Source organism: Streptomyces sp. NRRL F-4489 (genome assembly GCF_001509485.1).
Lineage (GTDB): Bacteria > Actinomycetota > Actinomycetes > Streptomycetales > Streptomycetaceae > Streptomyces.
The window spans coordinates 57,024-113,560 of sequence record NZ_LLZI01000265.1 but is presented as its reverse complement, the minus strand read 5'-3'; the positions used below and the strand labels follow the sequence as shown (position 1 = coordinate 113,560).

Genomic DNA, 56,537 nt, shown 5'->3' with positions numbered 1-56,537 from the left:
GTGGTCGACTGGGTGACGAGCATCGTCTTCAAGCCCACCGTCTGGGCCGGCTTCGGGGTGCTGGCGCTCTCCGCGCTGCTGTTCGCCATCGGCCGGTTCGCGGAGCGCCGCCGCGGGATATCCGGCCGCCGGGAGCGCCGGGCCGCGTCGGGCCCGGGGACGCAGGCGGTGGCCCCGGCCGCCTCCGCGCCGTCCCTCGGCGCCGGCCGGAAGGCCCCGAAGAGCACGCCGGCCCCGGGTGCGGAGGTTGCCCCCAAGGATGACTTCTCGGACATCGAAGCGATCCTGAAAAAGCACGGGATCTGATGAACTCCCGCTGCTGAGAGGCGTATTGCGTCCTCCGGGACGATCATCCGCGCGATGATGCGCGCGAGATGAACGATGAGTGCGCCCTCGCCCAGGACGACGCCCCGTCCCCCGAACCGCGCGGCTGCCTGTTCGCGCTGTCCCAGCCGCCCCTGATGCTCTTCCTGACCATCATCGGCCTGCTGCTCCTCCTAGGCGCGGTACACGACCTCTACATCCTGTGACCGCCGCCGGCGCGGCCCCTGCCGCCCGCCGGCCGGTCAGCCCGCGGCCTCCCGCCGCCGGGCGCGGTACGCCGCGACGTGCAGCCGGTTCCCGCAGGTCCGGCTGTCGCAGTAGCGCCGCGAGCGGTTGCGGGAGAGGTCCACGAAGGCGTACCGGCAGTCCGGCGCCTCGCAGCGCCGCAGCCGCTCGCGCTCCCCGGCGACGAGCAGGAAGGCCAGCGCCATCCCGCCGTCGGCGGCCAGGTGGTCGGCCACCGAGGCGCCGGGCGCGAAGTAGTGGACGTGCCAGTCGTAGCCGTCGTGGTCGGTGAGCTGCGGAGTGGTGCCCGCCGAGGCGACCAGCGCGTTCAGCCGCGCGGCCGCGGTGCGGTCGTCGCCGGCCGCGAAGATCTCGGCGAACCGCGCGCGCAGGGCCCGGACGGCCGCGAGGTCGCCCGGCCCGAGGTCGCCGACGCCGCTGATCTCGTTGCGCCGGACGAAGTCCGCCAGGGCCGCGAGGTCGGTCAGGGTGTCCGGGGCGCCCGGGGCCTCGCCCTCGGGCGCGCTGTTCAGCAGGTCGACGACCGAGTCCAGCGCGCACCGGGTGTCATGGGTGATCATCACGGTTCCGCTCCCTGGCCGGGTCGGGGCCGGCCGCGGCCGCCCCGGAGTCGTTGGCGCATGGTCGCCGACTCTAAGGGGTGTCCGCAAATTCCCGCCCGCCGTCCGGCGCCCGGCCCGCCTTCCGGGCGGACGGCGGGACTTCGCGGACACCCCATGGCGCCTGGGACACGCCTCGGCGCCGCCTCCGCGATGGGTCCGCGGCGGCGGCGCCGGAGCGTGCCGTGTGAACTTGTCGGTCCTGCGCCGTCTCCCCGAGTCGGACGGTCGCAAGTGTGAGCGGGTTGATGCGGTGGGTGTGCGTACTGCGTCTCAGCTCTCCGCCAGGATGTGGGACAGCTCGGTGTCGAGATCGAAGTGCCGGTGCTCCGTACCGGGCGGTACGGCGGCATCCGTCCGCTTCAGGAACGATTCCAGTGCCCGCGCCGGGGCTTCCAGGAGGGCTTCCCCCTCCGGGGAGCTCAGGGCGATGCAGACCACGCCCTGCCCATGGCTCCGGGACGGCCAGACGCGGACGTCTCCGGTGCCCGTGGGCCGGTGCAGACCCTCGGCGAGGAGGTCGCGGGCGAAGACCCACTCAACCGTTTCCTCGGCTCCGGTGTGGAAGGTGGCATGCACGGCGTAGGGATCGGCCGTGTCATACCGCAGGCCCGCGGGTACAGGCAGTGAGGACTCGCTCGACACAACGAGGCGCAGGTGCAGCTCGCAGCTGACCGTGGTGTTCATAAGCGCCAGGGCCTTTCGCTCAGTGTGCGCTCGGGGATTCGCACGTCGGCGAAATCGACATGCCACCTACGGTGCCGTTGTAAACCCCTCTGACGGTTTTGGGTGGCTTCAGGTACCTCTTACGGCGGATTGCGAGATCGTCCCCGGCGGTATTCCGGCCAACGGGATCCATCCGCTGCGCGGTCGCTATGAATACGCAGAGTAAGGGAGGTGGGAGGGGTTGGCGGTGATCTCCGTGCGCTCGGCGTGCCGGGCCGGGACGCCGAGCGCACGGTGCGCGGGGGCCGCGGACGCGGAGATCGTTCGGGCCCGGCCGTTCGTGCCGGGGCGGAGGCGCGGAATCCGGTCGCGGGATCCGGCCCGGGTCCCGCCGCCGTGGTCGGGAGCGCCTCCGACGTGCGGTAATGTTGGCGGTGCGCCCGGGCGATTAGCTCAGTGGGAGAGCGCTTCGTTCACACCGAAGAGGTCACTGGTTCGAACCCAGTATCGCCCACCCCGGACGGCGGCCCGGAGACCCAAGTCTCCGGGCCGCCGCGTTTGTTGGGGCATGTCCCGGCCCGCCGCGGCGCACACTGGGATCATGCCCGCCCCGACCGGCCGCACGGGCCGCCTGCACCGCTACCGCTTCCGCAGCGTCTGGCTCCTGCCCGCCCCGCCCGCCGTCGTCTACGCCGTACTGGAGCGGGGCGAGGCGTATCCGTGCTGGTGGCCGCAGGTGCGCGAGGTCACCCCGCTCGATGATCGCAGCGGTGCCGCGCGGTTCCGCTCCGTCCTGCCGTACGAGCTGGCCGTGGTGGCGACCGAGACCCGGCGGGACCCGGGGGCCGGGGTGCTGGAGACCGCGCTGCGCGGCGATCTGGAGGGCTGGGCGCGCTGGACGGTGCGGCCGGGGGCCGGCGGCACCCGGGCCGTCTTCGAGCAGGACGTGGAACTGTGCAAGCCCGCGCTGCGGCGGTGGGCGCTGCCCGCGCGGCCGCTGTTCCGGCTCAATCACGCGCTGATGATGCGGGCCGGGCGGCGCGGGCTGGCGGCCTGGCTGGCCCGCGGCTGACGGCGGCCGGGACAGGAATTTGATGGAAGGGCCCGGCGGCCTGTATCGTTCACGTCGTTCGCGGGGGAAACCCCGCCGGAACCCGGGCGATTAGCTCAGTGGGAGAGCGCTTCGTTCACACCGAAGAGGTCACTGGTTCGAACCCAGTATCGCCCACCGGGATCACGGACCGGGCCGCTGAAAAGGCGGCCCGGTCCTTTTCGTTGGCGGTGCGGGGGAGTTGGGGGCCGCAAGGGCACGGGGCGTGGAAAGGGAATTTCGTTTCCTTTTCCGGGGTGGCGGCCTGGAAAGCGCCGGCGGAATGCCGGACGGGGGATACCGCGGGGAATCAGGCGGCGGCGGGGAGTTCCGGCCGCAGCGGCCAGTGCGGGTCGACGGGCTCGGGGGTGCCGCTGCGGGCGAACCACGCCTGGAGCCCGCGCGCCTGGGCCGCGTACCAGACCGCCTGGCGGGTGTGGAGTTCGGCCGGCCGCAGGCCCGCCAGCCGGTCGGCGAAGCGGTGGCCCAGCTCCCGCACCACCCGCAGCGCGGCCAGCGCGTCGGCGGCCGCCTCGTGCGCGTCGGCCAGCTCGACCTCGTAGTGCGCGCACAGGTCCGTCAGGGTGCGGCGGCCCTTGCGGTAGCGGTCCAGGTGCTTGTCCAGGACGCGCGGGTCGAGGACGTGCAGCGGGCCGGCGGCCAGATACGCGTCCAGCGAGCGGGCGCGGTGGCGCTTCAACTCGCGGTCCAGCAGCGTGAGATCGAACGGCGCGTTCATCACCACCAGCGGGCGGCCGGCCACCGCCTGGGCCGCCAGGGCGCGCGCCACCTCCTCCATCACCGGCGCCGGCCAGCGGCCGTGCAGCGCGAGGTGCTCGGCGGTCAGACCGTGCACCGCGGTCGCCGCCTCCGGTATCTCCACCCCGGGATTGACCAGCCAGCGGGTGACCCTGGGGGCGGCGCGCGGGGTCTCCTGGACCACCAGCGCGGCGGAGACGATGCGGTCCCGCTCGACGTCGACGCCCGTCGTCTCGGTGTCGAAGGCGGCCAGCGGACCCTCATACCAGCGCGGCATCCCAACTCCTCGCGGTCGTACGGAGGATGACGGCACGCGTCACCCGAGCTGGTGATACCCGACCCGGGGACGGCTCGAACCGCCCTTGTTTGCGGGGGACTTGACGGGGAGACAACCACAGGGACGGGCCGGTGCAGCGCCCGGTCCGGCGGCCGCGTCCACCGCCCCCCGTCGCCCGGACGCATCGATCGGCACGGCCCGGAAGGCACCGCGATGACGCTCGCGCAGCCCGAACCGGGCGGGCTGCCCCCGGCGCACCGCGGCCGTCCCCAGCCCGCCGCCACCCCGCAGCGCGGCGGACTGGCCACCACCGCCTGCATGGAGACCCTCCAGGTCGGCTATCTGCACGCGGTGGCCGCCGCCTCCGGCTGCTCGCTGGCCCAGCCCTTCCCGGACAACGGCATCGACTGGCACCTCAGCCACGCCGCGCCCGGCCACACCGTCGACGACGAGGTGACCATCAAGGTGCAGCTCAAGTGCACGTACCAGACCGCCCCGCGGCCGCCCGGCCCGACCTTCGGCTTCACCCTCGACAACGACCACCTGGTGAAGCTCGCCCGTACGCCGGTGGCGGTGCACAAGATCCTCGTGGTGATGCTCGTCCCGAGGGACCCCGACGACTGGCTGCGGGCCGGCCCCGACCGCCTCGAACTCCGGCACTGCTGCTACTGGATCAACCTCGCCGGCCACCCGGTGACCGGCCGGCGCAGGACCACCGTGCGGATCCCGACCACGCGGATCTTCGACGACCGGGCGCTGCGCGCCATCATGGCGCGGGTCGGCGCCGGAGGGAGACCCTGATGGACCGGCCGACCGACGACTACGGCACCCGGCCGCCGGACCCCGCCCGGCTCGACCCGGCGGTGCTCGGCGCCCTGCTGGCCCGGCACGGCTGGCGCCGGCGCGGCGGCGCGGCCGGCCGGTACGCCCGCTGGACCCCGCCCGACGGCGCGGCCGGCACCAGCCTGCTGGTGCCGCACGACCGCCGCTTCCCCGACAGTGCCGAGCTGCTGGCCGAGGCGGTGGCGGCGCTGGAGCGCAGCGGTACGCCCTCGGCCCGCGAGGTGCTGGTGGCGCTCGCGGTGCCCAGCGACGAGGTCCGCCTGGAGCGCGAGGTGCCCGAGGGCGGCCCCGGCGGCGCGCGCTGGGACGCCCAGGAGCAGCTGCGCGCGGCGGCCCGGGCGCTGCTGACCGCCGGGGCGCTGGGCCGCTGCGCGCGGGCCGGCTACTACGGCGCCCGCTACCAGCGGCGGGCCGAGGCGTTCCTGGGGCAGGTGCTGGTCGGGCCGGCGCCGTCCGGGCGGCACCTGGCCGCGTTCGTCCCCGTAGCGGCCGGGCGCCCGGTGGCCGCCGGGCTCCAGCGGGCGCTGCACGCGGCCCGGGACGCCACCGACTACCAGCGCGCCACCGGCGGGCTGGACGCGTTCGACGCGGCCGTCGGGCTCGGCGTCTGCCACGAGCTGGCGCAGGCGCTGATCGCGCTGGTGCGCGGCGCGGAGAGCGTGCGGATCTCCCTGGCCTGGGCGCCCGCGGCCGGCCCGCCGCCCGGCTGCGCCGCCCGCCCCGAACCGGTCGCCTTCTCGCCCGGCGACCTGCCCGCGCTCCAGCAGGCCGCGCGGCGCTACGTCCGGGCCGAGCCGTCGCTGCCGGTCCGGGTCACCGGCACCGTCGTACGGCTGCGCCGGGAGCGGCCGGACGGGCCCGGGGTGGTGCGGCTGCGGGTGCTCGCCGGGGCCGATGTGGGGCAGGTCCGGGTCGCGCTGGGGGACGGGGACTACCGCACGGCCGGCCAGGCGCATCTGGCCGGGCTGCCGGTGCGGGTCAGCGGCCGGCTGGAGAGCCGGGGCGGCTTCCGGCGGATCACCGGCGCCCGGGACGTCGCGCCCGTCGCGGCCGATCCGGCCGACCGGGACCGGCTGCTGAAGGCCCTGTGGGACGGCTCGGGGGAGGCGGGGGAGGGCGGATTCGGGGACGGCGGGCACGGCTGCGGCACCGCGCCGCCGGACGTCTGAGCGGGAGCCGGGAACGCGTTTCGCGGTGCGGTCCCGCGGCTCGGTACGATTCGGGGGCGCAGCAAACGCTGCCGCGAGGAAGACATGAGTCAGGAGAGACCGGTGTCAGACGTCCGTGTGACCGTCCAACGCGATTCCGAGCGGGAAGAACGCGTGGTGACCACGGGCACTACGGCCGCCGACCTCTTCCAGGGGGAGCGCAGCGTCGTGGCCGCGAAGGTGGCCGGCGAACTGAAGGACCTCGCCTACGAGCTGGCCGACGGCGACGAGGTCGAGCCCGTCGAGATCACCTCCGAGGACGGCCTGAACATCCTGCGCCACTCCGCCGCGCACGTCATGGCGCAGGCGGTCCAGGAGCTCTTCCCGGAGGCCAAGCTCGGCATCGGCCCGCCGATCAAGGACGGCTTCTACTACGACTTCGACGTCGAGAAGCCCTTCCACCCCGACGATCTCAAGCGCATCGAGAAGAAGATGCAGGAGATCCAGAAGCGCGGCCAGAAGTTCGCCCGCCGCCCGGTGACCGACGAGGAGGCCCGCGCCGAGCTGGCCGGCGAGCCGTACAAGCTCGAACTGATCGGCCTCAAGGGCTCCGCCGCGGACGCCGCCGAGGGCGCCTCCGCCGAGGTCGGCGCCGGCGAGCTGACGATCTACGACAACCTCGACGCCAAGACCGGCGAGCTGTGCTGGAAGGACCTCTGCCGCGGCCCGCACCTGCCCAGCACCCGGCACATCCCGGTCTTCAAGCTGATGCGGTCGGCCGCCGCGTACTGGCGCGGCAGCGAGAAGAACCCCCAGCTCCAGCGGATCTACGGCACCGCCTGGCCGACCAAGGACGAGCTGAAGGCGTACCTGGACTTCCTCGCCGAGGCCGAGAAGCGCGACCACCGCAAGCTCGGCGCCGAGCTGGACCTCTTCTCCGTCCCCGAGCAGATCGGCTCCGGCCTGGCCGTCTTCCACCCCAAGGGCGGTGTGGTCCGCCGCGTGATGGAGGACTACTCGCGCCGCCGCCACGAGGAGGAGGGCTACGAGTTCGTCTACACCCCGCACGCGACGAAGGGGAAGCTCTTCGAGACCTCGGGCCACCTGGACTGGTACGCCGACGGCATGTACCCGCCCATGCAGCTCGACGAGGGCGTGGACTACTACCTCAAGCCCATGAACTGCCCGATGCACAACCTGATCTTCGACGCGCGCGGCCGCTCGTACCGCGAACTGCCGCTGCGCCTCTTCGAGTTCGGGACGGTGTACCGGTACGAGAAGTCGGGTGTGGTGCACGGCCTGACCCGCGCCCGCGGCTTCACGCAGGACGACGCGCACATCTACTGCACCCGCGAGCAGATGGCCGACGAGCTCGACAAGACGCTCACCTTCGTGCTCAATCTGCTGCGCGACTACGGTCTGGACGACTTCTACCTGGAGCTGTCCACCAAGGACGAGACCAAGTTCGTCGGCTCGGACGAGGTGTGGGAGGAGGCCACCGAGACGCTGCGCCAGGTCGCGGACAAGCAGGGCCTCCCGCTCGTCCCGGACCCGGGCGGCGCGGCCTTCTACGGCCCGAAGATCTCCGTCCAGACCAAGGACGCGATCGGCCGCACCTGGCAGATGTCGACGATCCAGCTCGACTTCAACCTCCCGGAGCGCTTCGACCTCGAATACACCGCGGCGGACGGCAGCAAGCAGCGGCCGGTCATGATCCACCGCGCGCTGTTCGGGTCGATCGAGCGGTTCTTCGCGGTGCTGCTGGAGCACTACGCGGGCGCCTTCCCGGCGTGGCTGGCGCCGGTGCAGGCCACCTGCATCCCGATCGGCGACGCGCACGTGGAGTACCTCCAGGACTTCGCGGCGGACGCGAAGAAGAAGGGCCTGCGGGTGGAGGTCGACGCCTCCTCGGACCGCATGCAGAAGAAGATCCGCAACGCCCAGAAGTCCAAGGTGCCGTTCATGATCATCGTCGGGGACGACGACATGAACGCGGGCACGGTGTCGTTCCGCTACCGCGACGGTTCGCAGGAGAACGGCATCCCGCGCGACCAGGCCATCGCGAAGCTGGTCGATGTGGTGGAGCGCCGGGTCCAGGTCTGACACGGACGGTGTGCGAGGGGCGGTCCCGCCGGGGCCGCCCCTCGCCGCTTCACCGTCCGGGCCGGGAGAATATGCTTCGGACCATGACGAGTGAGCCGGAACAGCAGATCGGAGTCGGGACGCAGGACGCCTTCCAGCGCCTGTGGACGCCCCACCGGATGGCGTACATCCAGGGGGAGAACAAGCCGAGCGGCCCGGGGGCCGGCGACGGCTGTCCGTTCTGCGCCATTCCCGCGAAATCGGACGTGGACGGTCTGGTGATCGCCCGCGGCAGGCACGTCTACGCGGTGCTGAATCTTTACCCGTACAACGGCGGGCACCTCATGGTGGTGCCGTTCCGGCACGTCGCGGACTACACCGAGCTGGACGCGTCGGAGACCGCGGAGCTGGCCGACTTCACCAAGCGGGCGATGGTGGCGCTGCGCACGGCGTCCGGGGCGCACGGCTTCAACATCGGGATGAACCAGGGCGCGGTCGCCGGGGCCGGTATCGCCGCCCACCTCCACCAGCACGTCGTGCCCCGCTGGGGCGGCGACACCAACTTCATGCCGGTGGTCGGGCACACCAAGGTGCTGCCCCAACTCCTCGCCGACACCCGGGCGATGCTCGCCTCCGCCTGGCCCGAGTGAGGATGCGGCGCGCCGGGTGAACGGGGCGACACGCACCCGGATGAATCGGATATATCGCACCCATGGGGAGGCTTTGCCCCTCTAATGGGGTGGTGACTTCCCTGGATCGTCGCACCGTGCTGCGCGCGGCCGCCTCCGCCGCGGCCGCCGGTGCGTTCGCGGCGGGCTGCGACCCGCACCGCTCGGCGGACGCCTCCTCCCCCGTACGGGCCTCCGGCGGACCGGACCCGCACGCCCCGGGCCGGTCCGCCCGGCACCCCGCCGCCCGGCCGCCGACCCGCGCGCCCGGCCTCCCGGCCGAGATCGCGCACGGGCCGCGCGACGGCCACGCGGTCGCGCTGACCTTCCACGGGCGGGGCGACCCGGCGCTGGGCCGGGCGCTGCTCGCCGAGGCCGAGCGGGCCGGCGCCCGGATCACCGTGCTCGCCGTCGGCGACTGGCTCGACGCGCACCCGGAGATGGCCCGCCGCGTCCTCGACGGCGGCCATGAGCTGGGCAACCACACCATGCACCACCGCAATATCTCCGCGCTGCCCACCGACGCCGCGTACGCCGAGATCAGCCGGTGCGCCGACCGGCTGCGCGCGCTCACCGGCAGCATCGGCAGCTGGTTCCGCCCCTCCCAGACGCAGCGCGCCACCCCCCAGCTGATCCAGCTGGCGCGCCGGGCCGGCTACCCGCACGTCCTCTCCTACGACCTGGACTCCCTCGACGCGAACGACCCCGGCGCCCCGGCCGTCCGGCGCACGGTCCTGGACGGTGTCCGGCCGGGCTCGGTCGTCAGTCTCCACCTCGGGCACGCGGGCACGGTGGCCGCGCTGCCCCCGATCCTCGACGGCCTCCGCCGGCGCGGTCTGCGCGCGGTGACGACAACGGAGCTAGTGACCTGATGGCTGACCGGAACCGCATCCACCTCCGTCCGACCGGCTCCCGCCCCGCCCGTCCCGCCCGCCGGGCCGCGCTGCTCGCCGCGGCCTGCGCCCTGGTGGCGGCCGGCTGCGCCGGCGGCGGGGAGTCCGCCTCCGCGCCGCGGTCCGCCCCGGCCTCGCCGCACAAGGCCGTCGTCCAGGGCCTGCCGGGCATGCCGCCGGTGCTGGACGAGCACGATCTGTACGCCGCGGACCGCCCCAACCGGCTCGCACCGCAGGTGCGGAGCTACCCGGCGCGGATCTACGTGCCCAACACCGGCTCCGACACGGTCAGCGTGATCGACCCCAAGACGTACAAGGTCATCGAGACCATCCCGGTGGGCGTCCAGCCGCAGCACGTGGTGCCGTCGTGGGACATGAAGACGCTGTGGGTCAACAACAACCGGGGGCACGACCTCACCCCGATCGACCCGGCGACCGGCAAGGCCGGCAAGCCGGTCAAGGTCCACGACCCGTACAACCTCTACTTCACGCCGGACGGGAAGTACGCGGTGGTGATGGCCTCGATGGACCGGCAGCTGGTCTTCAGGGACCCGCACACCATGGAGATCCGCAAGACGCTCCCGGTCAGCTGCGCCGGCGTCAACCACGCCGACTTCTCGCCGGACGGGAAGTACTTCATCGTCTCCTGCGAGTTCTCCGGCGAGCTGCTGAAGGTCGACACCGCCAAAATGGAGGTGATCGCCCAGGAGAAGCTGCCGTTCCAGGGCGCGATGCCGCAGGACGTGAAGATCTCGCCGGACGGCCGGACGTGGTACATCGCCGACATGATGGCCGACGGCGTATGGGTCCTGAACGGCGACACCTTCACCCGGCCGCGGCTGCTGCCGACCGGCAAGGGCGCGCACGGCCTCTACGTGAGCCGGGACTCCCGCACCATGTACATCTCCAACCGCGGTGAGGGCTCCATCTCCCTGCTGGACTTCCGCACCGGCGAGCTGACGGACAAGTGGCACATCCGCGGCGGCGGCAGCCCGGACATGGGCGGCCTCTCCGCGGACGGCCAGGTGCTCTGGCTCTCCGGCCGCTACAACTCCGAGGTCTACGCCCTGGACACCCGTACGGGGAAGACGCTGGCGAAGATCAAGGTGGGGGAGGGGCCGCACGGGCTGGCGGTCTATCCGCAGCCGGGGCGGTACTCGCTCGGGCACACCGGGATCTTCCGCTGACGGCCTGACGTACGCGACGGGCGCGCGTCCGGCTTCCCGCCGGGCGCGCGCCCGTCCCCGTCCGCCCGGCGGTGCCCGGGCGTGCCGTTCGTCTACGCGTTGTACTCGTCGGCGTTCTTCGGCTCGGCGCCCTGGACCATGCCGCTGAGGACCAGCGAGCGGTTGTCGAAGCGCTCGGTGTCCACGCCGTTCTCCTTCAGGACGCTCATCGCGGCGGTGTGCACCGCCCGCAGCACGGGCGTCGCGGCGCGCAGCGCGTCATCGGCCATGAAGCGGTGGCGCCAGGGCTTGTCGGCCCAGACGTGGCGCAGACCGAACGGCTCGGGGAGGACGAGCTTGCCGCCGAGGAAGTCCAGCACCGGCGGGAACCACGTCAGCGGGGCGCGGGCGGCGAGCCGGACCACCTCGGACGGCTCGATCAGCGGCAGCGTCTGCGTCCTGGTCTCCCAGAACCGGACGACCTTGGCGACCTCCTTGGTCTTGGGCTCCGGCTTCGTGGTGAACAGGGAGTTGACCGGTCCCAGGGCGTGCCCGCTGACCTCGATGCGCAGCGTCTCGTGCAGCACCGTGACGGTGATCATCAGCGTGAGCACCAACTGGCCGTCCCACAGCACGAACTGGACGCCGAGGTAGTGGCGGTCGCCGCTGCCGAACTGCTGCTCGTTGCAGATCCGCTCTATCTCGTGGCCGCGGACCTCGAACCCGTCGACGTGGGTGCCCTCCGGGCGGGCCACGGCCTTGGCCTTCTCGCCGACCGGGGAGACGATCCAGTGCCGGACCGAGGGCGGCTGCTGGAAGCCGCCGGTGTGCAGCGGGCTGCGCTCCAGCAGGCGCAGCCGGTCGTGGATCGCGCGGATGACGTCCCAGCTGCGGAACGGGTGGATCTCGGTGCCCTCCTGGGCGGGGCGCAGCTCCTCGGCCAGCTGCCAGCTGCCCCAGCGGGTGCCCATGCCGAGTATGCCCTTGGGGCCGGCGTAGAAGACGACGTTGCTGCGCTGCTCGGCGGAGACCTTGGCGAGATTCTGGCGGAGCGTCTCGGCGGAGGTGTGGTTGGGGTCCAGCGGGACCGCCTCGGGGATCTTCGCGGCGACGCCGCCGCCCTCCAGCAGCCCCTTCCACGCCTCCCGGAGGGTGACGGCGGTGCGCTCGCAGATCTGCTTGGCCAGCCACCAGCCGAGCACCGGGACGACCAGCGCGCCGCGCGCGTACAGCGGCCAGAAGCCCGTCAGCGGCAGCTTGACCATCAGGAACAGGCCGCCGGCGGCGAGCACGACCAGCATGATGCCGCCGAGCAGGGAGAGGCCGTTGCCCTCGCCGTCCTTGGAGAAGACCTTGCGGAGCTGGAAGGCGCCCAGCCAGAGCAGCACCCCGGGCAGGAAGACCAGTCCGCAGACCACCATCAGGACGGTGAGGCGGGTGTCGCGCTGCTTGCGGATGTTGGTGGCGGCCAGGCAGTGCTCGACGACCGTCTGCGGTTCCGTACCGAAGGACTGGATGAGCGGTTTGCGGCCGCCGCCGAGCATCCGCACCTGGACGGCGCGGGAGAACGCCTCGCCGAGATTGGGCGCGAACAGCGACAGCTTGGGCTTTTTGATCTCGGAGGTGCCGGCCTCGGAGTCGGCCTTGGTGATGTCGGCGAGCGGGCTGTCGCGGTAGGCGGCCGAGGCCAGCGCCTGGGTGGCCGCGGTCTGCCCGGCGCCCCCGGAGATGGGGACCTGCGCCCCCGGACTGAAGTCAAAACCGTCTGCCACTACCGCCCCCATCACCGCGCGTATCCGCTGATGCGCTCTACCCGACTACGCTTCCGCGCACACCTGCCGACCCGGCGTCCTCGCAGGTTGGCCCGGAACGGTCGGCGCAGCGGCGGAGTCCCAGCGTACAGCCGCCGCCCCGGCCCAAGTGGGCGGTTGTGGACGGCGGCTGACGCTTCGCCGGGCGGTGCGTCAGGCGCCGACGGCGGCCTCCTGGCGCATTCTCGCGGCGAGCTGACCGGGCATCGGCTCATGCCGCAGATAGCCGCGGCTGAAGCGGCCGGTGCCGTGCGAGAGCGACCGCAGGTCGACGGCGTAGCGGCTGATCTCCAGCTCGGGGACCTCGGCGCGGACGAGGGTGCGGCCGGCGCCGGACTGCTCGGTGCCCACCACCCGGCCGCGCCGGCTCGACAGGTCGCTGAGCACCGGCCCGACGAACTCGTCCGGCACCAGCACCCGGACCTCGGCGACCGGCTCCAGCAGGTCGATCGCGGTCTGCGCGGCGGCCTCCCGCAGCGCCAGCGCGCCCGCCGTCTGGAACGCGGCGTCCGAGGAGTCCACCGAGTGCGCCTTGCCGTCGAGCAGCGTGACGCGGATGCCGGTGAGCGGGTACCCGGCGGCGATCCCGCGCGAGGCCTGGGCGCGGACGCCCTTCTCCACGGACGGGATGAACTGGCGGGGGACCGCGCCGCCGACGACCTTGTCGGCGAACTCGATGCCGGAGCCGGCCGGCAGCGGTTCCACCTGGATCTCGCAGATCGCGAACTGGCCGTGGCCGCCGGACTGCTTGACGTGCCGGCCGCGGCCCGCGGCGGACCCGCCGAAGGTCTCCCGCAGCGCGACCTTGTGCGCGACGGTGTCGACCTGGACGCCGTAACGGGAGCGCAGCCGCTCCAGCGCCACGTCGGCGTGCGCCTCGCCCATGCACCACAGGACGACCTGGCGGGTGTCCTGGTTGTGCTCCAGGCGCATCGTGGGGTCCTCGGCGGCCAGCCGGGCCAGGCCCTGGGAGAGCTTGTCCTCGTCGGCCTTGCTGTGCGCCCGGATGGCGACCGGGAGCAGCGGGTCGGGCATCGCCCAGGGCTCCATCAGCAGCGGCTCGGAGCGGCCGGAGAGGGTGTCGCCGGTCTCGGCCCGGGTCAGCTTGGCGACGCACGCCAGATCGCCGGCGATGGCCCGCGGCAGCGGGCGCTGCTGTTTGCCGAACGGGGCGGACAGCGCGCCGATCCGCTCCTCGACGTCGTGGTCCTCGTGGCCCCGGTCGGTCAGGCCGTGGCCGGAGACGTGCACCGTCTCGTCGGGGCGCAGGGTGCCGGAGAAGACCCGGACCAGGGAGATCCGGCCCACGTACGGGTCCGAGGAGGTCTTGACCACCTCGGCGGCCAGCGGGCCGTCCGGGTCGCAGGCCAGGGCGGGCCGCGGGGAGCCGTCCGGGGCGGTCACGGCGGGCGCCTCGCGCTCGGCCGGGGTGGGGAAGCCGCCGGTGATCAGCTCCAGCAGCTCGACGGTGCCCAGGCCCTGCCGGGCGCCGTCCGCGGCCGGGGCGGCGGCCAGGACGGGGTGGAAGGAGCCGCGCGCCACCGCGGTCTCCAGATCGCCGATCAGCGTTTTGACGTCGATCTCCTCGCCGGCGAGGTAGCGGTCCATGAGGGTCTCGTCCTCGCTGCCGGCGATGATCCCCTCGATGAGGCGGTTGCGGGCCGCCTCGATCAGCGGCAGCTCCTCCCCGGTGGGCGGGCGCTCGGTGCGTTCCCCCGAGGAGTAGTCGAACACCGCCTGGGAGAGCAGGCCGATCAGGCCGTGGACGGGGGAGTGGCCATCGGGGCCCGGGGGGCCGTACAGCGGGAGGTACAGGGGCAGCACGGCGTCGGCGTCCGCGCCGCCGAAGGCCAGCGCGCAGTGCCGGGTCATCTCGTCGAAGTCCGCGCGGGCCGCCTCCAGGTGCGTGACGACCAGGGCCCGGGGCATGCCGACGGCGGCGCACTCGTCCCAGACCATCCGGGTCGCGCCGGCCACGCCGTCGCTCGCCGAGACGACGAAAAGGGCCGCGTCCGCCGCGCGCAGACCGGCCCTGAGCTCCCCGACGAAATCCGCGTATCCGGGGGTGTCCAGCAGATTGATCTTGATTCCGCCCCAGTCGACCGGGACGAGCGAGAGCTGCACCGACCGCTGCTGGCGGTGCTCGATCTCGTCGTGGTCGGACAGGGTGGCCCCGTCCTCGACCCGGCCCGCGCGGTTCACCGCGCCGGACGCCAGCGCGAGCGCCTCGACCAGGGTGGTCTTCCCCGATCCGCTGTGGCCGACCAGCACCACATTGCGCACGGCCTGGGGCCGGTCGGCCGCCGGTGCCCTTCCGGCGGCTCCTGGGTTCGTACTCGACTTCTCGCTCATGTGTCTCGCCTCCAGGTCGACACTTTGCGGTGATTCGAGCTTTCCACCGGGTTCAGGATGCGTCCATACGTGGCACACGCGCCCAGCGCTCCCAAGGGGCCCGCCGGCCACCTTCCCGCGCCGCCGGTTGCACCCCGCCGCCGCGATGCGTTCGCGGTGCCCCGCGGCCGCCTGGCTACGATGGGCCAGCCGGTGGCCCCTTGACCGCGCGGCCCGTAACGACTTTCCGGGAAGGTCATGCTGAACACGTACGCGCGTGCGTTCTTCACGCGTGTTCTCACACCGTTCGCCGCCCTGCTCATCCGCCTGGGGGTCAGCCCGGACGCGGTCACCCTCGTCGGGACCGGCGGTGTGGTGGCCGGCGCCCTGGTCTTCTATCCCCAGGGCGAGTTCTTCTGGGGCACGGTCGTGATCACGCTGTTCGTCTTCTCCGACCTGGTCGACGGCAACATGGCGCGGCAGCTGGGCCGCTCCAGCCGGTGGGGGGCCTTCCTGGACTCCACCCTCGACCGGGTCGCCGACTCCGCGATCTTCGGCGGCCTGGCGCTGTGGTACGCCGGGCGCGGCGACAGCCTGGCGCTCTGCGCGGTCGCGATCTTCTGCCTGGCCAGCGGCCAGGTGGTCTCGTACACCAAGGCGCGCGGTGAGGCCATCGGGCTGCCGGTGAACGTCAACGGGCTGGTGGAACGCGCCGAGCGGCTGGTGATCTCGCTGGTGGCCTGCGGTTTCGCCGGTCTGCACAAGTTCGGCGTACCGGGCATCCAGATCCTGCTGCCGATCGCCCTGTGGGTGGTCGCGGTGGGCAGCGCCGTCACCCTGGGCCAGCGCGTGGTGACGGTACGCCGGGAGTCGGCCGAGGCCGACGCCGTCGCACAAGGGGGGAACGGCTGATGGGCACACTGATCGACCCCGGCAAGCTGACCGACGGGCTGTACGGCCTGGGCTGGAGCGCCGTGAAACGGCTGCCCGAGGGCGTCGCCGCACAGCTCGGCCGGCAGCTCGCGGACGCCGCCTGGCGGCGCCGCGGCAAGGGCATCGAGCGCCTGGAGGCCAATCTCGCCCGGGTCGTCCCGGACGCCTCCCCGCAGCGGCTGGCCGCGCTCTCCCGGGCCGGTATGCGCTCGTACCTGCGGTACTGGATGGAGTCCTTCCGGCTGCCCGCGTGGAGCCCGGAGCGGATAAAGGCCGGTTTCACCCCCCAGGACGTGCACTACCTGGAGGAGGGCCTGGCGAGCGGCCGCGGCGTGGTCCTGGCCCTGCCGCACATGGGCAACTACGACCTGGCCGGCGTCTGGGTCACCACCAAGCTCGGCGTCCCGTTCACCACCGTCGCCGAACGCCTCAAGCCCGAGTCGCTCTACGACCGGTTCGTCGCCTACCGCGAGGGCCTGGGCATGGAGGTGCTGCCGCACACCGGCGGCGCCGCGTTCGGCACCCTGGCCCGGCGGCTGCGGGCCGGCGGCCTGGTCTGCCTGGTCGCCGACCGCGACCTGTCCGACTCCGGGATCCCGGTGAAATTCTTCGGCGAGACCGCCAAGATGCCGGCCGGCCCGGCCATGCTCGCGCTGCACACCGGCGCGCTGCTGCTGCCGGTCACCCTCTGGTACGACGACAGCCCGTATCTGCGCGGCCGCGTCCACCCCGAGATCCCGGTCCCCGAGAACGGCACCCGCGCCGAGAAGGCCGCCGGGATGACCCAGGCACTCGCCGACGCTTTCGCCTCCGGCATCGCCGACCACCCCGAGGACTGGCACATGCTCCAGCGCCTCTGGCTCGCCGACCTGGAGCCCCGCGCCGCGGCGGCCGGAAGGGACCGCGCGTGAAGATCGGCATCGTCTGCCCGTACTCCTGGGACGTCCCCGGTGGCGTGCAGTTCCACATCCGCGACCTGGCCGAGCACCTGATCCGCCTCGGCCACGAGGTCTCCGTCCTGGCGCCCGCCGACGACGAGACCCCGCTGCCCCCGTACGTCGTCCCGGCCGGCCGCGCCGTCCCCGTCCCGTACAACGGCTCGGTCGCCCGCCTGAACTTCGGCTTCCTGTCCGCCGCCCGGGTCCGCCGCTGGCTCCAGAACGGCGCCTTCGACGTCCTGCACATCCACGAGCCGGCCTCGCCGTCCCTGGGCCTGCTGGCCTGCTGGGCGGCGCAGGGCCCGATCGTGGCGACCTTCCACACCTCCAACCCGCGCTCCCGCGCCATGATCGCCGCGTACCCGATCCTCCAGCCCGCGCTGGAGAAGATCAGCGCCCGGATCGCGGTCAGCGAGTACGCCCGCCGCACCCTGGTCGAGCACCTCGGCGGCGACGCGGTGGTCATCCCCAACGGCGTGGACGTCGACTTCTTCGCCCGCGCCGAACCCCGCCCCGAGTGGCAGGGCCGCACCCTCGGCTTCATCGGCCGGATCGACGAACCGCGCAAGGGCCTGCCGGTCCTGATGAAGGCGCTCCCCGCGATCCTCGCCGCCGTCCCCGACGCCCGGCTCCTGGTCGCCGGCCGCGGCGACCAGGACGAGGCGGTCGCCGGCCTGCCCCCCGAGCTGCGCTCCCGGGTCGAATTCCTCGGCATGGTCTCCGACGAGGACAAGGCCCGCCTGCTGCGCAGCGTCGACCTCTACGTCGCCCCCAACACCGGCGGCGAGTCCTTCGGCATCATCCTCGTCGAGGCGATGTCCGCCGGCGCGGCCGTCCTCGCCAGCGACCTTGACGCGTTCGCTCAGGTCCTCGACCAAGGGGAGGCCGGCGAACTCTTCGCCAACGAGAGCGCGGAGGCGCTCGCCGCTGCGGCCGTGCGTCTTCTGGGGGCTCCTTCCCGGCTCGCCGAGCTGCGTGGGCTGGGCGCCCGGCACGTGCGGAGGTTTGACTGGGCGACGGTCGGGGCCGACATTCTGGCCGTCTACGAGACGGTTACCGCCGGCGCCGGCGCGGCTGCGGGCTGACGGTTCGCTGCGCTTGGCTCGCTTCCCACGTTGTTGGGTTTCCCGCCGCGGGGGGCGTTTCGTGTGCGCCTTGCGGCGCATTGCTTGATTCCGCTGCGCGGGGCTTTTCGGCAGCGGTGCCGGGTCTGCGGGGTGGGGGTATGCCGGACTGCTTCGCTTTACGTCCGGCATACCCCCACCCCGCAGACCCGACCTCTCCCGTTGGGGTCAGTTTCCAGGTGCGTGGGGGCTGGCGTGAGTGGGTTGGTGCTGCTCGTCTCGTTGAGGGTGAGCGCCCGTGAATGATCACTGGCCGCACCGGCCCACCGTGAACGGCCCCAATGGACAGGAGAATTGACCCCCTCGGGAGGGGACGGGTCTGCGGGGCAGGGGGTGTCCGGACGTAAAGCGACAGCAGTCCGGACACCCCCTGCCCCGCAGGCCCGGCACCGCTGCCGACCAGCCCCGCGCAGCGGACCCGGTGCGCCGAAGGCGCAACCCAACGCGCCGCAGGCGCGAGGCCCAACGCGCCGCAGGCGCGAAGAAACAGCAACCCGCGCGGCGGGACAGCCAACAACGTACGGGTAGTCTCGCCGAGCGTGAGCGCAACCGTTTTCTGGATCGTCGCGGCGATCGTCCTCGTCGGGGTCTACCTCAGTTGGACGGCCGGCCGCCTGGACCGTTTGCACGCGCGGATCGACGCCGCCAGGGCGTCCCTCGACGCCCAGCTGCTGCGGCGGGCCTCCGTCGCGCAGGAGGTGGGGACGTCGGGGGTGCTGGACCCGGCGGCGTCCATCGTGCTCTACCAGGCCGCGCACGACGCGCGGGAGGCGGAGGAGGACCACCGCGAGGTCGCGGAGAGCGAGCTGAGCCAGGCGCTGCGGGCGGTGTTCGCGGAGGAGGCGCAGCTGGCGGCGGTGCGGGCGGCGCCGGGCGGGGAGCGGGCGGTGGCGGAGCTGACCGCGGCGGTGCGGCGGGTGCCGATGGCGCGGCGGTTCCACAACGACGCGGTGCGGGCCGCGCGCGCGGTCCGGCGCCACCGGGTGGTCCGCTATCTGCGGCTGGCCGGGCACGCGCCGTTCCCGATGGCGTTCGAGATGGACGACGAGCCGCCGGCGGTGCTGGACGACCGCTCCTCAGGGAGCTGACCGGACGGGAACCGGAAGAGCGGCGTCCGGATGATGGGACGGCGTCCCGGACAAGCCACCGGCCTGCAATTGGCCCTTTCCCCGGGCCGCTCACCAGCGGTTATGTAGGCGCCGAAGCGCAACCACCCGCATTGAGTGAGGTCAACGTGTCCACCACGCCCACCACGCCCCAGTCCCCCGAGACCGGTACCGCACGCGTCAAGCGCGGTATGGCCGAGCAGCTCAAGGGCGGCGTGATCATGGACGTCGTCACGCCGGAAGAGGCGAAGATCGCCGAGGACGCCGGTGCCGTCGCCGTCATGGCCCTGGAGCGGGTCCCGGCCGACATCCGCAAGGACGGCGGCGTGGCCCGGATGTCCGACCCGGACATGATCGACGGCATCATCAACGCCGTCTCCATCCCGGTCATGGCGAAGTCCCGTATCGGCCACTTCGTCGAGGCGCAGGTCCTGCAGTCCCTCGGTGTGGACTACATCGACGAGTCCGAGGTCCTGACCCCGGCCGACGAGGTCAACCACTCCGACAAGTGGGCCTTCACCACCCCGTTCGTGTGCGGTGCCACCAACCTGGGCGAGGCCCTGCGCCGGATCGCCGAGGGCGCGGCCATGATCCGTTCGAAGGGCGAGGCCGGCACCGGCAACGTCGTCGAGGCGGTCCGCCACCTGCGCCAGATCAAGGGCGAGATCGCCAAGCTGCGCGGCTGCGACAACAACGAGCTGTACGCCGCCGCCAAGGAGCTGCGCGCCCCGTTCGAGCTGGTCAAGGAGGTCGCCGAGCTGGGCAAGCTGCCGGTCGTGCTGTTCTCCGCCGGCGGTGTGGCCACCCCGGCCGACGCGGCCCTGATGCGGCAGCTCGGCGCCGAGGGCGTGTTCGTCGGCTCCGGCATCTTCAAGTCCGGTGACCCGGCCAAGCGCGCCGCCGCGATCGTGAAGGCCACCACCTTCTACGACGACCCGAAGGTCATCGCGGACGTCTCCCGCAACCTCGGCGAGGCCATGGTCGGCATCAACTGCGACACCCTGCCCGAGGCCGAGCGCTACGCCAACCGCGGCTGGTAAGGACGCGACGACGAGATGAGCACCACTCCCACCATCGGTGTGCTGGCGCTCCAGGGCGACGTCCGCGAGCACGTCAAGGCGCTCGCGGACGCCGGCGCCCGGGCCCTCCCGGTGCGCCGCCCCGAGGAGCTCGCGGAGATCGGCGGCCTGGTGATCCCGGGCGGCGAGTCCACCACGATGTCCAAGCTGGCGGTCGCCTTCGGCATGCTGGAGCCGCTGCGGGCGTTCGTCCGGGCCGGCCGGCCGGTCTACGGCACCTGCGCCGGCATGATCATGGTCGCCGACAAGCTGCTGGACGGCCGCGACGACCAGGAGACCCTCGGCGGCATCGACATGATCGTGCGCCGCAACGCCTTCGGGCGGCAGAACGAGTCGTTCGAGGCGGCCATCGAGGTCGCGGGGATCGGCGGCGGCCCGGTGGAGGGCGTCTTCATCCGCGCCCCCTGGGTCGAGTCGGTCGGCGCCGCCGCCGAGGTCCTGGCGACGTACGGTGGTCACACGGTGGCCGTGCGGCAGGGTAACGTCCTGGCCACGTCGTTCCACCCGGAGCTGACCGGCGACCACCGCATCCACGGGCTCTTCGTGGAGATGGTCCGCGCGGCCGCGGACGAGCGGGCGTAAGCCCTGCCCGAAGGGGTGGAGTTCGGGGGAGCGCCGGCCGTCCCGGTAGGATCTGGGGCGATCGTTTTCTGAAGTTGGTTACGCGAAGGAGACAGGCGGATGTCCGGCCACTCTAAATGGGCTACGACGAAGCACAAGAAGGCCGTGATCGATGCCAAGCGCGGCAAGCTCTTCGCGAAGCTGATCAAGAACATCGAGGTCGCGGCCCGGATGGGCGGAGCCGACCCGGAGGGCAACCCGACGCTGTACGACGCCATCCAGAAGGCGAAGAAGCAGTCGGTCCCGAACAAGAACATCGACTCCGCGGTCAAGCGCGGCGCCGGCCTGGAGGCCGGTGGCGCCGACTACGAGACGATCATGTACGAGGGCTACGGCCCCAACGGCGTCGCGGTGCTCATCGAGTGCCTGACCGACAACCGCAACCGCGCCGCGTCCGACGTCCGGGTCGCCATGACCCGCAACGGCGGCTCGATGGCCGACCCGGGCTCGGTGTCGTACCTCTTCAACCGCAAGGGCGTGGTGATCGTCCCCAAGGGCGAGCTGACCGAGGACGACGTGCTGGGCGCGGTGCTGGACGCCGGTGCCGAGGAGGTCAACGACCTCGGTGAGTCCTTCGAGGTGCTGAGCGAGGCCACCGACCTGGTCGCGGTCCGCACCGCGCTCCAGGAGGCCGGGATCGACTACGACTCCGCCGAGGCCAACTTCGTCCCGACCATGCAGGTCCAGCTGGACGAAGAGGCCGCGCGCAAGATCTTCAAGCTGATCGACGCGCTGGAGGACAGCGACGACGTGCAGAACGTCTTCGCCAACTTCGACGTGTCGGACGAGGTCATGGCCAAGGTCGACGCCTGATCGGCGCTTCGGGCGCGCGGTCGTGACGGGCCGGCGGGGACACACCCCGCCGGCCCGTCGGTTTGTCAGTGGCAGGGACTAACCTGCGGGAACGTAAGGAACACACGACCGAACGACGGTAGGGGCGGGGCCGATGAAGGTGCTGGGGGTGGACCCGGGACTGACCCGGTGCGGAATCGGCGTGGTGGACGGGGTGGCCGGGCGGCCGCTGACGATGGCCGGCGTCGGCGTCGTGCGGACCCCGGCGGACGCCGACACCGCGCACCGCCTGGTGCTGATCGAGCGCGGCATAGAGGAGTGGCTGGACACCCACCGCCCCGAGTACGTCGCCGTCGAGCGGGTCTTCAGCCAGCACAACGTCCGCACGGTCATGGGCACCGCCCAGGCCAGCGCGGTCGCCATGCTGTGCGCCGCCCGCCGCGGACTGCCGGTCGCCCTGCACACCCCCAGCGAGGTCAAGGCCGCCGTCACCGGCTCGGGCCGGGCCGACAAGGCGCAGGTCGGCGCGATGGTCACCCGCCTGCTGCGGCTCTCCGCCCCGCCCAGGCCCGCCGACGCCGCCGACGCCCTGGCCCTGGCCATCTGCCACATCTGGCGCGCCCCCGCGGTCAACCGCCTTCAGCAGGCCCAGGCCGCCGCCCGCCGCACCCCCGTACCCGTACGCACCCTGAAGGGCACCCGATGATCGCCTTCGTCTCCGGCCCGGTCGCGGCCCTGGCACCGGACACCGCCGTCATCGAGGTCGGCGGCATCGGCATGGCCGTCCAGTGCACCCCGGACACCCTCTCCGGCCTCCGGGTCGGCGAGCCCGCCCGGCTGGCCACCTCCCTCGTCGTGCGCGAGGACTCGCTCACCCTCTACGGCTTCGCCGACGACGACGAGCGGCAGACCTTCGAGCTGCTGCAGACCGCCAGCGGCGTCGGCCCCCGGCTGGCCCAGGCGATGCTCGCGGTGCACTCCCCGGACGCGCTGCGGCGGGCGGTGTCCACCGGCGACGAGAAGGCGCTGACGGCCGTGCCCGGTATCGGCAAGAAGGGCGCCCAGAAGCTGCTGCTGGAGCTGAAGGACCGGCTCGGCGCGCCCACCGGCGGCGCCCGCCCGGCCGCGCGGGCCGCCGCGCCGGCCGGCTGGCAGGATCAGCTCCAGGCCGCGCTGGTCGGCCTGGGCTACGCCGCCCGGGAGGCCGACGAGGCGGTGGCCGCGGTGGCGCCGCAGGCCGAGGCGGCCGCCGCCGCGGGCGGCACCCCGCAGGTCCCGCAGCTGCTGAAGGCGGCGCTGCAGACGCTCAACCGCGCCCGGTGAGCGCCGCCGCCCCGCGCCTTCGCCCCCGACCGTACGACCACGCAGGCGGCCCGGCCGCCCCGACCCCGCGAGGCAATCCGCAGTGAACTGGGACGACACCGCACCGTCCGCCGAGGAGACCGCCGGCGCCCCGGCCGACCGGCTGGTGGCGGCCGACGCCGACGGTGAGGAGACCGCCGTCGAGGCCGCGCTGCGGCCCAAGGACCTCGGGGAGTTCGTCGGCCAGGAGCGGGTCCGCGAACAGCTCGACCTGGTGCTGAAGGCGGCCCGCGCGCGCGGCGCCACCGCCGACCACGTCCTGCTCTCCGGCGCCCCCGGTCTGGGCAAGACCACCCTCTCCATGATCATCGCGGCCGAGATGGGCGCCCCGATCCGGATCACCTCCGGCCCGGCCATCCAGCACGCCGGCGATCTGGCGGCCATCCTCTCCTCCCTCCAGGAGGGCGAGGTGCTCTTCCTCGACGAGATCCACCGGATGTCCCGGCCGGCCGAGGAGATGCTCTACATGGCGATGGAGGACTTCCGGGTCGACGTGATCGTCGGCAAGGGCCCGGGCGCCACCGCCATCCCGCTGGAGCTGCCGCCGTTCACCCTGGTCGGGGCGACGACCCGGGCCGGTCTGCTGCCGCCGCCGCTGCGCGACCGGTTCGGCTTCACCGGCCACATGGAGTTCTACGCCCCCGCCGAGCTGGAGCGCGTCATCCACCGCTCCGCCGGTCTGCTGGACGTGGCGATAGAGCCCGAGGGCGCCGCGGAGATCGCCGGCCGCTCCCGGGGCACGCCCCGGATCGCCAACCGCCTGCTGCGCCGGGTCCGCGACTACGCCCAGGTCAAGGCCGACGGCGTGATCACCCGCGAGGTCGCCGCGCGGGCGCTGGGCGTCTACGAGGTCGACGCCCGCGGGCTGGACCGCCTCGACCGCGCGGTGCTCACCGCGCTGCTCAAGCTCTTCGGCGGCGGCCCGGTGGGCCTGTCCACCCTGGCGGTCGCGGTGGGGGAGGAGCGGGAGACGGTCGAGGAGGTCGCCGAGCCGTTCCTGGTGCGCGAGGGCCTGCTGGCCCGGACGCCGCGCGGGCGGATCGCGACCCCCGCGGCCTGGGCGCACCTGGGGCTGGTGCCGCCGCAGCAGGCGGGCGGGGCCGGGCAGCCCGGCCTGTTCCCGGCGTGACGGCGCGGAGACTCGCCCGGTCAGGAACTGCGGTGGGATGCTGGGCGTTGTTCCTGTGGTGCGGACTCGCTTAGACTCCGCCGATGCCGTCCCTATGGACGGTATTTCCACCCCGCTATATGAGACCGCGAGAGCGCGGTCGTGCGAAGGATTTCCGTCCCGTGCCCAATATCGTGACTCTCCTCCCCTTCATCGTCCTCATCGGGGCCATGTTCCTGATGACGCGGTCCGCCAAGAAGAAGCAGCAGGCGGCCCAGCAGATGCGCAATGAGATGCAGCCCGGCACCGGCGTCCGGACGATCGGCGGCATGTACGCCACCGTCAAGGAAATCCACGAGGACACCGTCCTCCTGGAGGTCGCCCCCGGCGTGCACGCCATCTACGCCAAGAACGCCATCGGCGCGGTGCTCGCGGATGAGGAGTACAACCGCATCCTGGACGGTGCCGACCCGGTCGCCGAGGACCACCCGGTCGTGCCGGACGACCTCTCGTCGCTGACCGCCGCCGACGAGGCCACCGAAAAGGGTGACGCGGCCGGCAAGATCGACCTGGGCAAGGCCGGTTCCGGTGAGGCCGCCGCCGAGCCCGCCGCCGACGAGGCCAAGGACGCCAAGGAGGCCAAGGACGCCGGGGCCGAGGAGGCCGCCGGCGAGACCGGCGCCGACAAGGACGGCAAGAAGGCCGGCGGCGCCGACGCGAAGTAGTCATTCCGTAGCGGGGAACCGCGGCGCACCCCCCGATCGGGCGCACCGCGGTTCCCGGACGGTTTAGGCTCCGGCGGGGGCACGTCCCCACAACACTTCGTGGCCGCTCGGCAGACACCCCAGGCCGAGGGGTTGGACAGGGAGAAACGACAAGGTGGCAGCAGCGAAAAAGGGCCGGCGGGCGCCCGCGAGCCAGGGGCATCCGGGGCGCACCCTGATCCTGGTCCTGATCGCGATGGCGGCGCTGGTCGGAGGCATGTTCTACTCCGGCACGCTGACCCCGAGACTGGGCATCGACCTCGCGGGCGGCACCAGCTTCACGCTGGCGGCGCAGAACCAGCCGGGCAAGCCCAACGCGATCAACGAGACCAATATGAACACCGCCGCCGGCATCATGGAGCGGCGGGTCAACGGTCTCGGTGTGACCGAGTCCGAGGTCCAGACGCAGGGCAGCAACCACATCATCGTGAACATCCCCAAGGGGACGGACGCGAAGCAGGCCCGCCAGCAGGTCGGGACGACCGCCCAGCTCGGCTTCCGCCCGGTGCTGACCACCGGTCCGGGCGCCAAGGCCCCCGAGCCCTCCCCCAGCCCGTCCAAGAGCGGCAAGGGCGGCGAGAAGGCCACCGGCGGCAAGGGCAGCTCCCAGCAGAGCGGTTCGCCGACGCCCACCGCCAGTGCGACCACCCAGGGCCGCGCGGTCACCGACGCGCTGAAGAAGCCGTCCGCCACGCCGTCCGCCTCCGCGTCGGACAAGCCGTCCGTACCGCCCACCCCGCCGGTCCCCGGCGGCGCCGACGTTCCCCCGGCCCTGCAGAAGCAGTTCGCCGCGCTGGACTGCTCGACGAAGACGAGCCTGGCCAAGGCCAATGAGCAGGCCGCCGCCGCCAAGCCCAGCGACCCCGTCGTGGCCTGCAAGGACGACGGCACGCAGAAGTACGTCCTCGGCCCGGTCGGCGTCGAGGGCACGGACGTCAAGGACGCCAAGGCGGTCTTCGACAGCCAGCAGGGCCAGGGCTGGATCGTCCAGATGGACTTCACCTCCGACGGCGGCAAGAAGTTCGCCGACGTCACCGGCAAGCTCGCCGCCAAGACGCAGCCGCAGAACCAGTTCGCGATCGTGCTGGACGGCGCGGTGGTCTCCGACCCGCGCGTCAGCGAGCGGCTGAACGGCGGCAACGCCACCATCTCCGGCGGTTTCACCCAGCAGTCCGCCGAGGACCTCGGCAACATGCTGTCGTACGGCGCGCTGCCGCTGTCCTTCAAGATCGACGACGAGACCACGGTCACCGCGGCGCTCGGCGGCGAGCAGCTGCAGGCCGGTCTGATCGCCGGCGCCATCGGCCTGGCGCTGGTCGTCATCTACCTCGTCGCCTACTACCGCGGGCTGGCGCTGGTCGCCCTGGCGAGCCTGGGCGTCTCGGCGGTCCTGACGTACACGATCATGACGCTGCTCGGCCCGGCCATCGGCTTCGCGCTGAACCTCCCGGCGGTCTGCGGCGCCATCGTCGCCATCGGTATCACCGCCGACTCGTTCATCGTCTACTTCGAGCGCATCCGGGACGAGATCCGCGAGGGCCGCACGCTGCGCCCGGCGGTGGAGCGCGGCTGGCCGCGGGCCCGCCGCACGATCCTGGTCTCCGACTTCGTGTCGTTCCTGGCCGCCGCGGTGCTGTTCATCGTCACCGTCGGCAAGGTCCAGGGCTTCGCGTTCACGCTGGGCCTGACCACCCTGCTCGACGTGGTCGTGGTCTTCCTCTTCACCAAGCCCCTGATGACGCTGCTGGCCCGGCGGAAGTTCTTCCACGACGGCCACTCCTGGTCCGGCCTGGATCCGCAGCGCCTGGGCGCCAGGCCGCCGCTGCGCCGCCGCCGCACCGCCCCCACCCAGACGAAGGAGGCGTGAGATGTCCAAGCTCGGCAACCTCGGCGCCCGGCTCTACCGCGGTGAGGTCGGCTACGACTTCATCGGCAAGCGGAAGATCTGGTACGGCATCTCGATCCTCATCACCATCACGGCCATCGTCGGCCTGGCGGTGCGCGGCCTGAACATGGGCATCGAGTTCTCCGGCGGCGCGGTCTTCACCACCCCGAAGACCTCGGTCTCCACCACCGAGGCCCAGCACCACGCCGAGTCCGCGGCGCCAGGCCACCAGGCCATGGTGCAGCAGCTCGGCGGCGGCGCGCTGCGCATCCAGATCAGCGGTCTGGACACCAAGCAGTCGCTCCCCGTCCAGGAGGAGATCGCCAAGGACCTCAAGGTCCCGGTCAAGGACGTCAACACCCAGCTGGTCGGCCCGAGCTGGGGCGAGCAGATCGCCGACAAGGCGTGGCTGGGCCTGGGCATCTTCATGGTCCTGGTGGTCCTCTACCTCGCCGTCGCCTTCGAGTGGCGGATGGCGGTCGCGGCGCTCGTCGCGCTGATCCACGACCTGACGATCACCGTCGGCGTCTACGCCCTGGTCGGCTTCGAGGTCACCCCCGGCACGGTCATCGGCCTGCTGACCATCCTCGGCTACTCGCTCTACGACACCGTCGTGGTCTTCGACAGCCTCAAGGAAGCCTCCAAGGACATCACCAAGCAGACCCGCTTCACGTACAGCGAGATCGCCAACCGCAGCATCAACGGCACCCTGGTCCGGTCGATCAACACCACGGTGGTGGCGCTGCTGCCGGTCGCCGGGCTGCTGTTCGTCGGCGGCGGCGTGCTGGGCGCGGGCATGCTCAACGACATCTCGCTGGCCCTGTTCGTGGGTCTGGCCGCCGGCGCATACTCGTCGATCTTCATCGCGACGCCGCTGGTCGCCGACCTGAAGAACAGCGAGCCGCAGATGAAGGCGCTGGCCAAGCGGGTCGCCGCCAAGCGCGCCTCGGCCGCCGCCAAGGAGGCCGCCCGCCAGGAGGACGCGGACGACCCCGAGGACGGCGCCGCCGCGGTGGTCGGCCCGCAGCCGGCCGCCCGCGACCGCGGCGGCCGCGGCCGCCCGTCCGGGAGGCGCCGGTGACCGCCCCCGCCGAACTCCGCGAGCTGCTGCTCAGCCGGATCACGGACGTCCCGGATTACCCGGAGCCCGGTGTGGTGTTCAAGGACATCACCCCGCTGCTCGCCGACCCGGCCGCGTTCCGTGCGCTGACCGCCGCCTTCACGGACCTGTGCACGCGCTTCCGGGCGGACAAGGTCGTGGGCCTGGAGGCCCGAGGCTTCATCCTGGCCGCGCCGGTCGCGGTGGCCGCCGGTATCGGTTTCGTACCGGTCCGCAAGGCCGGCAAGCTGCCCGGCGCGACGCTCGGCCAGGCGTACGAGCTGGAGTACGGCACCGCCGAGATCGAGATGCACGCCGACGCGCTGGCGCCCGGCGACCGGGTGCTGGTGATCGACGACGTGCTCGCCACCGGCGGCACCGCGGACGCGTCGCTGCAGCTCATCCGCCGGGCCGGCGCCGAGGTGGCCGGTCTGGCGGTGCTGCTGGAGCTGGGTTTCCTGGCCGGCCGGGAGCGGCTGGAGCCGGGTCTGAAGGGCGCTCCGCTGGAGGCGCTGATCACGATCTGAGGGCGCCGCCGGGCACCGCCCGGCACCTCCGCGGACGGCGGGGGCATCCGGAACAAACCGGGTGCCCCCGCCGCTGTGTCATGTACGGACCCATGGCCACCCGGCAGCCCTGGCCATCGGCTCGATACCATGGCACCCCGGCCGCTTCTAGGCCACGGGGTCCGTACCCGCATGAGGAGTGCCCTTGCCAGACGAGGCCCAGCCGCTCTCCCCCGGACCGCGTCCGGCGGGCACCCCCGCCGTGCGCCCGGACGAGCCGAAGCCGCAGCCCGCGGTTTCCTCCGACGCGCCGAAGCCCGAGCGGCCGGGCGCGCCCGCCGGCCCCGCCGCGCCCGCCGGCCGGCCCCGCCCGGCCCCCGCACCGCAGCCGCCGGCCAAGCCGCTGCCGCCCGCCCCGGCCGGCCGCTCCGGCTCGCCCAACCGCGTCCGGGCCCGCCTCGCCCGGCTGGGCGTCCAGCGCTCCAGCCCGTACAACCCGGTCCTGGAGCCGCTGCTGCGCGCGGTGCGCGCCAACGACCCCAAGATCGAGACCGCCACGCTGCGCCAGGTCGAGCGGGCCTACCAGGTCGCCGAGCGCTGGCACCGCGGCCAGAAGCGCAAGAGCGGCGACCCGTACATCACCCACCCGCTCGCCGTCACCACCATCCTCGCCGAGCTGGGCATGGACCCGGCGACGCTGATGGCGGGGCTGCTGCACGACACCGTCGAGGACACCGAATACGGCCTGGACACCCTGCGCCGGGACTTCGGCGACCAGGTCGCGCTGCTGGTGGACGGCGTCACCAAGCTCGACAAGGTCAAGTTCGGCGAGGCCGCGCAGGCCGAGACGGTCCGCAAGATGGTCGTGGCGATGGCCAAGGACCCGCGCGTCCTGGTCATCAAGCTCGCCGACCGGCTCCACAACATGCGCACCATGCGCTACCTCAAGCGGGAGAAGCAGGAGAAGAAGGCCCGCGAGACGCTGGAGATCTACGCCCCGCTGGCGCACCGGCTGGGCATGAACACCATCAAGTGGGAGCTGGAGGACCTCGCCTTCGCGATCCTCTACCCCAAGATGTACGACGAGATCGTCCGGCTGGTCGCCGAGCGCGCGCCCAAGCGGGACGAGTACCTCGCGATAGTGACCGACGAGGTCCAGGCCGATCTGCGCGCCGCCCGCATCAAGGCCACCGTCACCGGCCGGCCCAAGCACTACTACAGCGTCTACCAGAAGATGATCGTGCGCGGCCGCGACTTCGCCGAGATCTACGACCTGGTGGGCATCCGCGTCCTCGTCGACACCGTCCGGGACTGCTACGCGGCGCTCGGCACCATCCACGCGCGGTGGAATCCGGTCCCCGGCCGGTTCAAGGACTACATCGCGATGCCGAAGTTCAACATGTACCAGTCGCTGCACACGACGGTGATCGGCCCCAACGGCAAGCCCGTCGAGCTGCAGATCCGCACCTTCGACATGCACCGGCGCGCCGAGTACGGCATCGCCGCGCACTGGAAGTACAAGCAGGAGGCGGTGGCCGGCGCGTCCAAGGTGCGCACCGACGCGCCGCGCGGCGCCGGCAAGGGCGTCGGCCAGGACACCGTCAACGACATGGCCTGGCTGCGGCAGCTGCTGGACTGGCAGAAGGAGACCGAGGACCCGGGCGAGTTCCTGGAGTCGCTGCGCTTCGACCTCTCCCGCAACGAGGTCTTCGTCTTCACGCCCAAGGGCGATGTGATAGCGCTGCCGGCCGGCGCCACCCCGGTCGACTTCGCGTACGCGGTGCACACCGAGGTGGGCCACCGCACGATAGGCGCGCGGGTCAACGGCCGGCTCGTCCCGCTGGAATCGACGCTGGACAACGGCGACCTCGTCGAGGTCTTCACCTCCAAGGCGCCCGGCGCGGGCCCGTCCCGCGACTGGCTGAGCTTCGTGAAGTCCCCCCGGGCCCGCAACAAGATCCGCGCGTGGTTCTCCAAGGAGCGCCGCGACGAGGCCATCGAGCAGGGCAAGGACGCCATCGCCCGCGCGATGCGCAAGCAGAACCTGCCCATCCAGCGCATCCTGACCGGTGATTCGCTGGTCACCCTCGCGCACGAGATGCGCTATCCGGACATCTCCTCGCTCTACGCGGCCATCGGCGAGGGCCATGTCGCCGCGCAGGGCGTCGTCCAGAAGCTGGTGCAGGCGCTCGGCGGGCAGGACGAGGCCACCGAGGACATCGCCGAGTCCACTCCGATCCGGCCGCGCTCCAAGCGCCGGTCCAGCGCCGACCCGGGCGTGGTCGTCAAGGGCGTGGACGATGTGTGGGTCAAGCTGGCGCGCTGCTGCACGCCGGTGCCGGGCGACCCGATCATCGGGTTCGTCACCCGCGGCAGCGGCGTCTCGGTGCACCGCGCCGACTGCGTCAACGTCGATTCGCTCTCGCGTCAGCCCGAGCGGATCCTCGAGGTCGAGTGGGCGCCCACCCAGTCGTCGGTCTTCCTGGTCGCCATCCAGGTGGAGGCGCTGGACCGCTCCCGGCTGCTGTCGGACGTCACCCGGGTCCTGTCCGACCAGCACGTCAACATCCTCTCGGCGGCCGTGCAGACCTCCCGGGACCGGGTCGCCACCTCGCGCTTCACCTTCGAGATGGGCGATCCCAAGCATCTGGGGCACGTCCTGAAGGCGGTGCGGGGCGTGGAAGGGGTCTACGACGTCTACCGTGTGACCTCGGCCCGCCGGCCCTGACGGTACGCGGCCCGGCACGGGCGAGGGGGAGCAGACGATGGGGGAGGACGTGCTCGGCGGCCGGTACCGCCTGGTCCGGCTGATCGGGCGGGGCGGGATGGGCGCGGTCCACGAGGCGGTGGACACCGAGCTGGACCGCCGGGTGGCGGTCAAGCGGCTGTACGGCGCGGGCGGGCCGGACGCCGCCGCGGTGGCCCTGGCCCGGCTGCGCCGGGAGGCCCAGGCGCTGGCCCGGATCAGCCACCCCGGCGTCGTCCAGGTCCATGACAGCGGCCGGCACGAGGACCGCCCGTATCTCGTCATGGAGCTGCTGGACGGGGTGGACCTCGCCAAGCTGGTGGCGGCGCACGGCCCGCTGCCGCCGCCGGTGGCCGCCGCGGTGGGGCTGGGGATGTGCCGGGCGCTGGCCGCCGCGCACTCCGCCGGGGTGCTGCACCGGGACGTCAAACCGACCAATGTCATGGTCACCCGGTCCGGCCGGGTGGTGCTCCAGGACTTCGGGCTCGCCCGGATCGCCGAGGAGCCGGCCATCACCCGCGCCGGGGCGCTGATCGGCACCCCGCAGTACATGGCCCCGGAGCTGATGCGCGGTGAACTCCCGGGCCCGGCGGCCGACTTGTACGGTCTCGGCGCCTGCCTGTATCTGATGCTGACCGGTACGCCGCCCCTGGGGTCGGACGCCGACGACGTCGGCCTCCTGGTGGAGCGGGCGGTCGGGCCGGGCGTCCCGCGGCTGGCCGGGGGCGAGGGCACCGGCGTCCCGCGCGCCCTGGCGGACCTCGTGGACGGGCTGTGCCGGCAGGAGGCGGCCGCCCGCCCGGACACCGCCGCCGTCGAAGCGGTGCTGGCCGCGCTGCCGGACGCGGACGGCGAGGGCGCGCTGCGCGAGCTGGTGGCCGCCTGCGTCCGCGAGGAGGCCGTGGAGTTCGTCTACAGCCCGCCGGTCCTGGAGGCGTCCGGCCGGGAGCTGCTGGACTGGGCGGCGATCCCGGAGTACCGGGCCGCGACCGGCGACGAGCGGCGGCCGCTGACCCTCAGCGACGGCACCCGCCAGTTGCTGCTGAGCAGCATGACGCCGGAGAGCGCCCGGTCCCGGCAGCGCGAGGCGGTCAACCTCGTCCTGCGCGGCGACCTCCAGGAGGCGGTGCGGATGCTCACCGCCGTCGCCCAGGTGTGCGCCTCGGCGCTGGGCCCTGACCATCCGACCACGCTGACCAGCCAGTACTGGCAGGCGGTCTGCCTGGCGCGGCTGGGCGCCGGCGCGGAAGCACTGGAACTGTTCTCCCGGGTCAACGCCGGGACCGAGCACAGGAGGGGGCGGGATCATGACTGATCTCGACGTACGGGCGGAGACCGGGCCGGGGGGCGACGCGGAGGCCGAACTCCGTTCCCTGCTGCGGTGGTTGCAGGACGACGAGGAGCTGCGCCGGCAGGTGCGCGGCACCCTGGGCGCCGGACGCGCGCCCCGGCCCGGCGAGATGGGCCTCGGCTTCGACCTGCTCCAACTCGCCGTGGGCACCGCGGTGTCGGCCGGTTCGCTGGCGGTCTCGATCCTTCAGTGGCGCGACACCCGCCGCCGCGCCCCCGGGCTCACCCTGCGCTCCGGGGGCGTGGAGGTCCGCGTGGAGCGCGGTGCGGCCGGCGACGAGGAGACCGTGCGCCGGATCATCGCGCTGCTGGACGGCGCCGCCGGGCTTGCGGACGGCGGCGGTACGGGCGCGGCGGACGGCGCGGGCACCGGGGAGCCCGGGGGCGATGGCCCAACTCCCTGATCCGGCCGCCTCCCGGGCCGTCCTGCTCGGCACCGCCGCCTACCGCCACCTCGAAGCCCTCCCGGCCGTCGCCGCCAACCTCCGCGATCTGGCCGGGCTGCTCGGCGACGCCACGGTCTGGGGCCTGCCCGAGCACCACTGCGAGGTGGTGCTCGACCCGGCGAACGCCGCCGCGATGCTCGATCCCGTCCACCGCGCCGGCGACGAGGCCACCGACACCCTCCTCGTCTACTACGCGGGCCACGGCATGCGGGATTCGGAATCCGCCGACCTCTACCTCGCGCTGACCGGCTCCCGGGACAGCGTCGGTTACACCGCGGTCGCCTACCAGCACCTGCGCGGCGCCCTGCGCGGCGCCCGCGCCCGCCGCAAGATCGTCGTCCTGGACTGCTGCTTCAGCGGCCGGGCGGTCCGTACGCTGGCCGGCCGCGAGGACGTGCTGGCCGCCCAGGCCGCGGTGGACGGCGCGTACGTGCTGACCGCCTCACCGCGCGACCGGGTCGCGCTGGCCCCCGACGGCGAACGCCACACCGCCTTCACCGGCGAACTCCTCGCCATCCTGCGGCACGGGATCGCCGACGGCCCCGAGCTGATCGACCTGGACACCCTCTACCGGGCGCTGGACGAGCGGCTGCGGGCCAAGAACCGCCCGCTGCCGCAGCGCGCCCAGGAGAACGGCGTCGGACGGCTGCCGCTGGCCCGCAACCGCGCCCTGGCCCGGCGCCACCGGGAGCCCGCCGGGCCGGTCCTGGACTCCGAGGTCCGCGCCGCGATGGTGGCGTCCGGCCTCGGCCTGGCCCGGATGCTGCGCGCGAACGGCGACCACCGCGACGCGCTGCCGGTGCTCCGGCTCGCCCTCCAGGAGCGCGGCCCGGGCGGCGGCGACGGGCTGCTGCCGGTCCAGCTCGAACTTTCCGAACTCCTCGCGGAGACCGGGCAGATCAAGGAGGCCATCGAGGTCCTGGAGCAGGCGTTCCACCAGGCCCGCCAGGTCTACGGCCCGGAGGCGGTGCTGGTCTGCCGGCGGCTGGCCGATCTGCTCCAGGAGTCCGGCAACCACATCCAGGCGTGCGAGGTCCTCAAACACGCCCTGGACCTGCTGGAGACGGGCCACCGCAGCCGCCGCTGACCCCGGGCCCGCCCCCGGAACGCGTAACGGCCCGCCGGGACACCCCGGCGGGCCGTCGCGCGTACGCGCGGCGAGCGTCAGCCGCCGAACTCCTCCAGGCCCTTGAGCGCCTGGTCCAGCAGCGCCTGGCGGCCCTCCAGCTCACGGGCGAGCTTGTCGGCCTTGGCGGTGTTGCCGGCCGCCCGGGCCGCGTCGATCTGCCGGCGCAGCTTGTCGACGGCGTCCTGGAGCTGGCCGGTCAGCCCCGCCGCGCGCGCCCGCGCCTCGGGGTTGGTCCGCCGCCACTCGGCCTCCTCGGCCTCCTGGATGGCCCGCTCGACGGCGTGCATCCGGCCCTCGATCTTCGGGCGGGCATCGCGCGGTACGTGGCCGATGGCCTCCCACCGCTCGTTGATCGCCCGGAACGCGGCCCGGGCCGCCTTCAGATCGGTGACCGGCAGCAGCTTCTCCGCCTCGGCGGCCAGCTCCTCCTTGCGGGTGAGGTTCTCCCGCTGCTCGGCGTCGCGCTCCGCGAAGACCTCGCCGCGCGCCTGGAAGAAGACGTCCTGGGCGCCGCGGAAACGGTTCCACAGGTCGTCCTCGTACTCGCGCTGGGCGCGGCCGGCGGCCTTCCACTCCTGCATCAGCTCGCGGTAGCGGGCGGCGGTCGCGGCCCAGTCCGTGGAGCCGGACAGCGCCTCGGCCTCGGCGACCAGCTTCTCCTTGGCCTTGCGGGCCTCCTCGCGCTGCGCGTCCAGCGACGCGAAGTGCGCCTTGCGCCGCTTGGAGAACGCCGACCGGGCGTGCGAGAAGCGGTGCCACAGCTCGTCGTCGGTCTTGCGGTCCAGGCGGGGCAGGCCCTTCCAGGTGTCCACCAGGGCCCGCAGCCGCTCACCGGCCACCCGCCACTGCTCGCTGGCCGCCAGCTCCTCGGCCTCGGCGACCAGCTTCTCCTTGGCCTGCCGGGCCTCGTCGGCCTGCCGGGCCTTGGCCGCCTTGCGCTCCTCGCGCCGCGACTCGACCGTACCGACCAGGGCGTCCAGGCGCTTGCGCAGCGCCTCCAGATCGCCCACCGCGTGGTGCTCGTCCACCTGCGTCCGCAGGTGCTCGATCGCGGTCAGGGCGTCCTTCGCCGAGAGGTCGGTGGTACGGACCCGCCGCTCCAGGAGGCCGATCTCCACGACCAGGCCCTCATACTTGCGCTCGAAGTAGGCGAGGGCCTCCTCGGGAGTGCCCGCCTGCCACGATCCGACGACCTGCTCGCCGTCGGCGGTACGCACGTACACGGTCCCCGTCTCATCGACGCGGCCCCATGGGTCGCTGCTCACAGCGCCTCCTCCACATGATGCCGGCGCGGGCGTGCGGCCCCCCGGCATCGTCCACAGTTTCTGTCCGGCGGGGCAGCGCCCCGGCGGCCGACGGGCTGGATGTGCGGTGCGGGTGGCAGGCCGTCGGAGCAGGCACCCTACACAACGCCAATCTAGGCGACCGGCGGTCGGCTGTCCGCATCCAGCACGACCGTAATCGCGGTGGGGGCGCCGGAAGACGCCCCCGGGCCGGCCGCCCGGATCAGGTCTTGCGCACCGCCGCCCGGTCGATGACGACCGTGGCGTTGGGCGCGGTGCTGCCGTGCGCCGGGTCGGGGTGCGACCCGGCGGCGGCGATCTTCGTCAGGACGTCCAGGCCGCCGGTGATCCGGCCGAACGGCGTGTAGTCCGCGGGCAGCCGGCTGTCCTCGTAGACGAGGAAGAACTGACTCCCGCCGGAATTCCGGGTCTTGGGGTCCTTGCCGTCGTAGCGGTTGGCCATGGCGACCGTGCCCGCCGGATAGACCCCGCCCTTGATCCGCGGGTCGCGCAGATCCTCGTCGGGGAGGGTGTAGCCGGGCGTGCCCGCGCCGGTGCCCTTCGGGTCGCCGCACTGGAGGATGTGGATCCCCTCGTCGACCAGGCGGTGGCAGCGGGTGTGGTCGAAGTAGCCCTGCCCGGCCAGGAACGCGAAGGAGTTGACCGTGTGCGGCGCCTTGGCCGCGTCCATGGCGAAGGTGATCCGGCCGCAGGTGGTCGACAGCTCGGCGGTGTACGCGGCCGAGGTGTCGACCGTCATCGCGGGCTCCTTCGGCCAGGTCTTCGCCGCCGGAGTGCCCTTGGCGGGGCGGGCGCACGGATCGGCCGGCGGGGCGGCGCCGTCGTCCTTGCGGTCGCCGCCGACCAGGGACGCGGAGGCGTAGGCCGCGGCGCCGGCGGCCAGCGCGAGCGCCACCACGCCGGCGAGGAGGACGTTGCGGCGCTTGGCCCGCCGGGCGGCCTCGGTCCGCCGCTGCTGCTGGCGGGCGTACTTCTGCCGGGCGAGCTCGCGCCGCCGCCGGTCCTTGCTGACCACCCGTCGTCCCCTCTCTGCCGCAATCCGTCGCTGACGTCTGCCGTGGCCGTACCGTATACGGGTTCGCCCTGCCGGGAGTCCCGCCGGTAGGCTCTGGAGCTGCCGAGATGTTCCGGGCGCGGTCCCGCCGGACCGCCCCCCGCCGATCCTTAAGGACGAACGTGCTGATTGCCGGGTTCCCCGCCGGGGCCTGGGGGACCAACTGCTATCTGGTCGCCCCCGCCGCCGGCGAGGAGTGCGTGATCATCGACCCGGGCCACGAAGCGGCCCCCGGCGTCGAGGAGACGCTCAGGAAGCATCGGCTCAAGCCCGTCGCGGTCATCCTCACCCACGGCCACCTCGACCACGTCGCCTCGGTCGTCCCGGTGTGCGGCGCGCACGGCGTCCCCGCCTGGATCCACCCCGAGGACCGCTACATGATGAGCGACCCGGAGAAGGCCCTCGGCCGCTCCATCGGTCAGCAGCTCATGGGCGAGCTGACCGTGGGCGAGCCGGACGACGTCAAGGAGCTCGCCGATGGCAGCGCCCTCCAGCTCGCCGGGATGGAGTTCTCGGTCGCGCACGCGCCGGGCCATACCAAGGGGTCGGTGACCTTCCGGCTGCCCGAGCAGGCGGACATCCCGCCGGTGTTCTTCTCGGGCGACCTGCTGTTCGCCGGCTCCATCGGACGCACCGACCTGCCGGGCGGCGACCACGCCGAGATCCTCCGGTCGCTGGAGCGCGTCTGCCTCCCGCTGGACGACTCGACCGTGGTCCTCTCCGGCCACGGCCCCCAGACCACCATCGGCCGCGAGCGCGCCACCAACCCCTTCCTCCGGCAGGTGGCCGCCGGCCTCGGAGACGGCGACGCGACCGCCGCTCCGCGACGAGGAATGTGACAAGACTTCCGTGAGCACCTTTCAGGCCCCCAAGGGCACCTACGACCTGATCCCGCCGAACTCCGCGACGTATCTGGCGGTCCGCGAGGCGATCGCCGCGCCGCTGCGCAACTCCGGCTACGGCTACATCGAGACGCCCGGCTTCGAGAACGTCGAGCTGTTCGCCCGCGGCGTCGGCGAGTCCACCGACATCGTCACCAAGGAGATGTACTCCTTCGAGACCAAGGGCGGCGACCAGCTCGCACTGCGCCCCGAGGGCACCGCGTCGGTGCTGCGCGCCGCGCTGGAGGCCAACCTCCACAAGGCCGGCAACCTCCCCGTCAAGCTCTGGTACTCCGGCTCGTACTACCGCTACGAGCGCCCGCAGAAGGGCCGCTACCGCCACTTCTCACAGGTCGGCGCGGAGGCGATCGGCGCCGAGGACCCGGCGCTGGACGCCGAGCTGATCATCCTGGCCCACCAGGCATACCGCTCGCTGGGCCTGCGCGACTTCCGGATCCTGCTGAACTCCCTCGGCGACAAGGAGTGCCGCCCCGTCTACCGCGCCGCGCTCCAGGACTTCCTGCGCGGGCTGGAGCTCGACGAGGACACCCGCCGCCGCATCGAGATCAACCCGCTGCGGGTGCTGGACGACAAGCGCGAGTCCGTCCGGGAGCAGCTGGCCGGCGCGCCGATGCTGCGCGACTACCTGTGCGAGGCGTGCAAGACCTACCACGAGCAGGTCCGCGAGCTGCTGACCGCGGCGGGCGTGGCCTTCGAGGACGACCCGAAGCTGGTCCGCGGCCTGGACTACTACACCCGCACCACCTTCGAGTTCGTCCACGACGGCCTGGGCTCGCAGTCCGCGGTGGGCGGCGGCGGCCGCTACGACGGCCTGTCCGAGATGATCGGCGGGCCCGCGCTGCCGTCCGTCGGCTGGGCGCTGGGCGTGGACCGCACGGTGCTGGCCCTGGAGGCCGAGGGCATCTCCCTCGACATCCCGGCCGCCACCGCCGTCTACGCCGTGCCGCTGGGCGAGGAAGCCCGCCGGGTGCTGTTCGGCAAGGTCACCGAGTTGCGCCGGGCCGGGGTCGCCACCGACTTCGCGTACGGCGGCAAGGGCCTGAAGAACGCCATGAAGTCCGCCAACCGCTCCGGCGCCCGGCTGGCGCTGGTGGCCGGGGAGCGGGATCTGGCCGACGGCGTGGTCCAGCTCAAGGACCTGCGGAGCGGTGAGCAGACGCCGGTCGCGCTGGACGCGGTGGTCGAGGAGGTCCGGCGGGCGCTGGGCTGAGAAGCCCGCCCGCTTCCCGGGGCCCGGACGGCAGCGCGCCGTCCGGGCCCCCGGGCGTTCCCGGCGTCAACGCGCGGGCCGCGGAATCACCCCCGTCCCCGTCAGGACGGCCCGGGTCCACAGGGACGTACGGCACAATGAGGGACGCGGCCGGGTCCGCCGGCCGTGCCACGCCTTGACGGCGAGCCACCTCCCACGGAGCGACGGAAGCGGCCCTATGACGACGACAGCGCTGGACGACGTGTCCACCGACGACGACCGCGCGAGCGCCGCGGGGCAGCCCATCGGCGCCGGCCGCGGCCTGGCCCTGCTGCTGGTGATCACCGGTCTGCTGGGCGGGCTGGCCTCCTGGGTCATCACGCTGGACAAGTTCGAGCTGCTGAAGGACCCGAACTTCAAACCGGCCTGCAGCCTCAACCCGATCATCTCCTGCGGCAGCGTGATGCAGAGCAAGCAGGCGGAGGTGTTCGACTTCCCCAACCCGATGGCCGGGCTGCTCGGCTTCGCGGTGGTGATCGCCATCGGCATGGCCCTGCTGGCGGGCGCCCGCTTCCGCCGCTGGTACTGGCTCGGTCTGAACGCCGGCACGCTGCTCGCCTCGGTCTTCTGCATGTGGCTGATGACCCAGTCGCTGTACGACATCAACGCGCTGTGCCTGTGGTGCACGCTGACCTGGTGCGTGACGGTCCTGATGTTCTGGTACACCACGGCGCACAACGTCAAGCACGGCATCCTGCCGGCGCCCCGGGGCCTGCGCGAGGCGGTCGTGGAGTTCCACTGGGTCGTCCCGGTGCTCTGGTACGGCGTGATCGCGCTGCTGATCCTGACCCGCTGGTGGTCGTACTGGAGCAGCCTGCTGTGAGCCGTGCGGTCCGGGAACCGTCCCGGACCGCCGCGCGGAGTGCGCGCCCCGGCCCGCCGACCCCGGCGGCCGGGGCGTTGTCAGTGGGGTGGCATAGGCTCCATAAGCGTGGAGCCCGACCTGTTCACCGCCGCCGCGGAAGACCGTCAGGAGAAGGACCCGGCGAGGTCCCCTCTCGCCGTACGCATGCGCCCGCGCACCCTCGACGAAGTCGTCGGCCAGCAGCATCTGCTCAAGCCCGGATCGCCGCTGCGGCGGCTGGTGGGCGAGGGAGCCGGCGGGCCGGCCGGTCCGTCGTCGGTGTTCCTGTGGGGCCCGCCCGGCATCGGCAAGACGACCCTGGCGTACGTCGTCAGCCAGGCGACCAACAAGCGCTTCGTGGAGCTGTCGGCGATCACCGCCGGGGTCAAGGAGGTCCGCGCGGTCATCGACGGCGCCCGCCGCGCCTCCGGCGGCTACGGCAAGGACACCGTCCTCTTCCTCGACGAGATCCACCGCTTCAGCAAGGCCCAGCAGGACTCGCTGCTGCCCGCGGTGGAGAACCGCTGGGTCACCCTGATCGCCGCCACGACCGAGAATCCGTACTTCTCGGTGATCTCCCCGCTGCTCTCCCGCTCCCTGCTGCTGACGCTGGAGCCGCTGACCGACGACGATCTGCGCGGTCTGCTGCGGCGCGCGCTGACCGACGCGCGGGGGCTGGCCGGGGCGGTCACCCTCCCCGAGGACACCGAGGCGCATCTGCTGCGGATCGCCGGCGGGGACGCCCGGCGGGCGCTGACGGCGCTGGAGGCCGGCGCCGGATCCGCGCTGGCCAAGGGGGAGAAGGAGATCACCCTCCAGACTCTGGAGGAGGCGGTCGACCGGGCGGCGGTGAAGTACGACCGGGCCGGCGACCAGCACTACGACGTCGCCAGCGCGCTGATCAAGTCGATCCGCGGCTCGGACGTGGACGCCGCGCTGCACTATCTCGCCCGGATGATCGAGGCGGGGGAGGACCCGCGGTTCATCGCCCGCCGGCTGATGATCTCGGCGAGCGAGGACATCGGCCTGGCCGATCCCACGGCGCTCCAGACGGCGGTGGCCGCGGCCCAGGCGGTGGCGATGATCGGCTTCCCCGAGGCCCGGATCACGCTGAGCCAGGCCACCATCGCGCTCGCCCTGGCGCCGAAGTCCAACGCCGCGTATCTGGCGATAGACGCCGCGCTGGCGGACGTCCGGGCCGGCAAGGCCGGGCCGGTGCCCCCGCATCTGCGCGACAGCCACTACAAGGGTGCCCAGAAGCTCGGCCACGGCCAGGGCTATCAGTACCCGCACGACATTCCCGGCGGTATCGCCGCCCAGCAGTACGCCCCGGACGCGGTGCACGGCACGCGCTATTACACCCCCACCCGGCACGGCGCCGAGGCGCGCTACGCGGACGTCGCCGAGCGGGTCCGGGCCCGGCTGCGCGGGGAGGGCGGCGAGCGGGGCGAGTGAGCCCGGCGCGGCGGGTCAGCTCGCGGCCGCGTCGAAGAGGGCGTGCAGCGCCCGGCGCAGTTCGGCGACGTCCCGGACGGGCTCGGGGAAGTCGAAGCGCGCGTCGAAGACCCGCCGCCCGCCGTCGCCGTCCCCGCCGCGCGTACCGCCCCCGGCGCCCTGGACGAAGCGGACCCGCAGCCCGAAGCGGTCCAGCCCCAGCGGGACGGCCTGGTCGCGCCGTCCGCAGACCGCGCCCCCGCGCTCGCCCAGCAGCGCGCACAGCCCGCGCACCTGCTCCGCGTGCGCGCTGTGCAGGTGCTGGAGGAGTTCGGCCTCGTGGGCGACGAGCGGATCGGGCGCGGCGGCGGCGAAGTCGTCCGGTTCGAACGGCTCCGCGCCCCACAGGTCGTCCACCGCGCCCTCGCCGACCTCCAGCCGCAGCAGCGCCCAGGCGGGCCGGCCCTGGTGGCCCGCGTCCGGGCCGGCATCCGGGGCCAGCGCCTCGCCGATGCCGAGGAGTTCGCCGACCGGGTGCCGCTCGGCCAGCAGCATCGCGGCCCGGGCGCGCTGCTCGGTGCGTACGGGCGTGAGCCAGCCGGCGACCCAGGCGCGGCCGCGGACCCGGTGCGGTACGGAGACCGGCGCCACATCGGTGATCTCCATCACGGCGGGCAGGTCGTCGTCCTGGGCGTACGCGGCGGCCCGGGCGGCCGCGCTGTCCCCGGGAAGCAGCATCAGGACGTCGCCCTCGGGCGCGACGGTCCGGCAGACGGGCGCGGAGAGGCCCAGGGGGTCCGGGTCCTCGACGCCGGGGATTTCCAGCGACGCCATACCATGGGAGGCGACGAGAGTACGTACGCGCTCAGCCGCCGAGGGCCGCTGGGCGTCTTCCGCGGGACGCGGCTGACCCGTCCCGGTGCGCTCCGCATCGGGCAGGGGGATCCCAGGTCGAAACATGCGTTCTCCTCGCGCTAAGGTAAGCCTCACCTAACTTACATGGAGGAACGTTCCCCGTGAACCAGTCGCGTCCCAAGGTCAAGAAGTCGCGCGCGCTCGGCATCGCGCTGACCCCCAAGGCCGTCAAGTACTTCGAGGCCCGCCCGTACCCGCCCGGCGAGCACGGCCGAGGCCGCAAGCAGAGCAGCGACTACAAGGTCCGCCTGCTGGAGAAGCAGCGTCTGCGCGCCCAGTACGACATCAGCGAGCGCCAGATGGTCCGTGCCTACGACCGCGCTCGGAAGGTCGAAGGCAAGACGGGCGAGGCCCTGATCGTCGAGCTTGAGCGCCGTCTGGACGCGCTCGTCCTGCGGTCCGGTATGGCCCGCACCATCTACCAGGCCCGCCAGATGGTCGTCCACGGCCACATCGCGGTCAACGACCGCAAGGTCGACAAGCCGTCCTTCCGCGTCCGCCCCGGCGACGTCGTGACGGTCCGCGAGCGCAGCCGCGACAAGCACCCCTTCCAGGTGGCCCGCGAGGGCGGCTACGCCCCCGACGGCGAGACCCCGCGCTACCTGGAGGTCAACCTCCAGGCCCTGGCGTTCCGCCTGGACCGGGACCCCAACCGCAAGGAGATCCCGGTCATCTGCGACGAGCAGCTGGTCGTCGAGTACTACGCCCGCTGACCGACCCGGCCGGCGCACCGCTCCGCCCGCCGACTCCCCGCTGTCCACGGACGGGGAGGCGGCGGGCCGGTGCGTTTCCGGGGCCGGTCCCCGGCCGGTGTGTGTCCGCGGCGGCACGCACCGTACAATCGCCCTCTCCGGTGCCGCGTACGGGAGCCGAAACGCGGTACGGACGGGGCCCTTCGGCGCGATAAGGTCAAGGTTGCCGTTCGAGCGGGACGAAACCAGACCAGACCAGTCGGAGAGTGGTGCCAGCGTGTCCGGTGGAGAGGTGGCCGGGATCCTCGTGGCCGTCTTCTGGGCGATCCTCGTGTCGTTCCTCGCCCTCGTGCTGGTGAGGCTCGCACAGACCCTCAAGGCGACCACCAAGATGGTGACCGAGATCTCCGAGCAGGCCGTGCCGCTCCTCGCCGACGCCTCCGCGACCGTCCGCTCCGCGCACACCCAGCTCGCCCGCGTCGACGCCATCGCCGCCGACGTCCAGGAGGTCACCGCCAACGCCTCCGCGCTCTCCTCGACCGTCTCCTCCGCCTTCGGCGGACCGCTGGTCAAGGTGGCCGCGTTCGGCTACGGCGTACGGCGCGCGATCGGCCGGAAGGGCCGGCCCGAGCCGGACCCCACCGTCATCGTCGGCCGCAGCCTGCCCGGCCCCCGCCGCGGCGCGCGCCGCCCCCGCCGTTCCAAGGACTGATCACCGCGATGTTCCGCCGCGCATTCTGGTTCACCACCGGCGCCGCCGCCGGGGCCTGGGCCACCACCAAGGTCCACCAAAAGCTGCGCAAGCTCCAGCCCGACAGCCTCGCCGCGCAGGCCGCGGAGAAGGCCGTCGAGACCGGGCACCGGCTGCGCCGATTCGCATTGGACGTACGGGCCGGAATGGCGGACCGTGAGGAACAACTGCACGACGCCCTCGGCCTCTCCGAGCCCGCCGGGGCGCCCGAGCTGCCCGCACCGCGCCGCGCGGTGCTCGAAATGCCCTACCGCACCACGAGAACCCCGGGACCGACCGGACCGACCGGAAATGAGGACCACTGATGGAGTCGGCTGAAATCCGCCGCCGCTGGCTGCGCTTCTTCGAAGAGCGCGGGCACACCGTCGTGCCGTCGGCGTCGCTCATCGCGGACGACCCGACGCTGCTGCTGGTCCCCGCGGGCATGGTCCCCTTCAAGCCGTACTTCCTCGGCGAGGTCAAGCCGCCCTTCAAGACGGCCACCAGCGTCCAGAAGTGCGTGCGCACCCCGGACATCGAAGAGGTCGGCAAGACCACCCGGCACGGCACGTTCTTCCAGATGTGCGGCAACTTCTCCTTCGGCGACTACTTCAAGGAAGGCGCCATCAAGTACGCCTGGGAGCTGCTGACGTCTCCCGTGGCGGACGGCGGCTACGGCCTGGAGCCGGAGAAGCTCTGGATCACCGTCTACCTCGACGACGACGAGGCCGAGCGCATCTGGCACGAGGTCGTCGGGGTGCCCAAGGAGCGCATCCAGCGCCTGGGCAAGAAGGAGAACTACTGGTCCATGGGCGTCCCGGGCCCCTGCGGCCCGTGCTCGGAGATCAACTACGACCGCGGCCCGGAATTCGGCGTCGAGGGCGGCCCGGCCGTCAACGACGAGCGCTACGTGGAGATCTGGAACCTGGTCTTCATGCAGTACGAGCGCGGCGCCGGCCTCGGCAAGGAGGACTTCGAGATCCTCGGCGAGCTGCCGTCGAAGAACATCGACACCGGCCTCGGCCTGGAACGCCTCGCCATGATCCTCCAGGGCGTCCGCAACATGTACGAGACCGACACCCTGCGCGTCGTGATCGACAAGGCCGGTGAGCTGACCGGCGTCCGCTACGGCGCCGCCGAGGACTCCGACGTCTCGCTGCGCGTGGTCGCCGACCACATGCGCACCTCCACCATGCTCATCGGCGACGGCGTCACCCCCGGCAACGAGGGCCGCGGCTACGTCCTGCGCCGCATCATGCGCCGCGCCATCCGCAACATGCGGCTGCTGGGCGCCACCGGCCCGGTCGTCGGCGAGCTGCTGGACGTGGTCATCCGCACGATGGGCCAGCAGTACCCGGAGCTGCTGGAGGACCGCCGGCGGATCGAGACGGTCGCGCTCGCCGAGGAGGCCGCCTTCCTCAAGACGCTGAAGGCCGGCACCAACATCCTCGACACCGCCGTCACCGAGACCAAGGCCGCCGGCGGCAAGGTCCTCCCCGGCGACAAGGCGTTCCTGCTCCACGACACCTGGGGCTTCCCGATCGACCTCACCCTCGAAATGGCCGCCGAGCAGGGCCTGTCGGTGGACGAGGACGGCTTCCGCCGCCTGATGAAGGAGCAGCGGGAGCGCGCCAAGGCCGACGCCCAGGCCAAGAAGCACGGCCACGCCGATATGTCGGCCTACCGCGAGATCGCCGACAAGTCCGGCTCCTCGGTCTTCACCGGCTACACCGACACCGAGGGCGAGTCCACCGTCGCCGGCCTGGTCGTCAACGGCGTCTCCGCCCCGGCCGCCCACGAGGGCGACGACGTCGAGGTGGTGCTCGACCGCACGCCGTTCTACGCCGAGGGCGGCGGCCAGCTCGCCGACACCGGCCGGATCCGGCTCGACAACGGCGCCGTCGTCGAGGTGCGCGACGTCCAGCAGCCGGTCCCCGGCGTCATCGTCCACAAGGGCGTGGTGCAGGTCGGCGAGGTGGTGCTCGGCTCCGCCGCGTACGCCGCCATCGACGTGCACCGCCGCCGGGCCATCGCCCGCGCGCACAGCGCCACCCACCTCACCCACCAGGCGCTGCGCGACGCCCTGGGCCCGACCGCCGCCCAGGCCGGTTCGGAGAACTCCCCGGGCCGCTTCCGCTTCGACTTCGGCTCGCCGACCGCGGTGCCCGGCTCGGTCCTCACCGACGTCGAGCAGAAGATCAACGACGTCCTCGCCCGCGAACTCGACGTGCACGCCGAGGTCATGAGCATGGACGAGGCCAAGAAGCAGGGCGCCATCGCCGAGTTCGGCGAGAAGTACGGCGAGCGGGTCCGCGTGGTGACCATCGGCGACTTCTCCAAGGAGCTGTGCGGCGGTACGCACGTCCACAACACCGCCCAGCTGGGCCTGGTGAAGCTGCTCGGCGAGTCCTCCATCGGCTCCGGCGTGCGCCGCGTCGAGGCCCTGGTCGGCGTGGACGCGTACAAGTTCCTGGCCCGCGAGCACACCGTCGTCTCGCAGCTGACCGAGCTGGTCAAGGGCCGCCCGGAGGAGCTGCCGGAGAAGATCTCCGGTGTCCTGGCCAAGCTGAAGGACGCCGAGAAGGAGATCGAGAAGTTCCGCGCGGAGAAGGTCCTGGCGGCCGCGGCCGGGCTGGCCGAGGGCGCCAAGGACGTCCGCGGGGTGGCGCTGGCCGCCGGCCAGGTCCCCGACGGCACCACCGCCGACGACCTGCGCAAGCTGGTCCTCGACGTGCGGGGCCGGATCCAGGGCGGCCGCCCCGCCGTGGTCGCGCTGTTCGCGGTGGCCAACGGCCGCCCGGTGACCGTCATCGCCACCAACGAGGCCGCCCGCGAGCGCGGCATCAAGGCCGGCGACCTGGTCCGCGCCGCCGCCAAGACGCTCGGCGGCGGGGGCGGCGGCAAGCCCGACGTCGCCCAGGGCGGCGGCCAGAACCCGTCCGCCGTGCCCGAGGCCATCGAGGCCGTCGAGCGGCTCGTGGCCGAGGCGGCCTGACCGAGGTGGCAGAGATGCGACGCGGCCGCCGCATCGCCGTGGATGTCGGGGACGCCCGGATCGGGGTCGCCTCGTGCGACCCCGACGGGGTCCTCGCCACCCCCGTCGAGACCGTGCCGGGACGCGATGTCCCGGCCGCGCACCGGCGGCTGAAGGCGATCGTCGAGGAGTACGAGCCGCTGGAGGTCGTGGTCGGCCTGCCCCGCTCCCTCAGCGGGGGAGAGGGGCCGGCCGCGGCCAAGGTCCGGGCCTTCGCCCGCGAACTGGCCCGGAACATCGCGCCGGTCGGCGTCCGGCTGGTCGACGAGCGGATGTCGACGGTCACCGCCACCCACGGCCTGCGCGCCTCCGGCGTCCGCAGCAAGAAGGGCCGCTCGGTGGTCGACCAGGCCGCCGCGGTGGTCATCCTCCAGAGCGCCCTGGAAACCGAACGGACGTCCGGCCGGCCTCCCGGGGAGAACGTCGAAGCGGGCGTCTGATCGCGGTACGGTAACGTTCCGCGCGTTGTGGCGGCGGTTCGAACAGCCGCGCGTGCAAGCAGAGGCGGAACGGTACGACAGGCGCTGCCCGGACGGCGCGCCCCGCCTCTCGGCTCTAGGGGATTGATGACCGAGTATGGCCGGGGCTACGGCTCCGAACCGTGGCATCCCGACGACCCGCTCTACGGAGACCGCGGTCCGTACGGAGGTCAGGCGCAGCAGCCGCAGTGGACGGAGCAGCAGTCCGGCGGGTATCCCCAGGAGCAGCACCCCCAGCAGTACGCGGAGCAGTACGCGCCCCACCCGGAGCAGTACCGGCAGCAGCACCCTGAGCAGTACGGGCAGCATCCCGAGCAGTACGGGCAGCACGGAGAGCAGCACCCCGGGCCGTACCCGCGGCACGAGGAGCAGTACCAGCAGCACCAGCACCCCGGGCAGTACCCGCAGCACGGTGAGCAGCAGTACGCGCAGCAGTATCCGGCGGGTGGCGGCGGCTGGGAGGGGGCGCCGCAGCAGACGGGCGGGCCGGGCTACGACCCGTACGACCCCTACGGGCAGCACCCGCCGGCCGATCCGTATCTCCAGCCCGGCCAGGACCACCCGGCGCCGCACCACGCCGGCCAGGGCTACCCGGGGCAGGAGTACGCGGCTCAGGACTACGCGGGCCAGGAGTACCAGGGCCAGGGCTACGCGGGCGCAGGCCAGGAGTACGCGGGCCAGGACTACGCGGGTCACGACTCCTACGGCGGCCAGGGCGGCCACGGGCTCCAGGAGACCCAGCCGATCCCGGCCCAGCAGGCGGTGCAGACGCATCCGGGCCCGCAGCACACCGAGCACGGCGGGCCGCCGCAGGACGCCGGCGACGGGCACCACCCCCAGGACGGGCCGCCCGCACCGGAGCCGGAGCATCCGTTCTTCGCCGGTGAACCGGACAGCCGCCGGGCGGACGGCGCGGACGACCCGGACGACGCGGACGACCGCCCCGGCGGCGCCGCGGACGACGACGCCCCGGTGGACGGCCGGCGCGGCCGCGAGCGCCGGGGCCGGAAGAACACGAAGAACAAACGGCGCAGCGGCACCGCCTGCCTGGTCATGGCCCTGGCGTTCGCCGGTGTGGCGGGCACCGTGGGCTACTTCGGCTACGACTTCTTCGTGCGGCACTTCGGCTCGTCCCCGGACTACGACGGCGAGGGCAGCGGCGAGGTGCAGGTGGAGATCCCGGACGGGATGCTGATCTCCCAGATGGGGGCGGTCCTGGCCCGGGACGGGGTGATCAAGAGCGCCGGGGCGTTCACCGAGGCGGCCGCCGACAACCAGAAGGCGCAGTCCCTCCAGCCCGGTACGTACACCCTGCGCAAGCACATGTCGGCGGCGGCCGCCATCGAGCTGATGCTGGACCCCAAGAGCCGCAACGGCCTGACGATCCGGGAGGGCCTGCGGGCCGCCGCGGTCTACCAGCTGATCGACAAGAAGCTCAAGCTCACGCCCGGCACCACCAAGGAGATCGCCCGCAGCCAGGCGAAGAACCTCGGACTGCCGTCCTGGGCCGACGACAACCCCAAGATCAAGGACCCGCTGGAGGGCTTCCTCTACCCGTCCACCTACAGCGTCGGCGCCAATGCCAAACCGGCCGATGTGCTGAAGCAGATGGTCGCGCGGGCGAATCAGGAATACCAGAAGTACGACCTGGCGGAGAATGCCAGGAAATTCAACCTGTCCTCCCCGCTCCAGCTCGTGACGGTCGCCAGCCTCACTCAGGCCGAGGGCATGACGCACGACGACTTCCGCAAGATGGCCGCGGTCGTCTACAACCGTCTCGCCCCGACGAATACCGACACGAACCAGAAGCTGGAATTCGACTCGACGTTCAACTACCTCAAGAACCAGAGCAAGATCAATATCAGTACGGACGAGATCCGGCACTACGACGACCCGTACAACACGTATTTCTACCGGGGTCTGCCGCCCGGTCCGATCGGCAATCCCGGTGCGGACGCGCTGAAGGCGGCGATCAATCCGGACAATTCCCAGAAGTGGCTGTACTTCATTTCGGTGGACGGCAAGAAAACCGACTTCACCACCAATCTGACCGACCATATGAAGCTCGTCCGGGAATTCAACAGGCGCCAGCAAGAGCAGAAGCAGAACGGAAACTGAAGGCAAGGCCGTGCCCCACAGCTCTGACACCAGGAAGGCGGCCGTCCTCGGCTCGCCGATCGCGCACTCCCTCTCGCCGGTGCTGCACCGCGCCGCCTACGCCGAACTCGGCCTCACCGGCTGGGAGTACGGCCGCCACGAGATCGACGAGGCCGCGCTGCCGGCGTTCCTCGCCGGGCTCGGCCCCGAATGGGCCGGTCTGTCGCTGACCATGCCGCTCAAGCGCGCGGTCATCCCGCTGCTGGACGAGATCAGCGCCACCGCGGCCTCGGTCGAGGCGGTCAACACCGTCGTGTTCACCCCCGACGGCCGCCGCCGCGGCGACAACACCGACATCCCCGGCATGCTCGCCGCGCTGCGCGAACGCGGCGTCGAGCACGTCGAACGGGCCGCCGTCCTCGGTGCCGGCGCCACCGCCTCCTCCGCGCTGGCCGCGCTTGCCCGGATCTGCGCCGGCGAGGTCACCGCGTACGTCCGCAGCGCGGCCCGCGCCGAGGAGATGCGCGGCTGGGGCGAGCGGCTCGGCGTCACCGTCCGCACCGCCCCCTGGGAGGAGGCCGCCGCGGCCCTGGACGCGCCGCTGGTCATCGCCACCACCCCGGCCGGCAGCACCGACCCGCTCGCCGCCGCCGTCCCCGCCCGGCCCGGCACCCTCTTCGACGTCCTCTACGACCCGTGGCCGACCCCGCTGGCCGCCGCCTGGGCCGGCCGCGGCGGCGCCGTCGTCGGGGGCCTGGACCTCCTGGTCCACCAGGCCGTCCTCCAGGTCGAGCAGATGACCGGCCGGGCGCCCGCGCCGCTGGCCGCGATGCGCCGGGCCGGCGAGGCGGCGCTCGCCGCCCGCTGACCCCGGTCCGTACGCCCGCCGCCGGTCCGCCCGGACGCCCGCGGTCCGCACCCTGGACGCCGCGCCGCGCGCCCCGCCCGACGTGGGAGGATCTAAGGAGACCGTACGCGGATGAGCACATGAGCAGTAACTGAGGAGCACCGTTGAGCAGGTTGCGCTGGCTGACGGCGGGGGAGTCGCACGGCCCCGCACTCGTGGCGACGCTGGAGGGCCTTCCCGCCGGCGTGCCGGTCACCACGGAGATGGTGGCGGACGCCCTGGCCCGCCGCCGGCTCGGCTACGGCCGCGGTGCCCGGATGAAGTTCGAGCGGGACGAGGTCACCTTCCTCGGCGGCGTCCGGCACGGCCGCTCGCTCGGCTCCCCGATCGCGATCATGGTCGGCAACACCGAGTGGCCCAAGTGGGAGCAGGTCATGGCCGCCGACCCGGTGGACGAGGAGGTGCTGGCCGGCCTGGCCCGCAACGCCCCGCTGACCCGCCCCCGCCCCGGCCACGCCGACCTCGCCGGTATGCAGAAGTACGGCTTCGACGAGGCCCGCCCGGTCCTGGAGCGCGCCTCCGCCCGCGAGACCGCGGCCCGGGTCGCGCTCGGCGCCGTCGCCCGCTCCTTCCTGAAGGAGACCGCGGGCATCGAGATCGTCTCGCACGTCGTCGAACTGGCCGCCGCCAAGGCGCCGTACGGCGTCTACCCGACCCCCGCCGACGTCGAGAAGCTGGACGCCGACCCGGTCCGCTGCCTGGACGCCGCCGCGTCGGAGGCGATGGTCGCCGAGATCGACCAGGCCCACAAGGACGGCGACACCCTCGGCGGTGTGGTCGAGGTGCTGGCCTACGGCGTCCCGGTCGGCCTCGGCTCGCACGTCCACTGGGACCGCCGCCTGGACGCCCGGCTGGCCGCCGCGCTGATGGGCATCCAGGCCATCAAGGGCGTCGAGGTCGGCGACGGCTTCGACCTGGCCCGCGTCCCCGGCTCCAAGGCGCACGACGAGATCCTGGCCACCGGCGACGGGATCAAGCGCGCCTCCGGCCGCGCCGGCGGCACCGAGGGCGGCCTGACCACCGGGGAACTCCTGCGCGTCCGCGCCGCGATGAAGCCGATCGCCACCGTGCCGCGGGCCCTGGCGACGGTCGACGTCCGCACCGGCGAGGCCGCCAAGGCGCACCACCAGCGCTCCGACGTCTGCGCGGTGCCGGCCGCCGGCATCGTCGCCGAGGCGATGGTCGCGCTGGTGCTGGCGGACGCGGTGGTGGAGAAGTTCGGCGGCGACAGCGTGCCGGAGACCCGCCGCAACGTCCGCTCCTTCCTCGACAACCTGGCGATCACGTGACCGCGCCGGCCGTCGTACTCGTCGGCCCGCCCGGCGCCGGCAAGTCCACCGTGGGCGCGCTGCTGGCCGGGCGGCTCGGCGTCGGCTACCGCGACACCGACGCCGATGTCGTCGCCACCGCCGGCAAGGAGATCTCCGACATCTTCGTGGAGGACGGCGAGGGGCGCTTCCGCGAGCTGGAGCGGGCCGCGGTCCGCGCCGCCCTGGAGACCCACCCGGGCGTGCTCTCGCTCGGCGGCGGCGCGATCATGGACGACACCACCCGGAAGCTGCTGACCGGCCTGCCGGTCGTCTTCCTGGACGTCGAACTGGCCGACGCCGTCAAGCGGGTGGGCCTGGACGCCCCCCGCCCGCTGCTCGCGGTCAACCCGCGCAAGCAGTGGCGCGAACTGATGGAGCGGCGCCGCCCGCTCTACACCGAGGTCGCACGCGCCGTGATCGCCACCGGGGGCCGCACCCCCGAGGACATCGCCGACGCGATCGCGGACGCTTTGGAGCTACGGCCGGCCGCGGCGGACCCCGCGCACCCCGCCGGCAGGGAGGAACAGCCATGACGGAGCACGCCACCCGCATCCAGGTCGGCGGAACCGCCGGCACCGACCCGTACGAGGTCCTCGTCGGACGGCAGCTGCTGGGCGAACTCCCCGGCCTGATCGGCGAGCACGCCCAGCGCGTCGCGGTGCTGCACCCCGAAGCGCTGGCCGCCACCGGCGAGGCGCTGCGCGCCGACCTCGCCGAGCAGGGCTACGACGCGATCGCCATCCAGCTGCCCAACGCCGAGGAGGCCAAGACCGCCGAGGTCGCCGCCTACTGCTGGAAGGCGCTCGGCCAGACCGGCTTCACCCGCACCGACGTGATCGTCGGCGTGGGCGGCGGCGCCACCACCGACCTGGCCGGCTTCGTCGCCGCGACATGGCTGCGCGGGGTGCGCTGGATCGCCGTACCGACCACCGTGCTGGGCATGGTGGACGCCGCGGTCGGCGGCAAGACCGGTATCAACACCGCCGAGGGCAAGAACCTCGTCGGCGCCTTCCACCCGCCGGCCGGTGTGCTGTGCGACCTGGCCGCGCTGGACAGCCTCCCGGTCCACGACTACGTCTCCGGGCTGGCCGAGGTCATCAAGGCCGGCTTCATCGCCGACCCGGCGATCCTGGAGCTGATCGAGGCCGACCCGGAGGGCGCCAAGCGGCCGGACGGCCCGCACACCCAGGAGCTCATCGAGCGGGCGATCCGGGTCAAGGCCGAGGTGGTCTCCGCCGACCTCAAGGAGTCCGGACTGCGGGAGATCCTGAACTACGGCCACACCCTCGCGCACGCCATCGAGAAGAACGAGCGCTACAACTGGCGCCACGGCGCCGCGGTCTCGGTCGGCATGGTCTTCGCCGCCGAACTGGGCCGGATCGCCGGCCGCCTGGACGACGCCACCGCCGACCGGCACCGCGCCGTGCTGGCCTCCGTCGGCCTGCCGCTGACCTACCGGGGCGACCAGTGGCCCAAGCTGCTGGAGACCATGAAGGTCGACAAGAAGTCCCGCGGCGACCGGCTGCGCTTCATCGTCCTGGACGGCCTGGCCAAGCCCACCGTCCTGGAGGGCCCCGACCCGGCGATGCTGCTCGCGGCGCACGCCGAGATCGCGGCGTGACGCCGATGAAGCAGCGCGTGCTGGTCCTCAACGGCCCCAACCTCGGCCGGCTCGGCTCCCGCGAGCCCGACGTCTACGGCGCCACCTCCTACGCCGGGCTGGTCGCCGAATGCGCCCGGCTCGGCGCGGAGCTGGGCTTCGAGACCGACGTCCGGGAGACCAACGACGAGGGCGAGATGGTCCGCTGGCTGCACGAGGCGGCCGACGGCGCCCTCCCGGTCGTCATCAACCCCGGTGCGTTCACGCACTATTCGTACGCGATGCGGGACGCGGCGGCCCAGCGCACCGCCCCGCTGATCGAGGTGCACATCTCCAACCCGTACGCCCGCGAGGAGTTCCGGCACACCTCGGTCATCGCGGCGGTCGCCAGCGGGACGGTCGCCGGCTTCGGCATCGGCTCGTACCGCCTGGCGCTGCGTGCCCTCGCCGAGGAGCTGGACGGCTGACCGGCCGTTCCGCTCCGTGCGCCGCCGGCCGTTCATCCGGCGGGCGCCGCGGGTAGGGAAACCTCCCGGCAGCCGCCGGGAGGGTACGGTTCGGTCAGTACCACCCGGCGGCGGGGCGGCAACGGCCCGCCGCCGCCTCGCAGTTGCCGCCACGGTGCCCCGGCCGCCCCGGCCCGGTGCGCCGTCCGCACCACGTCGACCGCACGAGACGGAGAGCCACCGGATGCAGTACGCAGTGGGGGCTCCGCTGCCACCGCCCCGCGGCCCGCTTCCCGGCCCGGGGGCCGGACCCGCCATGCACTGGACGCCGCACCCCGGCGGGCCCGGCGCGGCCCCGCCCCCGCCCGCCCCCGGCCACGGCTGGCCGGGCCCCGCGCCGGGGCCCCACCAGGCCCCGCCCGCCCCGCCCACCACCGGTGACGTCACCGGCCATGTGCAGCTGCCGCCCGGCGCGCCCGTTCCGCTGCCCAGCCCGCCGCCGGGCAGCGCCGCGCCGGACGCCGCGCACGCCGCCGTCGCGGTGCTGCTGATCGGCCCGGCCGGCGCCGGGAAGACCAGCGTCGCCCGGCACTGGGCCGACACCCGGCGGGTGCCGACCGCGCACATCAGCCTGGACGACGTCCGGGAGTGGGTGCGGGCCGGTTTCGCCGATCCGCAGTCCGGCTGGAACGACCACTCCGAGGCGCAGTACCGCCTGGCCCGCCGCACCTGCGGTTTCGCGGCCCGCAACTTCCTCGCCAACGGCATCTCCTGCATCCTCGACGACGCCGTCTTCCCGGACCGCCCGGTCGTCGGCCTCGGCGGCTGGAAGCGCCACGTCGGCCCCGGCCTGCTGCCGATCGTGCTGCTGCCCGGGCTGGAGGTCGTCCTGGAGCGCAACGCCCGCCGCACCGGCAACCGCCGCCTGTCCGACGAGGAGGTGGCCCGCATCCACGGCCGGATGGCCGGCTGGTACGGCTCCGGCCTGCCGATCATCGACAACTCCCAGCACGATGTGGCCACCACCGTGCGGGCGCTGGACGAGGTGGTCGCGCGCAGCCTGGCCAGCCCGCCCAGCTGGTAGCGGCCCGCCCGGCCGCGACGCGGTCCGTCCCCCGGGCGGCCGTCCCGGACGGCCGCTCCGGGAGCGCGGTCGTACGCTGGCGATATGTCCGAGTTGTACGCGGTCCGACGCGCGCGGCTGCGCGACCGCTGCGCCGCAACCGGATCCACCGCCGCCCTGATCTCGCGCCCCGCCAACGTCCGCTACCTCACCGGCGCCGCGCCGCCCGGCGCCGCCCTGCTGCTGGGCCCCGGCGCCGACGTCCTGCTCTGCGGGCGCCCGCTGACCGGCGACCCCACCGAGGGCCGGCCCGCCGACGACATCCGGGTCTCGGTACTGCCCGCGCGCGGCGGCGACCCGGTGGTGGCCGCCGCCGGGCTCGCCGAGAAGTCGGGCGCGGACACCCTGGCCGTCGAGGAGCACCACCTCACCGTCAGCCGCCACCGGGCGCTGGCCCGCGTCGCGCCCCGGACCCGGCTGACCGACCTGGCCTGTGCGGTCGAGGCGCAGCGGCTGGTCAAGGACGACGACGAGATCGCCTGCCTGCGGATCGCCGCGGAGATCAGCGACCAGGCGCTGGGCGAACTGCTGGAATCCATCCTCGTCGGCCGCACCGAGCGCCATCTCGCGCTGGAGCTGGAGCGCCGGCTGGTCGACCACGGCGCGGACGGCCCGGCGTTCCCCACCTCCGTCGCCACCGGCCCGAACTCCGGACGCGCCGGGCACCTGCCCACCGACCGCCGGGTCGAGGAGGGCGACTTCCTCACCGTCAACCTCGGCGCGAACTACCGCGGCTACCGCTGCGAGATCGGCCGGACCTTCGTCATCGGCACCACCCCGGCGGACTGGCAGATCGAGCTGTACGACCTGGTCTTCGCCGCGCAGAAGGCCGGCCGGCAGGCGCTGGCACCGGGGGTGGAGTGCCGCGATGTGGACCGGGTGACCCGGCAGGTCCTGGAGGCCGCGGGGCACGGCGAGGGGCTCGGCCCGTGGACCGGGCACGGTGTCGGACTCGAAATCGACGAGGACCCTCAGTTGTCACCCGGCGCCATGGGTAAACTGGACGCTTGCGTGCCGGTCACCGTCGAGCCAGGGGTCCACATCCCGGGCCGTGGGGGTGTCCGGATCGACGACACCCTCGTCGTCCGCCCCGAGGCGGACGGCGGACCCGAGCTACTCACCATCACGACCAAGGAGCTGCTCGCCCTGTGAGCCACCCGGCTCGCTGCGGGCGGTTTCGAGGTACCCACCACCTGCAGTCCAGGAGATTCCGCAACCGTGGCTTCCACGAACGACCTCAAGAACGGCATGGTGCTCAAGCTCGAAGGCGGCCAGCTCTGGTCCGTCGTCGAGTTCCAGCACGTCAAGCCCGGTAAGGGCCCGGCCTTCGTCCGTACCAAGCTCAAGAACGTGCTCTCCGGCAAGGTGGTGGACAAGACCTTCAACGCCGGCGTCAAGGTCGAGACGGCCAACGTCGACAAGCGCGGTATGCAGTTCTCGTACATGGACGGCGACTACTTCGTCTTCATGGACATGGACACCTACGACCAGCTGCACGTCGACCGCAAGACCGTCGGCGACGCGGCGAACTTCCTCCTGGAGGGCTTCGAGGCGGTCGTCGCGCAGAACGAGGGCCAGGTGCTCTACGTCGAGCTGCCGGCCGCCGTCGAGCTGACCATCGCCGAGACCGAGCCGGGCGTCCAGGGCGACCGCTCCACCGGCGGCACCAAGCCCGCCAAGCTGGAGACCGGCTACGAGATCCAGGTCCCGCTCTTCATCACCACCGGTGAGAAGATCAAGGTCGACACCCGCACCGGCGACTACCTCGGCCGGGTGAACAGCTAACCGTGGCTGCCCGCACCAAGGCCCGTAAGCGCGCCTTCCAGATCCTCTTCGAGGCCGACCAGCGCGGTGCCGATGTGCAGTCCGTGCTGGCGGACTGGATGCGCCATGCCCGGACCGACACCCGGCAGCCGCCGCTGAACGAGTACACCCTCGAACTGGTCGAGGGGTACGCGGACCACGTCGCCCGCATCGACGAACTGCTCTCCACCTACTCCGTGGACTGGGACCTGGACCGGATGCCGGCGGCCGACCGCTCCATCCTCCGGCTCGGCGCCTACGAGCTGCTGTGGGTGGACGGCACGCCGGACGCGGTGGCGATCGACGAGGCCGTGCAGCTGGCCAAGGAATTCTCCACGGACGACTCCCCGGCCTTCGTCAACGGCCTGCTGGCCCGGCTGAAGGAGCTCAAGCCGGGGCTGCGCCGCGAGGAGAGCCGCTGAGCCGGCCGCGCGGCGGCTGACCGGCCGGCGCCCGACCGGCCGGAACACCGCCAGACCCCGACGGGCCCGGAGCGACGCACCAGCGCCGCTGCGGGCCCGTGGTGCGTCCGGGGCCGGTGGGGTACGCCCGGCAGCCCCGCGGCCGTGCGCGGCGCGCCTGATGGCGTCGGGGTGCCCGCAGACGACGACCGCCGCCCCGGGAGGCCCGGAGCGGCGGTACGTTTCTGCTTGTCAGACGGGTAAAGCGACGGGGCAGGGCCCCTAGATCTCCTCGTGCTGCACGGCCCGGCGGGCGTCCGCG

The 56,537-nt window shown here is 73.0% G+C and carries 55 protein-coding genes and 2 tRNA genes (2 of these 57 cut by a window edge); 48 read left to right on the top strand and 9 right to left on the bottom strand.

All coding sequences use genetic code 11. The annotated features are described in order from the left end of the window. Both ADL22_RS28265 and ADL22_RS35850 read left to right on the top strand, forming a co-directional pair. Window positions 1-306 carry the 3' portion of a hypothetical protein gene (locus tag ADL22_RS28265; RefSeq protein WP_066985888.1) on the top strand. Its footprint begins 141 nt before the window's first position, so the window shows 306 of its 447 coding nt (coding positions 142-447); the start codon falls outside the window, past its left edge; it ends in the stop codon at window positions 304-306. Between the two features lie 68 nt (window positions 307-374). Beyond that, window positions 375-530 (top strand): hypothetical protein, encoded by a 156-nt coding sequence (locus ADL22_RS35850; RefSeq protein WP_199836394.1) that lies wholly within the window; start codon window positions 375-377, stop codon window positions 528-530. A 36-nt stretch (window positions 531-566) separates the two neighbouring features. Here the strand turns inward: ADL22_RS35850 and ADL22_RS28260 are convergent, their stop codons facing one another. Both ADL22_RS28260 and ADL22_RS28255 read right to left on the bottom strand, forming a co-directional pair. Further along, entirely contained in the window at window positions 567-1,133 is a 567-nt protein-coding gene (locus tag ADL22_RS28260) for a CGNR zinc finger domain-containing protein (protein WP_066985882.1), read from the bottom strand. A gap of 309 nt (window positions 1,134-1,442) precedes the next feature. Continuing rightward, window positions 1,443-1,856, bottom strand: coding sequence for an SsgA family sporulation/cell division regulator (locus ADL22_RS28255; protein WP_003959770.1), 414 nt, complete (start codon window positions 1,854-1,856; stop codon window positions 1,443-1,445). A gap of 421 nt (window positions 1,857-2,277) precedes the next feature. Between ADL22_RS28255 and ADL22_RS28250 the strand changes: the two genes are divergently transcribed. The 3 genes from ADL22_RS28250 to ADL22_RS28240 all read left to right on the top strand — a co-directional run bounded on the left by ADL22_RS28250 (window position 2,278) and on the right by ADL22_RS28240 (window position 3,063). Continuing rightward, a tRNA-Val gene (locus tag ADL22_RS28250) sits at window positions 2,278-2,349 on the top strand. Between the two features lie 87 nt (window positions 2,350-2,436). Next, the gene (locus ADL22_RS28245) at window positions 2,437-2,907 is read left to right on the top strand and encodes an SRPBCC family protein (protein ID WP_066985927.1); all 471 of its coding nucleotides are present in this window, start codon (window positions 2,437-2,439) and stop codon (window positions 2,905-2,907) included. An 84-nt stretch (window positions 2,908-2,991) separates the two neighbouring features. Then, a tRNA-Val gene (locus ADL22_RS28240) sits at window positions 2,992-3,063 on the top strand. Window positions 3,064-3,235: 172 nt separating this feature from the next. Here ADL22_RS28240 and ADL22_RS28235 read toward each other — a convergent pair. Next, window positions 3,236-3,961, bottom strand: a complete 726-nt coding sequence (locus ADL22_RS28235) for an exonuclease domain-containing protein (protein WP_066985879.1) — start codon at window positions 3,959-3,961, stop codon at window positions 3,236-3,238. A 213-nt stretch (window positions 3,962-4,174) separates the two neighbouring features. On the opposite strand from ADL22_RS28235, the gene ADL22_RS28230 reads away from it, so the two are divergent. The 6 genes from ADL22_RS28230 to ADL22_RS28205 all read left to right on the top strand — a co-directional run bounded on the left by ADL22_RS28230 (window position 4,175) and on the right by ADL22_RS28205 (window position 10,782). Continuing rightward, complete coding sequence (locus tag ADL22_RS28230) at window positions 4,175-4,762, top strand: DUF4365 domain-containing protein (protein WP_066985877.1); 588 nt, start codon at window positions 4,175-4,177, stop codon at window positions 4,760-4,762. After that, window positions 4,762-5,973 carry a hypothetical protein gene (locus ADL22_RS28225; RefSeq protein WP_066985874.1) on the top strand — a complete coding sequence of 404 codons (1,212 nt, stop codon included), beginning with the start codon at window positions 4,762-4,764 and terminating at the stop codon, window positions 5,971-5,973. Before ADL22_RS28230 ends, ADL22_RS28225 begins: the two co-directional genes overlap by 1 nt. A gap of 102 nt (window positions 5,974-6,075) precedes the next feature. After that, window positions 6,076-8,055: a threonine--tRNA ligase gene (thrS, locus tag ADL22_RS28220; RefSeq protein WP_066985871.1), complete on the top strand. Its 1,980-nt coding sequence runs from the start codon at window positions 6,076-6,078 to the stop codon at window positions 8,053-8,055. Window positions 8,056-8,126: 71 nt separating this feature from the next. Further along, a complete protein-coding gene (locus ADL22_RS28215) occupies window positions 8,127-8,684 on the top strand; it encodes an HIT family protein (RefSeq protein WP_066985869.1) in 558 nt (185 codons plus the stop codon). 92 nt (window positions 8,685-8,776) lie between these two features. After that, a complete protein-coding gene (locus ADL22_RS28210; protein WP_420711606.1) occupies window positions 8,777-9,574 on the top strand; it encodes a polysaccharide deacetylase family protein in 798 nt (265 codons plus the stop codon). Further along, window positions 9,574-10,782 (top strand): YncE family protein, encoded by a 1,209-nt coding sequence (locus tag ADL22_RS28205; RefSeq protein WP_066985861.1) that lies wholly within the window; start codon window positions 9,574-9,576, stop codon window positions 10,780-10,782. Before ADL22_RS28210 ends, ADL22_RS28205 begins: the two co-directional genes overlap by 1 nt. Before the next feature lie 92 nt (window positions 10,783-10,874). On the opposite strand, the gene ADL22_RS28200 is transcribed toward ADL22_RS28205, so the two are convergent. Together ADL22_RS28200 and ADL22_RS28195 are read right to left on the bottom strand one after the other, a co-directional pair. Further along, a complete protein-coding gene (locus tag ADL22_RS28200; protein ID WP_079064502.1) occupies window positions 10,875-12,533 on the bottom strand; it encodes a hypothetical protein in 1,659 nt (552 codons plus the stop codon). Between the two features lie 192 nt (window positions 12,534-12,725). Beyond that, window positions 12,726-14,924 carry an elongation factor G-like protein EF-G2 gene (locus ADL22_RS28195; protein ID WP_066985855.1) on the bottom strand — a complete coding sequence of 733 codons (2,199 nt, stop codon included), beginning with the start codon at window positions 14,922-14,924 and terminating at the stop codon, window positions 12,726-12,728. 237 nt (window positions 14,925-15,161) lie between these two features. Between ADL22_RS28195 and pgsA the strand changes: the two genes are divergently transcribed. The 18 genes from pgsA to ADL22_RS28105 all read left to right on the top strand — a co-directional run bounded on the left by pgsA (window position 15,162) and on the right by ADL22_RS28105 (window position 33,849). Next, complete coding sequence (pgsA, locus tag ADL22_RS28190; RefSeq protein WP_066985853.1) at window positions 15,162-15,815, top strand: phosphatidylinositol phosphate synthase; 654 nt, start codon at window positions 15,162-15,164, stop codon at window positions 15,813-15,815. After that, a complete protein-coding gene (locus ADL22_RS28185) occupies window positions 15,815-16,747 on the top strand; it encodes a phosphatidylinositol mannoside acyltransferase (protein ID WP_066985850.1) in 933 nt (310 codons plus the stop codon). The genes pgsA and ADL22_RS28185 overlap by 1 nt, the downstream gene beginning before the upstream one ends. Next, a complete protein-coding gene (locus tag ADL22_RS28180; protein ID WP_066985846.1) occupies window positions 16,744-17,859 on the top strand; it encodes a glycosyltransferase family 4 protein in 1,116 nt (371 codons plus the stop codon). The genes ADL22_RS28185 and ADL22_RS28180 overlap by 4 nt, the downstream gene beginning before the upstream one ends. A 578-nt stretch (window positions 17,860-18,437) precedes the next feature. Beyond that, window positions 18,438-18,986 (top strand): hypothetical protein, encoded by a 549-nt coding sequence (locus tag ADL22_RS28175; RefSeq protein WP_066985843.1) that lies wholly within the window; start codon window positions 18,438-18,440, stop codon window positions 18,984-18,986. Between the two features lie 146 nt (window positions 18,987-19,132). After that, the gene (pdxS, locus tag ADL22_RS28170) at window positions 19,133-20,044 is read left to right on the top strand and encodes a pyridoxal 5'-phosphate synthase lyase subunit PdxS (protein WP_066985840.1); all 912 of its coding nucleotides are present in this window, start codon (window positions 19,133-19,135) and stop codon (window positions 20,042-20,044) included. Between the two features lie 15 nt (window positions 20,045-20,059). After that, a complete protein-coding gene (gene pdxT / locus ADL22_RS28165) occupies window positions 20,060-20,665 on the top strand; it encodes a pyridoxal 5'-phosphate synthase glutaminase subunit PdxT (RefSeq protein ID WP_066985836.1) in 606 nt (201 codons plus the stop codon). 99 nt (window positions 20,666-20,764) lie between these two features. Continuing rightward, a complete protein-coding gene (locus ADL22_RS28160; protein WP_066985833.1) occupies window positions 20,765-21,517 on the top strand; it encodes a YebC/PmpR family DNA-binding transcriptional regulator in 753 nt (250 codons plus the stop codon). Window positions 21,518-21,650: 133 nt separating this feature from the next. Next, the gene (ruvC, locus tag ADL22_RS28155; RefSeq protein WP_066985830.1) at window positions 21,651-22,202 is read left to right on the top strand and encodes a crossover junction endodeoxyribonuclease RuvC; all 552 of its coding nucleotides are present in this window, start codon (window positions 21,651-21,653) and stop codon (window positions 22,200-22,202) included. Next, window positions 22,199-22,819 carry a Holliday junction branch migration protein RuvA gene (gene ruvA, locus ADL22_RS28150; protein WP_066985827.1) on the top strand — a complete coding sequence of 207 codons (621 nt, stop codon included), beginning with the start codon at window positions 22,199-22,201 and terminating at the stop codon, window positions 22,817-22,819. Before ruvC ends, ruvA begins: the two co-directional genes overlap by 4 nt. A gap of 82 nt (window positions 22,820-22,901) precedes the next feature. Beyond that, window positions 22,902-23,987 carry a Holliday junction branch migration DNA helicase RuvB gene (gene ruvB / locus ADL22_RS28145; RefSeq protein WP_066985824.1) on the top strand — a complete coding sequence of 362 codons (1,086 nt, stop codon included), beginning with the start codon at window positions 22,902-22,904 and terminating at the stop codon, window positions 23,985-23,987. A gap of 161 nt (window positions 23,988-24,148) precedes the next feature. After that, a complete protein-coding gene (gene yajC / locus ADL22_RS28140) occupies window positions 24,149-24,691 on the top strand; it encodes a preprotein translocase subunit YajC (RefSeq protein ID WP_267890208.1) in 543 nt (180 codons plus the stop codon). Between the two features lie 154 nt (window positions 24,692-24,845). Continuing rightward, on the top strand, window positions 24,846-26,597 hold the full coding sequence (gene secD / locus ADL22_RS28135) for a protein translocase subunit SecD (RefSeq protein WP_066985818.1): 1,752 nt from the start codon (window positions 24,846-24,848) through the stop codon (window positions 26,595-26,597). A gap of 1 nt (window position 26,598) precedes the next feature. Continuing rightward, window positions 26,599-27,696 carry a protein translocase subunit SecF gene (secF, locus tag ADL22_RS28130; RefSeq protein ID WP_066985815.1) on the top strand — a complete coding sequence of 366 codons (1,098 nt, stop codon included), beginning with the start codon at window positions 26,599-26,601 and terminating at the stop codon, window positions 27,694-27,696. Further along, complete coding sequence (locus ADL22_RS28125; RefSeq protein ID WP_066985812.1) at window positions 27,693-28,241, top strand: adenine phosphoribosyltransferase; 549 nt, start codon at window positions 27,693-27,695, stop codon at window positions 28,239-28,241. The genes secF and ADL22_RS28125 overlap by 4 nt, the downstream gene beginning before the upstream one ends. A 184-nt stretch (window positions 28,242-28,425) precedes the next feature. Next, window positions 28,426-30,948, top strand: coding sequence for a RelA/SpoT family protein (locus ADL22_RS28120; RefSeq protein WP_066985809.1), 2,523 nt, complete (start codon window positions 28,426-28,428; stop codon window positions 30,946-30,948). 37 nt (window positions 30,949-30,985) lie between these two features. Then, window positions 30,986-32,281 (top strand): serine/threonine-protein kinase, encoded by a 1,296-nt coding sequence (locus ADL22_RS28115; protein WP_066985807.1) that lies wholly within the window; start codon window positions 30,986-30,988, stop codon window positions 32,279-32,281. Then, the gene (locus tag ADL22_RS28110) at window positions 32,274-32,720 is read left to right on the top strand and encodes an effector-associated constant component EACC1 (protein ID WP_066985804.1); all 447 of its coding nucleotides are present in this window, start codon (window positions 32,274-32,276) and stop codon (window positions 32,718-32,720) included. The genes ADL22_RS28115 and ADL22_RS28110 overlap by 8 nt, the downstream gene beginning before the upstream one ends. Next, window positions 32,704-33,849 (top strand): caspase, EACC1-associated type, encoded by a 1,146-nt coding sequence (locus ADL22_RS28105; protein ID WP_066985801.1) that lies wholly within the window; start codon window positions 32,704-32,706, stop codon window positions 33,847-33,849. The genes ADL22_RS28110 and ADL22_RS28105 overlap by 17 nt, the downstream gene beginning before the upstream one ends. A gap of 77 nt (window positions 33,850-33,926) precedes the next feature. On the opposite strand, the gene ADL22_RS28100 is transcribed toward ADL22_RS28105, so the two are convergent. Both ADL22_RS28100 and ADL22_RS28095 read right to left on the bottom strand, forming a co-directional pair. After that, window positions 33,927-35,156, bottom strand: coding sequence for a DUF349 domain-containing protein (locus tag ADL22_RS28100; protein ID WP_066985798.1), 1,230 nt, complete (start codon window positions 35,154-35,156; stop codon window positions 33,927-33,929). Window positions 35,157-35,397: 241 nt separating this feature from the next. After that, window positions 35,398-36,210, bottom strand: coding sequence for a peptidylprolyl isomerase (locus tag ADL22_RS28095; RefSeq protein ID WP_066985795.1), 813 nt, complete (start codon window positions 36,208-36,210; stop codon window positions 35,398-35,400). Between the two features lie 161 nt (window positions 36,211-36,371). On the opposite strand from ADL22_RS28095, the gene ADL22_RS28090 reads away from it, so the two are divergent. The 4 genes from ADL22_RS28090 to ADL22_RS28075 all read left to right on the top strand — a co-directional run bounded on the left by ADL22_RS28090 (window position 36,372) and on the right by ADL22_RS28075 (window position 40,699). Next, on the top strand, window positions 36,372-37,088 hold the full coding sequence (locus ADL22_RS28090; protein ID WP_066985792.1) for an MBL fold metallo-hydrolase: 717 nt from the start codon (window positions 36,372-36,374) through the stop codon (window positions 37,086-37,088). Window positions 37,089-37,098: 10 nt separating this feature from the next. After that, entirely contained in the window at window positions 37,099-38,361 is a 1,263-nt protein-coding gene (gene hisS, locus ADL22_RS28085) for a histidine--tRNA ligase (protein ID WP_066985789.1), read from the top strand. A gap of 217 nt (window positions 38,362-38,578) precedes the next feature. After that, on the top strand, window positions 38,579-39,223 hold the full coding sequence (locus tag ADL22_RS28080) for a vitamin K epoxide reductase family protein (RefSeq protein ID WP_066985786.1): 645 nt from the start codon (window positions 38,579-38,581) through the stop codon (window positions 39,221-39,223). 108 nt (window positions 39,224-39,331) lie between these two features. Further along, window positions 39,332-40,699: a replication-associated recombination protein A gene (locus tag ADL22_RS28075; protein WP_066985783.1), complete on the top strand. Its 1,368-nt coding sequence runs from the start codon at window positions 39,332-39,334 to the stop codon at window positions 40,697-40,699. 15 nt (window positions 40,700-40,714) lie between these two features. On the opposite strand, the gene ADL22_RS28070 is transcribed toward ADL22_RS28075, so the two are convergent. After that, a complete protein-coding gene (locus ADL22_RS28070; RefSeq protein WP_066985780.1) occupies window positions 40,715-41,512 on the bottom strand; it encodes a DUF2470 domain-containing protein in 798 nt (265 codons plus the stop codon). Window positions 41,513-41,694: 182 nt separating this feature from the next. Between ADL22_RS28070 and rpsD the strand changes: the two genes are divergently transcribed. The 15 genes from rpsD to nusB all read left to right on the top strand — a co-directional run bounded on the left by rpsD (window position 41,695) and on the right by nusB (window position 56,236). Further along, window positions 41,695-42,306 (top strand): 30S ribosomal protein S4, encoded by a 612-nt coding sequence (gene rpsD / locus ADL22_RS28065; RefSeq protein ID WP_066985777.1) that lies wholly within the window; start codon window positions 41,695-41,697, stop codon window positions 42,304-42,306. 256 nt (window positions 42,307-42,562) lie between these two features. Then, window positions 42,563-42,997 carry a DUF948 domain-containing protein gene (locus ADL22_RS28060; protein WP_199836392.1) on the top strand — a complete coding sequence of 145 codons (435 nt, stop codon included), beginning with the start codon at window positions 42,563-42,565 and terminating at the stop codon, window positions 42,995-42,997. An 8-nt stretch (window positions 42,998-43,005) separates the two neighbouring features. After that, window positions 43,006-43,341 carry a DUF6167 family protein gene (locus ADL22_RS28055; protein ID WP_066985771.1) on the top strand — a complete coding sequence of 112 codons (336 nt, stop codon included), beginning with the start codon at window positions 43,006-43,008 and terminating at the stop codon, window positions 43,339-43,341. Continuing rightward, window positions 43,341-46,010 carry an alanine--tRNA ligase gene (gene alaS, locus ADL22_RS28050; RefSeq protein WP_066985768.1) on the top strand — a complete coding sequence of 890 codons (2,670 nt, stop codon included), beginning with the start codon at window positions 43,341-43,343 and terminating at the stop codon, window positions 46,008-46,010. The genes ADL22_RS28055 and alaS overlap by 1 nt, the downstream gene beginning before the upstream one ends. Before the next feature lie 14 nt (window positions 46,011-46,024). Continuing rightward, window positions 46,025-46,489: a Holliday junction resolvase RuvX gene (ruvX, locus tag ADL22_RS28045; RefSeq protein WP_066985766.1), complete on the top strand. Its 465-nt coding sequence runs from the start codon at window positions 46,025-46,027 to the stop codon at window positions 46,487-46,489. A 126-nt stretch (window positions 46,490-46,615) separates the two neighbouring features. Beyond that, window positions 46,616-48,646: an endolytic transglycosylase MltG gene (mltG, locus tag ADL22_RS28040; protein ID WP_066985763.1), complete on the top strand. Its 2,031-nt coding sequence runs from the start codon at window positions 46,616-46,618 to the stop codon at window positions 48,644-48,646. Between the two features lie 10 nt (window positions 48,647-48,656). Beyond that, complete coding sequence (locus ADL22_RS28035) at window positions 48,657-49,493, top strand: shikimate dehydrogenase (RefSeq protein WP_066985760.1); 837 nt, start codon at window positions 48,657-48,659, stop codon at window positions 49,491-49,493. 143 nt (window positions 49,494-49,636) lie between these two features. Then, a complete protein-coding gene (aroC, locus tag ADL22_RS28030; protein ID WP_066985757.1) occupies window positions 49,637-50,821 on the top strand; it encodes a chorismate synthase in 1,185 nt (394 codons plus the stop codon). Beyond that, complete coding sequence (locus ADL22_RS28025) at window positions 50,818-51,375, top strand: shikimate kinase (RefSeq protein ID WP_066985754.1); 558 nt, start codon at window positions 50,818-50,820, stop codon at window positions 51,373-51,375. The genes aroC and ADL22_RS28025 overlap by 4 nt, the downstream gene beginning before the upstream one ends. Next, window positions 51,372-52,463, top strand: coding sequence for a 3-dehydroquinate synthase (gene aroB / locus ADL22_RS28020; protein ID WP_066985751.1), 1,092 nt, complete (start codon window positions 51,372-51,374; stop codon window positions 52,461-52,463). The genes ADL22_RS28025 and aroB overlap by 4 nt, the downstream gene beginning before the upstream one ends. A 5-nt stretch (window positions 52,464-52,468) precedes the next feature. Beyond that, window positions 52,469-52,909: a type II 3-dehydroquinate dehydratase gene (aroQ, locus tag ADL22_RS28015; protein WP_066985924.1), complete on the top strand. Its 441-nt coding sequence runs from the start codon at window positions 52,469-52,471 to the stop codon at window positions 52,907-52,909. A gap of 223 nt (window positions 52,910-53,132) precedes the next feature. Continuing rightward, window positions 53,133-53,972: a Pro-rich N-terminal domain-containing protein gene (locus ADL22_RS28010; protein ID WP_066985748.1), complete on the top strand. Its 840-nt coding sequence runs from the start codon at window positions 53,133-53,135 to the stop codon at window positions 53,970-53,972. 84 nt (window positions 53,973-54,056) lie between these two features. Next, window positions 54,057-55,163 (top strand): aminopeptidase P family protein, encoded by a 1,107-nt coding sequence (locus ADL22_RS28005; RefSeq protein ID WP_066985744.1) that lies wholly within the window; start codon window positions 54,057-54,059, stop codon window positions 55,161-55,163. 66 nt (window positions 55,164-55,229) lie between these two features. After that, entirely contained in the window at window positions 55,230-55,796 is a 567-nt protein-coding gene (gene efp / locus ADL22_RS28000) for an elongation factor P (RefSeq protein ID WP_066985739.1), read from the top strand. 2 nt (window positions 55,797-55,798) lie between these two features. Continuing rightward, window positions 55,799-56,236: a transcription antitermination factor NusB gene (gene nusB, locus ADL22_RS27995; protein WP_066985737.1), complete on the top strand. Its 438-nt coding sequence runs from the start codon at window positions 55,799-55,801 to the stop codon at window positions 56,234-56,236. Window positions 56,237-56,497: 261 nt separating this feature from the next. Here the strand turns inward: nusB and bldD are convergent, their stop codons facing one another. After that, window positions 56,498-56,537, bottom strand: partial view of a transcriptional regulator BldD gene (gene bldD / locus ADL22_RS27990; protein ID WP_018539834.1) — the final stretch only. 461 nt of this gene lie beyond the right edge of the window; 40 of the gene's 501 nt are visible here — the last part of the coding sequence; its start codon lies off the right edge, out of view; its stop codon occupies window positions 56,498-56,500.

Excerpts from the sequence above, each read along its gene's own strand:
- ADL22_RS35850 (WP_199836394.1), top strand. The coding sequence starts at position 375 with ATGAACGATGAGTGCGCCCTCGCCCAGGACGACGCCCCGTCCCCCGAA.
- ADL22_RS28255 (WP_003959770.1), bottom strand. The coding sequence starts at position 1,856 with ATGAACACCACGGTCAGCTGCGAGCTGCACCTGCGCCTCGTTGTGTCG.
- ADL22_RS28245 (WP_066985927.1), top strand. The coding sequence starts at position 2,437 with ATGCCCGCCCCGACCGGCCGCACGGGCCGCCTGCACCGCTACCGCTTC.
- ADL22_RS28235 (WP_066985879.1), bottom strand. The coding sequence starts at position 3,961 with ATGCCGCGCTGGTATGAGGGTCCGCTGGCCGCCTTCGACACCGAGACG.
- ADL22_RS28230 (WP_066985877.1), top strand. The coding sequence starts at position 4,175 with ATGACGCTCGCGCAGCCCGAACCGGGCGGGCTGCCCCCGGCGCACCGC.
- ADL22_RS28225 (WP_066985874.1), top strand. The coding sequence starts at position 4,762 with ATGGACCGGCCGACCGACGACTACGGCACCCGGCCGCCGGACCCCGCC.
- ADL22_RS28215 (WP_066985869.1), top strand. The coding sequence starts at position 8,127 with ATGCTTCGGACCATGACGAGTGAGCCGGAACAGCAGATCGGAGTCGGG.
- ADL22_RS28205 (WP_066985861.1), top strand. The coding sequence starts at position 9,574 with ATGGCTGACCGGAACCGCATCCACCTCCGTCCGACCGGCTCCCGCCCC.
- ADL22_RS28195 (WP_066985855.1), bottom strand. The coding sequence starts at position 14,924 with ATGAGCGAGAAGTCGAGTACGAACCCAGGAGCCGCCGGAAGGGCACCG.
- pgsA (WP_066985853.1), top strand. The coding sequence starts at position 15,162 with ATGCTGAACACGTACGCGCGTGCGTTCTTCACGCGTGTTCTCACACCG.
- ADL22_RS28185 (WP_066985850.1), top strand. The coding sequence starts at position 15,815 with ATGGGCACACTGATCGACCCCGGCAAGCTGACCGACGGGCTGTACGGC.
- pdxT (WP_066985836.1), top strand. The coding sequence starts at position 20,060 with ATGAGCACCACTCCCACCATCGGTGTGCTGGCGCTCCAGGGCGACGTC.
- ADL22_RS28160 (WP_066985833.1), top strand. The coding sequence starts at position 20,765 with ATGTCCGGCCACTCTAAATGGGCTACGACGAAGCACAAGAAGGCCGTG.
- ruvC (WP_066985830.1), top strand. The coding sequence starts at position 21,651 with ATGAAGGTGCTGGGGGTGGACCCGGGACTGACCCGGTGCGGAATCGGC.
- ruvA (WP_066985827.1), top strand. The coding sequence starts at position 22,199 with ATGATCGCCTTCGTCTCCGGCCCGGTCGCGGCCCTGGCACCGGACACC.
- secF (WP_066985815.1), top strand. The coding sequence starts at position 26,599 with ATGTCCAAGCTCGGCAACCTCGGCGCCCGGCTCTACCGCGGTGAGGTC.
- ADL22_RS28115 (WP_066985807.1), top strand. The coding sequence starts at position 30,986 with ATGGGGGAGGACGTGCTCGGCGGCCGGTACCGCCTGGTCCGGCTGATC.
- ADL22_RS28110 (WP_066985804.1), top strand. The coding sequence starts at position 32,274 with ATGACTGATCTCGACGTACGGGCGGAGACCGGGCCGGGGGGCGACGCG.
- ADL22_RS28105 (WP_066985801.1), top strand. The coding sequence starts at position 32,704 with ATGGCCCAACTCCCTGATCCGGCCGCCTCCCGGGCCGTCCTGCTCGGC.
- ADL22_RS28080 (WP_066985786.1), top strand. The coding sequence starts at position 38,579 with ATGACGACGACAGCGCTGGACGACGTGTCCACCGACGACGACCGCGCG.
- ADL22_RS28070 (WP_066985780.1), bottom strand. The coding sequence starts at position 41,512 with ATGGCGTCGCTGGAAATCCCCGGCGTCGAGGACCCGGACCCCCTGGGC.
- ADL22_RS28055 (WP_066985771.1), top strand. The coding sequence starts at position 43,006 with ATGTTCCGCCGCGCATTCTGGTTCACCACCGGCGCCGCCGCCGGGGCC.
- alaS (WP_066985768.1), top strand. The coding sequence starts at position 43,341 with ATGGAGTCGGCTGAAATCCGCCGCCGCTGGCTGCGCTTCTTCGAAGAG.
- ruvX (WP_066985766.1), top strand. The coding sequence starts at position 46,025 with ATGCGACGCGGCCGCCGCATCGCCGTGGATGTCGGGGACGCCCGGATC.
- mltG (WP_066985763.1), top strand. The coding sequence starts at position 46,616 with ATGACCGAGTATGGCCGGGGCTACGGCTCCGAACCGTGGCATCCCGAC.
- aroB (WP_066985751.1), top strand. The coding sequence starts at position 51,372 with ATGACGGAGCACGCCACCCGCATCCAGGTCGGCGGAACCGCCGGCACC.
- aroQ (WP_066985924.1), top strand. The coding sequence starts at position 52,469 with ATGAAGCAGCGCGTGCTGGTCCTCAACGGCCCCAACCTCGGCCGGCTC.
- ADL22_RS28010 (WP_066985748.1), top strand. The coding sequence starts at position 53,133 with ATGCAGTACGCAGTGGGGGCTCCGCTGCCACCGCCCCGCGGCCCGCTT.
- ADL22_RS28005 (WP_066985744.1), top strand. The coding sequence starts at position 54,057 with ATGTCCGAGTTGTACGCGGTCCGACGCGCGCGGCTGCGCGACCGCTGC.